Below are 57,671 nucleotides of genomic sequence, written 5' to 3'. Positions count from 1 at the left end.
CGCAAAAAGCCGCGCCTCGGCGCGCGTCGCCATGTCGAGGCGGCAACCCCGCAGGTGGGTGTTGAGCAACAAGGGGTCATGCCCGCTCAAAGCCGCCTCGGGGATACCGGTCACGGCGCTGTAACTCAGATCCAGACGTTGTAACGACGGCAGTTCCAGCACCCCTTGCGGCCACTCGTCGAGCGCACTGTGGCTCAGGTCCAGAGTGTGCAGGTCATGCAGGGCACTGACATCCAGGCTGCGGATCGGGTTATACGATAGGCGCAGCGACACCAGCCCCGTCAGTTGGCTGACCTGCGCCTGTATCGTCGGGCTGACGACCAGCCAGTTATGGGAAAGGTCCAAATGGCGCAGGGATGGGCATTGCACAAGCACTGACGGCAGTTCGATCAGGTTGTTTCGGGCCAGGCTCAATGTGTCGAGGTGGGGGAATTGGCCGATCCAGCCATTGATGCCTTCCAATGAGACGCCTATATCACTCAGGTCCAGGCTGCGCACATGGCTGAACCCAGGGGCAGGCAACCGTGGCAAATCGACCAGGCTGGCGCCGGACAGATCCAGGTGCGCGCCCATGGCAGGCAACTCGCCGTCGGTCACCAAGCGCGGCAGCAGCCCGTGGCGCCAGCAATCGAGGATTTTTTCAGTCGCCACCTGACGCTCGACCTCCACTCTACCGACACTGGACTCGTGATCCGACCATTGCTCCAGCACCTCGAACAACTCGCGGTATTCCTTGCGCAAGGTATTGACCCGATCCAAGCGTTGACGCGCGCTCAGGCCCTGGGCCCTGAACCCGGCGAGGACTTTATCGGCAAAGCCCTGGTCGCCATCTTTCAAGCCGGACAAGGCCCCCTCGCAATAGGTTTGCACCAGGCGCTGTTCATCCACCAGGTGGGCCGGGTTGTCATGCAGGTGCTCATACACCCTCATGAAATCCTGGGGTTCGTATTCCGACCAATTCATGTGCAAGCCCCGCCACAGGCGATGGTGCCCGGCAAACATTTCGGGCGGCACGTTCCGCAGCGGCGTGCCTGTGAAATCCACAAACTCCAGGTGCTCAAGTGCCAATAGCCCTTGAGGCCAGGCAGACAGCGTGCCGGATACGCTCAAGCGGCGTAATGAGGTCAGGCCACTGAGGTCCAGGGCCGGCAAGCTACCGACCAGGGACAGTTGCTGGAGGCCGGTCATGCGCTCAATGGGCTGTAGCGCTTGCGGGGTGTAGGTCAGTTCCGGGCCGGTGATCGACACGGCCGTGAGGCCTGAAACGTCCGCCAGTCGCTGGGTCACGGCCCCGAGTTGCTCGGGGCTCACGTACAACTCCAATTGCTGCACACGGGGAAACGGTCGCAGTAGTTGTGTTGGCTCTTCGGCCAGAAAGCGCGCCCCCGACAGGTTCAGGGTCTGCACATGGGAAAAGTCCGCCTCCCACTCAGGCAGCACCTGATCCGCGCGCAGATTCAATGTGGCGTGGGGAGCGCGTTCCCGATCCAGGCCCTGGCGCCAACAGTCAATGACATCGTTCACGGCGGGCAGGCGCGACGCATCATCCCCTGCCCATTGCTCCAGCGTCGCGCGCAAGGTCGTCAATTCGCGCTGTCGGTTGGCAAACAACAGGGCGATTTTCCGCTCGCTTTCGCCGTCGCGGCGGCGGGCCTCGATGAACCCCAGGACCTCATCGTCCGCCAAGTTCGGATAGACACCCCGAGCCAGGACAATCAAATACTCATCCATGCCCAGCAGCGGGCCGCGACCGGACAACGCATAGCCCAGGCGCCCGCGCTGCAGGCGTAGCGAAGGCCGGGACCTGGGGGCGCGCAGCTTCAGAATCTGCTCGGCGACGATCTGCCGATGCGCCCTGGCGTAAGTCGCCAACAGCGTCTGCAAGTCCGTGCCCTGCCCCGTCAGCGCCAACGCCTGGCGGGTGTCATCGGGCAGCGCAGCAAGGATCGACGGGAACAAGTTACGCCCTGGGGCATCGGCGCTATTGAGCGCGTTGCCTGCGGCATCAAAGGCCTGGAAGTGATCGCCGTGCTTGACCAGGTAGCGGCGCACGGCGGCGTCGGCATCCCCGATGCTGTCCACCAGGGGCCCGCGATGGCTGTCCAGGCGCAGCTCAAGACGCAGGCCCTGGGGCCAACCCGGCAGGCGCTCCAGGCCATGCAAGGCCAAGCGGTCGCTGTCAGGGCTGGCAAGCCGTTCGCGATGCAGCCCACTGATCGCGCGGCTCACCCGGCCTTGTTGCACCGCGGTACGGGCCAGGTGATCAAGACGGGCACTGACCCGGGCGTGGTGGTGCAGGTTGGTCAGTTCCTGCGGGCTGGCGCGGTTCAGCACCTCACTGCGGGCGCGGTGGGACAGCGAGGGAAACCGGCGCGCCAGTAACCCTGTATCGGCGGGGTGCGGCCCCTTGGCGCGCAGCAGGGCGTCAAACAGCGCCTGTTGCCTGTGCAGGGCATGCTCGGCGAGGCGCTCATTGAAGCGCTGCGCCCTGGTCAGCTCGCCTGTATTTGACGCAGTGCCTAACAGAGCGGCCGTTTCCTGCTCGTCCAGGCCCGCCAGTACCGCTTGGGCGAGCCTGCCTTGCAGCAGGTCGGCACGGGTGATTTTCAGGGTGGGCCGAAGGTCGTCGGCCGACGCCGAACTGCCATAACGCACAGAGCGGCCAGCGGGCTGCGGTGCCGTGCCGGCGGGGCTGCCCCACTCATCACTCAGGGGCACGCCCTGTAGGCTTTGACGATCAGGCGTGCCGAGCAGATGACGCGCCTGTGCTTCCCCCAAGCCTGACAAAGCCTGCCGCTCTTCAACGCCGGGAAGATCTGTGGCGGTCTGTTCAAACACCTCCAGCACCCGCCCCCGTGGCCAGCCGCGCATTTCAAGCGCAAGGGGCACGGCGTAGGTATCGCGGCTATCCAACCCGTCGCCACGGCGCAGCCGGCCAATCAGCGCTTCGACCTCCTGATCGACCTGGAACTGCTCCAGGGTATCGGCCAGCGCCGCAGGTACTGGCAAACCATCCATGTGTACCTTGCGCAACACGTCGTCATCAACGCCGCTGACCTCGCCAATAACCCTCAAGGTCTCATCCGCGAAGCTATCAGTGATGTGCCCCAGGCGCCGCAGCAAGGTCAGGCGGTCCCACGCCAGGGGCGACTCATGACGATGGCGCCAGGCGCCCAGCCCGTTGTGTTCGAGGACCGGCTGATAGGCCATGGGGTCATGGGGATGTTGGATGCGCCATTTTTTCAGCTGCGGGTCAAAGGCCTTCTCGTAGACGCCGTTATCGATACGCACGTAATGCCGGTTGCCGACCGTGTATTGCCCCAAGGCATTGGGCGTGTTCCCGGCAACAACGCTGTCGGCCTGCTTGTAGGGGGCCAGGTCAGGTTTCCACAGGCGTACCTTGGCGTTGGGCAACTGCACCGGCACCAGGCCCTCGATTACCGGCTCGGGCTTGAGCCGACTCAAGGCGGCGCCACCCGCTGCCGTCAGCCCGATCAAAGCCAGGTTTTGCGCCAGATCGATGATATGCGCCTTGGCAGCCTTGCGATCGCCCTCACTCCATTCCTGCGCGGCCTCGATCACCTCGCTCAACAGTTGCTCGACCATCACCGCCATCATGATTTCCCCCAGCACCGGCACGAACCCCGCAACCGCGCTGAGCCCGAACAGCCCCACATTCAGCAGCATCGCCAGTTTACGTTTGCGCACTCTGGCATCGACATCGGCCGTGGGCACCGCACGACTGGCTGCATCAGCGATACATTTTTGCCGGTGCTGTTCATACAAGTAGTTCCACAGGTCGACCTTGTCGCTGCCGTACACCTGGCCTTTTAACGCCAGCGCTATAGGTGCCAGATGAGGCTGCGGGTTCGGGACCTGCGGCGCTACCGGCATGGCCGGCAGATTGTTCACGGTGAATCGCGTCAGTTTGCTGATCAGTTCGTATGTCTGCCCAAGACCAGCAAAGTTAGAACCGATTTTTTCCAGCAAGGTCGCATCGGCAGCATCCTCGGTGAACTCGCTGAAATAGTGAGGGCGATCGGCGTCGTCAACGAACTGACTGAAGAACCGTTGGTAATCCGTCGGGCGGGTCACGCGGGTTGACGCCGAGCCCGGCGTGATCAGGCGCTGTGTGAGGGTTTCCAGCATCTGCGTGAGGGAGGCGTAGCGCTTTAGCGGGGTATAGGGGTCGTGGGGGATGTACAAGATAGGGAAATGGGCGCGGGCTTGATCGAAAGCCAGAAACAACACGCACCCAGTCATGCGCAGCTTCATCAGGCCCAGGTCGCAGATCCATACCGGTTGGCCGCCACTGCGCGGCGAACGCTCGCCATCGATCACCGACAGCAGCATGTTGTAGTCGTCCTGGGTTATGTCCTCGCCCACCAGGGCCAGTTCGGCGGCCGCCCTCATCGCCGTCTTTTGACTGGCAATGAACTGTTGGCGCAGGGTTGTCTCGACTGCGGCATCGCTGGGGTTGAAGAATTTACTGATGTAACTGCGGTACTGGCCACCGAGGTCCAGGGTCCGGCACATGGTCATGAACTGATGGACTTCAAGGCCTCGCATGCGCAACGGCAACAAGGAATGTTGGGGTGATACACCGCGCGTCGGTACTTGCCACTTGAAACCCGATGACGGGTGAAACGCGCCCTGCTCGCACTCGGCTTCCTCAAAGTTATGCAGCGCCGCTTGCAGCAGTTCCAGTTTCAGAAAGTCATAGGCCAGCGTGTCCACGTTGAAGTGAGTCACTTGCAGTGATTTGCGCAGGCTCAGCCAGGTTTCGATCCGCGGGGCCAGCGTCACGCCGAACTGGTCTTTGAGGGCGTTGACCAGCAGCGGCCGGGCAAAGGTCTCTATGTCCTGCAGGGCTGACATCGTCTTGTCCAGAGCATTCTGCGCGGTGAAACTGGCGACAATGCAGTCGCGCACTCGCTGGCGTTGCTCGGGGGGCGCGCGCCGGTAGGCGGGCGGCACAGGCGCATCGCTGCGCTTGAGTGCCTCGCGGCGTGGGGAGGTGGCGTCGATCAGCCATTGCGGCGTACGTGTCTTCAACAACCGCCCGTGGATGCTGGGGGTTGGGGGCAATACAGGAGAGTCGGTCATGGTGCGGCTCCAGGAAAAGCCACAGCACACCACGCTCACTGGAAAGCGCGGCGGTAACTACGTCTGCACATTCGCGGGGGGTTGGCTATTCTCTGTGGAGTCGCCCACGTACCCACCCCAGCAGGAGGACTTATGGATGCCCCCGACAACAAACCGCCGACCTTCTGGCAGATGCTGCATAGCGTGATGGCCGCCGCGTTCGGCGTACAGAGCGGGAAAAACCGCGCCCGGGACTTTACCCACGGCAAGCCCAGTCATTTTGTGGTGCTGGGGATTGTATTTACCGTGCTGTTTGCCCTGACCCTGTTTGCCATCGTCAAGCTGGTGGTGCATCTGGCCGGGGTCTAGGGGTTCAGTGCAGCACGCTCTGCATGCTGAAGGGATACTGATAGGTCGCAGGCTTGCCCTGGGCCGACAGCGCGCGAAAGTCCACGCCCTCGCCCTCGTGGCCCGCCCTGTCGAGCAAGCGTTGGGCCTGTGGCTCGGCGATCACCTGAAACAGCTTCACCTGGCGCTCGCGCCCGCCATGGCGCTGGATATCCACGCCCCGTGCATCATCATGCAGCAGCACCATCGCCCAGCCACCGACCGTGAAATGCCCAGCGACCAGGGCGCTGAGCTGCCCGTCGAGACGCGCTCGCAGGACGTCGGGCGAGCTGTTGACCGCGCTGAACAATACGTCCTTGCCGGGCGTGCGCCCACTGGCCTTGAGCGCCTGCATTGCGCCAAGGGCCATTTCATCATTGGCCGACCAGACGAGCGCGGTGCGCGGGTAGCGCTTGAACATTTGGATGGCCTGTTCAAACGCGCGCTCCCGCTTCCACTCGCCGTAGACCAGTTGGCGCAGATGCACTTGGGGATGTTCGCGCAGGGCACGCTGTAGGCCCTGTTCACGCAGTTGCGCGGTGGGGGTGTTCTTGGCGCCGGAAAACGCCAGCACGTCGAGGGTCGTGCCCGCCGGGACCGGACCGTATTGGCGCAATAACTCCGTGAACATCAGGTAGCCGCCCTCCTCGTCATTGGCGACCATGCTGCCCAGCAGGTTGGGGTATTTGCCCGCGTCCAGCAATTGCGCCTGGTCCGGCGTCAGCGCGTTGTTGACGATCAATAACTTGACCGTGCTGCCCTGGGCCATGCGCAGGATCTGCGGGGCAATGTATTGCTCGTTGACCAGCACCAGGTAATCCGGGCGCTGCGGCCCCTGCAATGCTTCGCGGGCCTGCTGCAGGGTATTTTGCGGATCACGCTCTGAATAGCGCACACGCAAATCCAGGCCGAGGTCCTTGGCCGCAGCCTGCATGAATTGCGCGTAACTGACCCAGAAGGCTTCAGTGGACATTCCCGGGTTGAGAAACACCACTGACGTCGCATGGGCCATCGCCCCGAACGTCATTCCCACCCACCACACGCACCCGCAGAGAACCTTCAACATTACAGCCCAAGCCCCGGAAATTGACCGATCATGATAATGGCAACGAGCCTTTTGATCTTGGCTATTTACCGGCAGATCGGACAGCTTCGCAGGGATCAGCGCCGGTTATTGATGGCTGACCCAGAACACGGCGGTTGAAACCACCAGGATAATCAGAAACAGAATCGCCCAGGCGTCCACGGTACTGTCGGTTTTGCGGGCTTTGATTGGATTGCTCATCGCATCGCCTCTTGTCGGTTTTATAGGTGATTGCACTAAGACTCGACCACAGTAAAGTCGATGATTGCCCTTATGACAAATGGGGGTATCGCGATAAACGTTCTCATTAGTCGATTTGGTTCTTTGCATATACTAAAACATCACTTTTGCGCATAAACGCAAGCTGGTATCGTGCGCCGGCTCCGTTGGGAGTGCGCGGCCGTGCGCGCAGATTTGCCGAGAACAGGACCTATATGTACGTATACGACGAATACGATCAGCGCATCATCGAGGACCGCGTCAAGCAGTTCCGTGATCAGACCCGACGCTATCTGGCAGGTGAACTGAGCGAAGAAGAGTTCCGCCCTCTGCGCCTGCAAAATGGCCTTTATGTTCAGCGCTTTGCGCCGATGCTGCGGGTGGCGGTGCCTTACGGCCAGTTGACCTCGCGCCAGACGCGCATGATGGCCAAGATTGCCCGCGACTTCGACAAGGGTTACGCCCACATCAGTACCCGCCAGAACGTACAGTTCAACTGGCCGGCCCTGGAAGACGTGCCAGACATCCTGGCTGAATTGGCCACCGTGCAGATGCACGCCATTCAGACCAGCGGTAACTGCTTGCGCAACGTGACCACCGACCAGTTCGCCGGTGTTGCCGCCGATGAAGTGATCGACCCGCGTCCGTGGTGCGAGATTGTTCGTCAGTGGACTACGTTCCACCCAGAATTTGCCTATCTGCCGCGCAAGTTCAAGATCGCCATCAACGGCTCGACTTCCGACCGCGCCGCGATCGAAGTCCACGATATCGGCCTGGAGCCGGTGTACAACGCCGCCGGCGAACTGGGCTTCCGCGTCCTGGTGGGTGGCGGCCTCGGTCGGACCCCGGTAGTTGGCGCGTTCATCAATGAATTCCTGCCCTGGCAAGACCTGTTGAGCTACCTCGACGCCATCCTGCGTGTGTACAACCGCTATGGCCGTCGTGACAACAAGTACAAGGCGCGCATCAAGATCCTGGTCAAGGCCCTCACTCCAGAGGTATTTGCCCAGAAGGTCGACGCCGAGATGGAACACCTGCGCGGAGGCCAGACCACCCTGACCGAAGCCGAAGTGCATCGCGTGGCCAAGCACTTCGTCGACCCGGACTACAAGGCCCTGGGCAACCAGGACGCCGAGTTGACCGCACTCGACCAGCAGCACCCCGGCTTTGCCCGCTGGCGGACCCGCAACACCCTGGCGCACAAGCAGCCGGGCTATGTGGCGGTGACCCTGTCACTCAAGCCCACCGGCGTGGCGCCTGGTGATATCACCGACAAGCAACTGGACGCCGTCGCCGACCTGGCCGACCGCTACAGCTTTGGCCAACTGCGCACCTCCCACGAGCAGAACATCATCCTTGCGGACGTTGAGCAGAGCCAACTGTTCACCCTGTGGGGCGAGTTGCGCGAAGGCGGTTTCGCTACGCCGAACATCGGCCTGTTGACCGATATCATCTGCTGCCCGGGCGGCGACTTCTGCTCCCTGGCTAACGCCAAGTCAATTCCCATTGCCGAGTCGATCCAACGCCGTTTCGACGACCTGGACTACCTGTTCGACATCGGCGAGCTGGACTTGAACATCTCTGGCTGCATGAACGCCTGTGGTCACCACCACGTTGGCCATATCGGCATCCTGGGGGTGGACAAGAAAGGCGAAGAATTCTACCAAGTGTCCCTGGGTGGCAGCGCCAGCCGTGATGCGAGCCTGGGCAAGATCCTCGGCCCATCCTTCGCCCAGGAAGCCATGCCCGAGGTGATCGGCAAGCTGATCGACGTCTACGTCGAACAGCGCACCGAAGATGAGCGCTTCATCGACACCTACCAGCGCATCGGCATTGACCTGTTCAAGGAGCGCGTCTATGCAGCGAATCATTAAGAACAACGAAGTCGTCGACGAAACCTGGCACCTGCTGCCCAAGGACGCGACGTTCGATGGCATCTCCAACTGCGACGACCTGATCGTACCGTTGGCCCTGTGGCGTGAGCATGGCCACGCCCTCAAGGCCCGCGATGGCGGCCTGGGTGTGTGGCTGGACGCCGATGAAGAAGCCGAAGAAATCGGTGATGACGTGCAGCACTTCCAGGTCATCGCGCTGAACTTCCCGGCCTTCACCGACGGGCGCAACTACTCCAACGCGCGCCTGCTGCGTGACCGCTATGGTTATAAAGGCGAACTGCGGGCGATTGGCGATGTGCTGCGTGATCAGCTGTTCTACCTGCACCGCTGCGGTTTCGATGCCTACGCCTTGCGCGCCGACAAAGACCCATACGAAGCGCTGGAAAGCCTCAAGGACTTCTCGGTGACGTACCAGGCCGCAACCGACGAACCGCTGCCGCTGTTCCGTCGTCGCTAAGCCCTGACGGGAAACAAAAAAACCGAAACCTGGCGTCGCAGGTTTCGGTTTTTTTATGGGCTCCGAGAGGCGCCGTTGTGTACGTCAGCCCTTGTGCTGTGCGACCCAATGGCCATAGGCATCGATAAACGCCTGCAGGAACGGCTTGGTTTTCTCCGACAGCGTGCCCGACTCATCGAACGCGCCGCCCGCGCCTCCGAGGTAGGCTTCCGGCTGCTGCATGCAAGGCACATTCAGAAACACCAGGGACTGGCGCAAATGATGATTGGCGCCAAAGCCACCAATGGCCCCCGGCGAAACACTGATGACCGCCCCTGGCTTGCCGCTCCAGGCGCTCTGGCCGTAGGGGCGTGAGCCGACATCAATGGCATTCTTCAAGGCTGCCGGCACCGAACGGTTGTATTCAGGGGTGACGAACAGCACTCCATCGGCCGCCGCCACCTGCTGGCGGAACGTGGTGTAGGCCGCAGGTGGCGTTGCACCGTCAAGGTCTTCGTTATAGAGCGCCAATTCGCCGATTTCGACGATGTTGAGCTTGAGGTTGGCCGGCGCCAACTGTGCCAATGCCAAGGCGACCTTGCGGTTGATCGACTCTTTTCTCAAGCTGCCGACCAGTACGGCAATCGTATAGACCTTGCTCATGGGGCTTTCCCGACATCTGACTAAAGGAACCTGTAGTTATAGAGCCTTCGCCGGCCTATCACCAGCAGGTTTTGCTCAATCGGCAGCGGTTTGGCCCCATTGCCGGCTCGTAGGAAAAATAAGCGGAACATCAACGAATAGTATTTTTTTGATGTAGGTAAACTACCCGCCTTAATGACGGTCTACAGAACCGCAAATCGGTGTTTTTCTCCAGAGGTTCTAAGCAGATGGCAGCAGTACTTGTCGGACAATTCCATGCTCGTGACGCGGAAGGTCGCGTTTATTCCGTGCATGAATTCCAGGAGCCCACCTCGTCAGGCGACGGTTCAGAACCGGTAATTTCCTACAAGCTGGCGATTGGCGACCGGGTCAACAAGGTCGATGAGAACACCTTCGTTTTGGTTCAGTCGCAGGTATCCCTGACCCGCGAGCCTGAAAACATGCCTGTTTGACAAGGCTGTGCCTCCAGGCAGAAGTCATATGAGCGGACTTGGGTTAGGATTCACCCGGTGAATCCCTTACCTGCTGAACATGGACTTCATGCATGCGTTTACGTCATATCGAAGTGATTCAAGCCATTTTGCAGACCGGACACCTCGGCACTGCCGCCGAATGGTTGCAACTGGCTGTGTCCGATGTGGACGCTACCCTGAGGGACGCTGAACAACAGTTGGGCTTCATGCTGTTTGCCAGCGTCCGCGGGCGGTTGCAGGCCACCCGTGAAACCCTGGCCATGCAGGCGCAGATCGCCCACCTCTACGAAGCACTGGAACCCATACAGCGCCTGGCCAGCAGCCTCAAGCACCATCATGCCCCGCCGCTGCGCACGCTCTGTACCCCGCCTTTGGCCAACCAGCTATTGCCGCAAAGCATCGCGCTGTTGCGCCGCCGCTTCCAGGACACGCCCTGCAACCTGTCCAGCCAACCGACACGCGACATCGTCAGGAGCCTGCTGCTGCACGAGGCGGACCTGGGGCTGAGCCTGCATGACCCCGAACACCCGCAAATCACCAGTACCCTGTTGGGCCAGGGCAAGCTGCAGTTGCTGGCGCCCCATGGCTGGCTCAAGCCACGGCAAAAATACATCGCCCTGCAAGAACTGGCCGGCCAGGCAATGATCGGCCTGGAGGGGCAAGACCCGTTGAGCCAGTTGCTGGACAGCAAGCTGCAAGCGCTGCGGCCGTTGCCGGTGATCCAGACACGGGTGCAGACCTACCAGATGATGCGCAGCATGGTCGAAGCTGGCGAAGGGTTGGCAGTGGTCGACCCCTTCACCGCCAGTGGCGCACGGGAAGCCGGGCTGGATACTTGCCCATTGTCACCACCGATCCTGGTGAGTTTGTACGGGTTGACGGTCAAGGACAGCAACCCGAGCCCTGCGCTCAACGCGTTGCTGGAGATTGTCATGCAGAAGGCGCAAGCCCTGCTATCCCCGATCAACTAGCTGAGAGGGCCTATTGTGGAGTTGTGGGGGCCAGTTGTGGCGAGGGGGCTTGTCCCCCGCTGGGCTGCGCAGCAGCCCCAAATTCTGGCTATGCGGCCTGCCTGATAAACCGCGGCGGTCTTATTGGGGCTGCTGCGCAGCCCAGCGGGGGACAAGCCCCCTCGCCACAAAAAGCGCCATAAAAGACCCATAGCCACCACCTGTCTCTGGTCAGTGGAACAGCCGATACCAGAAAATCGCCACTTCACGCGTCTGCGGGTCAATCCCGCGATAACGCAGGTGGTCGATGCCGCCCATCACATAGCCGCTGCGTTCGTACAGCCGGCACGCCCCCAGATTATTGTTCTGCGTCTCCAGCATCATCCCCGGCAGGTTTTTCTTGCGGCTCCAGAATTGCGCAACATCAAGCAAAGCCTTGGCCACGCCATGCCGACGGGCCGGGAGCACCACCGCCAGTTCATCGACATGGGCAAAGCCGTTCCAATTGGTGCTGACAACAATATGCCCAACCGGCCGATCATCCAGGTACGCCATGAATACCGCACTGTCAGTGGCATTGCGGTAACTGGCGAACTCCTCGGGATCGATGCCGTAGCATTTGCGGTACGGCAATATCTGCTCCACCGCCCACTGGTCAACAGGCTTGCCCAGCTCCGGCGTGCCATATGTGCACACCTCGAAGCTGAAATCATTGCCCCACACGTAGGCGTCAAATCCCTCGTCGGCGACTCGCACACTGAGCCCCGGGTACTTCGGATTCATTACAGCTTGCATAACCATCCTTAACACTTGATGCAATCGACGGTGTAACAACGACCGTTGCCGTCGTCTTCGTGTTGTAAGCCATGCACATCGGCGACAAACCCAGGGAAACTGCTATCAAACTCCCGGGCGAAGGCCAGGTAGTCGATGATCGAGCGCGTCGATTCGGTAAAGCGCTCCCCCGGCATGATCAGCGGAATGCCTGGCGGATAAGGCACCAGCATTACGGCAGCGATACGCCCTGGCAAGGCGTCGATGGACACCGCCTCGACTTCGCCGCGCACCAACTGGTCATAGGCATCGGCCGGTTTCATGGCAATCTCCGGCAGCACCGTGTACATGCGTTTGAGGTGTTTGGCCGTGGCGTTGCTGCGATAGCAGCCGTGCAACTGGTCGCACAAGTCCTGCAAACCCATGCCCGGGTAGCGCGCCGGGCCTTGCTGGAACACCGACGGCAGGCAACTGGCCAGGCTGGTATTGGCGTCGTAACTGCGCTTGAACTCCAACAATTCGGTGAGCAGGGTACTCCACTTGCCTTTGGTAATGCCCATGGAGAACAGCACCAGGAACGAATACAGCCCGGTTTTTTCCACCACCAGGCCGCGTTCCCAGAGGAATTTGCTGACCACCGCCGCCGGAATTCCGCAATCGCTCAAGGCGCCACCCGCGGTCAGGCCGGGCATGACCAGCGTGACCTTGATCGGGTCGAGCAACACATAGTCTTCGGCGATATCCCCGAAACCATGCCAGTCGGCCTCGGGCTGCAGCAACCAGTCAGCTGTCGCCACCCGGTCGATACCTGCCACCGAAGGCGGTTGCCAGATGGAAAACCACCAATCATCGGCGGCGATATGCTGGCGCAGATTGGCCAGAGCGCGGCGAAAGCTCAAGGCCTCATCGAACATTTCCTGAAGCAGCGAACGCCCAGCGGGCCCTTCCATCATGGCCGACGCCACGTCCAGCGAGGCGATGATGCTGTACTGCGGCGAGGTGGAGATGTGCATCATGAACGCCTCATTGAAGCGATCACGATCCAGCTGCCGAGCCCCGCCGTCCTGGACATGAATCATCGAGGCCTGGCTGAACGCGGCCAGCAGCTTGTGGGTCGAGTGCGTGGTGAATACCAGCGGGCTGTCGGGCGTACGCGAGGTCCCCATGCCATAGCGCCCGGCGAAAAACTCATGGAAGGCCGCGTAGGCGTACCAGGCTTCGTCAAAGTGCAGCACTTCGACACTGTTGCCCAATTGCTGCTTGATCAGCTCGGCGTTGTAACACAGGCCGTCATAGGTCGAGTTGGTCACCACGGCCAACTTGACCTTGGGTTCGCGGCCACAGGTCAAGGGGCTGGCCTCTATCTTCGCGCGAATCGATTCGCGGCTGAACTCAGTCAGTGGGATGGGGCCGATGATCCCCAGTTCATTGCGCTCCGGGCACAAGTACAGTGGGATCGCCCCAGTCATGATGATCGAGTGCAATACCGATTTGTGGCAGTTGCGGTCCACCAGCACTAGGTCGTCACGCCCGACCATAGAGTGCCACACGATCTTGTTGGCCGTGGAGGTGCCGTTGATCACAAAAAAGGTATGGTCGGCGCCAAAGTTACGCGCCGCGCGGGCTTCGGCTTCAGCCAAGGGGCCGGTGTGATCCAGCAGCGAACCCAGCTCCGGCACTGACACCGACAAGTCCGAGCGCAGGGTGTTTTCCCCGAAAAACTGATGAAACGCCTGCCCCACCGGGCTTTTACGATAGGCAACGCCGCCGCCGTGACCGGGGGTATGCCAGGAATAATTGGAGTCGGCGGTGTGTTGTACCAGGGCCTTGAAGAAGGGCGGCAACAGGCCATCGAGATAGGTACGCGCCGCGCGGGCCACCTGCCGGGCCAGGAACGGCACCGTGTCTTCGAACAGATAGAGAATGCCGCGCAGTTGGTTGAGCTCGCTCATGGCATCGGCCGGGGCGTTTTCCAGGGTGACTTGCTCGCCCAGGGCAAAGATCGGCAGGTTGGGTGCACGCAGGCGCGCCAGGCGGATCAGTTCCACGATGTTCTGCAACAAATGGGTATTTTCCCCGGCACCTTCGGCGGCGATCAGCATGCACGCCAGACCATGGTGGGTCGAGGCCACCAAGCGGCCCTCGGCGTAATCCATGGCGGAAAAGATGCTGAAACCCTCTTGCTCCAACTCCCGGGCGATCCCCCGGACCCGATCACCGGCGACGGTGTCGGCCTTGATGTCGCGATGTACGATCAGGATGGGGAACTTCAGGTCTTTATACATGAGGGCTTGGCGTCCTGAGGGCGATGTACTCAGGGTAGAAGCTGGGAGCGAATGTGGCGAATGAAGATAATAACTAATGTAGGAATGGGCGTGTGTGGGCTTGCCCGCGATGGCGGTGGGTCAGTAACGAATGCGCTGACAGTCACACCGCAATCGCGGGCAAGCCCGCTTCCACATTTTTGACCGCGATTATTGCTGGGTCAGTTGGGTCCACAACGCCGGCGCACCTGCCGATTTGGCGATCGCCTCCAGGCGTGCCGCGTGCTCGGCCATGTCCTGCTCGCTGGCGCGGATGATGGCGGTGGGCTTACGGTCAGCCGGCAGGCGGCGGATTTCCGAAGGCCGGTTGCCCGAGCCTTCTGCCGAGCCGTTGCCATCGGAGGCGTTGCCGGCCAGGGACAGGCTGGTCTGCCCACCGGTCATGGTCAGGTAGACGTCCGCCAGAATCTCGGAGTCGAGCAAGGCGCCGTGCAGTTCACGGCCTGAGTTGTCGACGCCATAGCGCTTGCACAAGGCGTCGAGGCTGTTGCGCTGGCCCGGATGGCGCTCGCGGGCCATCATCAGGGTATCGAGGATCGAGCAGTGACGGGTGATGTCCGCGCGATCCGTCTGGCCCATCAGGGCGAATTCGTTATTGATGAAGCCAACGTCGAACGCCGCGTTGTGGATGATCAACTGCGCGCCGTTGATGAACTCGAAAAACTCATCGGCAACTTCCGCAAAGCGCGGCTTGCCGACCAGGAATTCGTTGGTGATGCCGTGGACGCCAATGGCGCCTTCGTCACTTTCCCGGTCCGGTTGCAGGTACACGTGGAAATGGCGACCCGTGAGGCGACGGCCCATCAGTTCGACACAGCCGATTTCAATGATCCGGTGGCCATCGGTCACCGGCATGCCGGTGGTTTCGGTATCGAGTACAACAGATCGGATGGCCATCAGGGTTCAGCTCTCAACGGTGTGTGTATTTCAAGGGGCGGGATATTAACACGCTCTATACCCGACGCGCCCCATGGCGGAGCGCCATGCCCCCTCGCCCAACAGTTTTTAACAAGGTTTAGCAAAGCTTGCGCAGTTTGCCATCACGCCCTTTGGTAGCCTGCGCCGCTCTTTACTATGCGTAAAAACTACCCATGTCCACACCAAACTACCTGCTCGCCCTGTGCCTGATCAGTGCCGCCAATGCCCAGGCCACCAGCTTTGTGATGACCACGGATGCCCTGGTCAGCCTGTCGATGAGTGCCACCAAGGGCACCAGCAGCAGTTTCAAGGATGACAAAATCGTATTGGCGGCAAAGGACGATGCGGCGGCTTACGTCGCAAGCGGGGGTGAAATACGCGGTGCGCGGCTGGAGTCTGCATTGCTGCATATCCGCCGCACTTTGCCGGCGTTGCGCGAGACAGACGAGCAACTCGCCTGCGCAATGCTGGCGCTGTAACTTCCAGCCCCGGCGAGGCGATGGGAGCTTCAGCTCTGTTTGTACCCGCGAACTTCATCCACGCCACGATTGGCCAACTGGTCTGCGCGCTCGTTGCCGGGGTGGCCGATGTGCCCGCGCACCCATTTCCAGGTGATGTTGTGGCGGTTGCACTGCTCGTCCAGCAACTGCCACAGGTCAGCGTTCTTCACCGGCTCCTTGGCGGCGGTTTTCCAGCCGCGCTTTTTCCAGTTGACCATCCACTCGTTGATGCCCTTCATGACGTATTGCGAGTCCGTCACCAGTAATACATCGCAACGGCGCTTGAGCTCTTCGAGGCCGCGAATCGCGCCCATCAGTTCCATGCGGTTATTGGTGGTGTTGGCTTCGCCGCCCCACAACTCCTTCTCCACCCCCTTGCACACCAGCAAGGCGCCCCAGCCCCCGGGACCAGGGTTGCCCTTGCAGGCGCCGTCGGTAAAGAGTTCTACGCTATCGGTCATTACGCTATCCATCAAAGCGGGTTACCGGCAATCGACCGGCAGTTCCCGAGGTCGAACATGGCGACCTGAATTCCAAAAAATGATTTATGGCTCGCTGGAGCGACGGTTGACCTTGGCCAGGGGCATCGGCACCAGTTTACCCATGGGCTCGCGCCTCACCTGGCTCACCGGCCGCAGCCCGACCACGATCTTGCGGGCTACCAACAGGTAGAAACCGCCACCGGACAACTGCCATGCGCCGGCCCGGCGCTCCCAGCCAGCCAGGCGGCCCTGCCACTTGGGCGAGGCAAGCGGCGGACGATAGCACCCGAAGCGGCGTTTCTCCAGCGCGAAGCCCAGCAGGTTCAACCAGTCGCTGACCCGCGAGGGCGAGATGCAGCGGGCCTGACGCAGCGCATCATGGGCAAAGACGTGCCGCAGGCCCCACGAACTCCAGGGGTTGATGCCAACGATCAATAAATGCCCGCCTGGGCGCACGGCGCTGGCCGCTTCACGCAACAAACCATGGGGCGACAGGCAGAAATCCAGGCCATGCTGCATCACCACCACATCGGCGGCATGCTCGCTCAAAGGCCAGGCCTGCTCTTCACAGACAATCTCGACCCCCGGCAACGGCGCACCCAGGCGCACATTGCGCTGCACCTGGGGTGCGGGCGGTGGGGTCTGGGCCGAAGGGCCGTAGTGCACCAAGTAACCGCCAAAGAAGCGTTCCAGCTCTTCTTCGAGCATAAGCCGCTCTTGTTCCAGCAGAAATTGCCCGATCGGCCCGGACAGCCACTCACGGGCTGCGCTGATCAAGGCCAGCCACTCAGGATCGGCCTGGGCGAACGCTTTATCAGTCATTGCATTCTCCAACTCGCCAAGACGTTCTAAGATGCACCAATGTGTTCAGCTTGGCGAATAGAAGAATGATACAGATCAGTGCCCTGCCCGCCTTCACCGATAACTACATCTGGTTGTTACAAGATCATCGCAGCCATCGCTGCGCGGTGGTTGACCCCGGTGATGCCGCGCCCGTACTGGCGTGGCTTGCGCAGCACCCCGGCTGGACCCTCAGCGACATCCTGGTGACCCATCATCACCCAGACCACGTCGGCGGTGTAGAGCAACTCAAGCAGGCCTCGGGCGCCACGGTCTATGGCCCGGCCAACGAAAAGATCCCGGCCCGTGACGTCGCGCTCCACGATAACGACCGTATCGAGGTACTCGGCTGGAACCTCCAGGTGTTGGCCGTGCCCGGACATACCCTGGGACATATAGCTTTTTATCATCATGGCTTGCTGTTCTGCGGCGACACCCTGTTCGCCGCCGGTTGCGGGCGTTTGTTCGAGGGCACGCCAGAGCAGATGTACCATTCCCTGGAACGCCTGGCCGCCCTGCCCGCCGACACGCTGGTCTACTGCACCCACGAATACACACAAAGCAACCTGCGCTTTGCCCAGGCAGTGGAGCCGGATAACGCCGATATAGCCGAACGAGTGGCAAAGGTCAGCGAGCTGCGGGCAGGCGGCAAGATGACATTACCTTCGACCTTGGCCCTGGAAAAGTTGACTAACCCTTTTCTGCGCACCGCTGAAACATCCGTTAAACAAAAAGCGGACGAGCGGAATGGCCGCGATAACCGCTCTGGGAGCGAGGTGTTTGCTAGCTTGCGCGCTTGGAAAGATACGTTCTAAGCAGAGAGGTTCTGGTACGAAATTTCTGAGTGGTTGACCGGAACCAAAGCGCTTTCTAGAATCGCCCGACATTTTTGCCCGGAACTAACTTCCAGCCAATGTCGTCATCTATTCGTAAATCCAACCATTCAGACGCATTGACCCGCCTGGCTCAAGCCATTGCGGTGGCCGTATCCGCAACTCTGGCGGGCTGCCAAACCAATAATTTCGCTGCACAATCCACCGTGCAACCCAAACCCGTATTTGCTGCCAAGATCAAGCAAAAACCCCTTTGGCTCTCAGAGAAGCCAAGCCCGCAAGTACCCCAGGATGTCTGGGAACGCATGCGCCAGGGGTTCCAATTGCAGGACGGTGTCGGCGTCAACCCGCGTATCGAGCAACAGCGCCTGTGGTTCGCCAGCAACCCATCGTTCCTGGAGAACGCCGGCGAACGCGGCAGTCTCTATATTCATTACATCGTAGAACGCCTGGAAGAACGCAACATGCCCTTGGAGCTGGCGCTGCTGCCAGTGATTGAAAGTGCCTACAACCCAATGGCCTATTCACGCAGCGATGCGGTCGGCCTGTGGCAGTTCATTCCCTCCACCGGGCGCTACTTCAACCTGCGCCAGACCCGCGCCTACGATGGCCGCCGCGACATCACCGCCTCCACCACTGCTGCCCTGGACTATCTGACACGTCTGCATGACATGTTCAACGGCGACTGGTTGCTGGCCCTGGCAGCCTACAACGCGGGCGAAGGCACGGTCAGCCGGGCCATCGAGCGCAACGAGAAGCTTGGCCTGCCCACCGACTACTGGAACCTGCCGCTGCCCCAGGAAACCAAGGACTACGTGCCTAAGTTCCTGGCGCTGTCCCAGGTGGTGCTGGCCCCCGAGGCCTACGGCGTCAACCTGAACCCGATTGCCAACACGCCGTACTTCGAAATGGTTGAAGTCAAGCAAAGCATGGACCTGTCCCGGGTCGCCGCGCTGGCCGAGATCGACGAAGACGAACTGTTCCAGCTCAACCCGGCCTTCAAGCAACGCACCACCCTGGACGGCCCCCAGCATTTGCTGGTGCCCACTTCCAAGGCGCAATTGCTGGCCAGCAGCCTGTCCTCGATGAACCCCGAGGAACTGTTGAGCCTGCGCCCGAAAAAACCGGTGTTTGACGAAGTCGAGCACAAGGCCGTGGCCGGGCGTTCGCGCAGCTACAAGGTCAAGAGCGGCGACAACCTGACGCTGATTGCCAAGGCCAACAAGGTCGATGTGCATGACCTGCAGCGCTGGAACAAGCTCAATGGCCAGGCCTTGAAAGTCGGCCAGACCCTGGTGATGCAGGACACCCGCAAAGTCGTGGCCAAGGCTGGCGGCAAGAAGCCGGTGCAGTACAAGGTCAAGAAAGGTGACTCGCTTTACATGGTTGCCAAGCGCTTCAACGTTGAGATGCAACATCTCAAACGCTGGAACCCACGCACTGGCCAGGCGCTGAAGCCAGGGCAGATGCTGGTGGTTTCCGGGCCACGCTGACCCTTGTGGGAGCGGGCTTGTGTGGGAGCTGGCTTGCCTGCGAATGCATCTACGCGGTGTGACTGATTCACCGCGGCACTTGCATCGCAGGCAAGCCAGCTCCCACATTGGGTCCGCGCACCACTCAAGATTTCGCCGGGCCTGAAAATGGCCTTTTCAACAGTCTTTTTCCAAGTGGAACAAGCTGTTACTGTACCGATCATAAAGCCCAAGCCGCCCGGATCGGATCTCTGACTTGAAGCGTTCCCTCCTTCTACTAATAAGTCTGGCCTTGAGCTTTTCCGCGAACGCGACCATTACCGAGAACCACGGTTATGCGCAGTTCGGTACGCTCAAGTACCCGGCCAAATTCACCCACTTCGATTGGGTAAACCCCGCAGCGCCCAAGGGCGGTACCTTGCGGGTCATGGCGTTTGGCACGTTTGACACCCTCAACCCTTACACCTTCAAGGGCTCAAGCCCGGTTTCCACCGCCAATTTCCTGCAATACGGCGTCAATGAGCTCAACGAGCCGTTAATGGTCGGCACCGGCCAATACGCCCCTTCCGGCGACGAGCCCACGTCCAGCTATGGCCTGATTGCGCAATCGGTGGAATACAGCGAAGACCGCAGCTGGGTGGTGTTCAACCTGCGCCCGCAAGCGCGGTTTCATGACGGCAAGCCCATCACCGCCGACGATGTGGCGTTCTCCTACCGCACATTGCTGACCGAAGGCCATCCGCAGTACCGCACCAACCTGCAGGAAGTGGCCCGGGTAGATGTGCTCAACCCCCACCGCATTCGTTTTGTATTCAAGCGCGCCGGCAACCCGCTGTTGATCCTGCGCCTGGGCGAACTGCCGGTGCTGCCCCAGCACTACTGGAAGCACCGCGACTTCAAGGCCACCACCTTCGAGCCGCCGCTGGGCAGCGGGCCCTATCGGATCAGCCAGGTCCAGCCAGGCCGGCAATTGGTGTTCGAGCGGGTCAAGGACTATTGGGGCAAGGACCTGCCGGTCAATCGCGGGTTCTACAACTACGACAAGGTCGAGGTGGAGTTCTACCGCGACAGCGACGTGGCCTTCGAAGCGTTCAAGGCCGGCGAGTTTGATATCTACATCGAACACCAGGCCAAGAACTGGGCCAATGGCTACAACTTCCCGGCGGTCAACCGTGGCGAGGTGATCAAGGCACAGATTGCCCACCAGATCCCGACCCAAAGCCAGGGCCTGTTCATGAACAGCCGCCGCGCCACCTTCAGCCAGACCAAGGTGCGCGAGGCACTGGGGCTGATGTTCGACTTCGAGTGGACCAACCGCACGCTGTTCAGCGGCGCCTATAAACGTACCTTGAGCTACTACCCCAACAGCGAATTCTCCGCCAGCGGCCTGCCGGTGGGCCATGAATGGCTGATGCTCTCGCCTTACCGCGAACAATTACCGGCCAATCTGTTTACCCAGGCGTTCAGCTTGCCGCAGACCGACGGCCGCGGTATCCCCCGCGAAACCATGCGCCGCGCCCTCGGCCTGCTGGCCGAAGGGGGTTGGAAACTGTCCGGCCAGCGCCTGCTCAATAGCGACGGGCAGCCGCTGCGTTTCGAAATCCTGCTGGTCAATCCGAACCTGGAGCGGATCCTGCAGCCCTATGTGGAGAACCTGCGCTACATCGGCATCGATGCGCGCTTGCGCACCGTGGATCGCGCGCAGTACAAGCAGCGCCTCGACCAGTTCGACTTCGACATGATCCTGATGACGCTCAACCAGACCCTCAGCCCTGGCCTTGAGCAGTGGCAGTACTTCCATTCCAGCCAGGCCGGAATCAAGGGCAGCAAGAATTACGCGGGCATCGCCAACCCGGTGGTCGACCACCTGCTGGAGCAGTTGCTCGCCGCGCAGACCCGCGACCAACAAATCGCCGCCGGCCGGGCCCTGGATCGGGTCCTGCTGTGGCAGCACTACAGTATTCCCAATTGGTATCTCAACTATCATCGCCTGGCGTACCGTAACCGGTTCGCCTTCGTGACCACGCCGCCCTACAGCCTGGGCCTGAGCGCGTGGTGGCTGAAAGCATCGGAGAAACCCCAATGATGGCTTTGCGTACTGCGATTATCAGTGGCCTGTTGTTGTGCACCCAGGCTGTAGCCGCTCCCCAACATGCCTTGACCTTGTATGACGAACCGCCCAAGTACCCGGCCAATTTCAAGCACGTCGACTACGTCAATCCCGACGCACCCAAAGGCGGCACCTTCCGCGAGTCGGCCATGGGCAGCTTCGACAGCCTCAACCCGTTTATCAGCAAGGGCGTGCCGGCGGATAACATCTCCCTGGTCTTCGACACGCTGGCCCAGCAAGGCCTGGACGAACCCATCACCGAGTACGGGCTGATCGCCGGCAAGATCGAAAAAGCCCCGGATAACAGCTGGGTACGCTTTTACCTGCGCCCCGAAGCGCGCTTCCACGATGGCCATCCGGTGCATGCCGAGGATGTGGTGTTCACCTTTGACACCCTGATCAAGCAAGGCAGCCCCATCTACCGGACCTACTACGCCGATGTCGCCGAAGTGGTGGCCGAAGACCCGCTGCGGGTGCTGTTCAAGTTCAAACACACCAGTAACCGCGAACTGCCACTGATCCTCGGCCAATTGCCCGTGCTGCCCAAGCATTGGTGGGCCGGCCGCGACTTTGCCAAGAGCAGCCTGGAGATCCCCCTGGGCAGCGGCCCGTACAAGGTGGCCGAGGTCAAGCCGGGGCGTTCGATCCGCTACGAGCGGGTCAAGGATTACTGGGCCAAGGACCTACCGATCAACAAGGGGCTGTACAACTTCGATTACCGCATCAGCGATTACTACCGTGACAGCACGGTGGCCCTGGAAGCACTCAAGGCCGGGCAGTTCGACTATTGGCAGGAAACCACGGCGAAGAACTGGGCCAATGCCTACAACGTCCCGGCCGTCGCCGAGGGGCGACTGATCAAGGAAGAACTGCCCAACGGCAATCCCACCGGGATGCAGGGCTTTGTGTTCAATATCCGCAAACCGATGTTCCAGGACGTGCGGGTACGCAAGGCCATCAGCCTGTTGCTGGACTTTGAATGGAGCAACAAGCAACTGTTCAACGGTGCCTACACCCGCACCCGCAGTTACTTCGAAAACTCGGACATGGCCGCCACCGGCCTGCCCGGCCCCGCCGAACTGGCGATTCTCGAACCGTTGCGCGGCCGCATCCCGCCCCAAGCGTTCACCGAAGCCTTCGCCCCGCCGAAAACCGATGCCAGCGGCATGATCCGCAGCCAGCAGCGCGAAGCCTACCAACTGCTGCAGGAAGCCGGCTGGCGCATCGTCGACGACAAGATGGTCGACACCAACGGCAAACCGGCGAGCATCGAATTCATGCTGTTCCAGACCGACTTCGAGCGCATCCTCCTGCCCTTCAAGCGCAACCTGGCGGACCTGGGTATTGAACTGGTGATCCGCCGGGTCGACGTTTCACAGTACGTCAACCGCGTACGCTCGCGGGATTTCGACATGATGGTCGGCAGTTTCCCGCAGTCCTCGTCACCCGGTAACGAGCAGCGTGAATTCTGGCAATCGAGCAGTGCCGACAACCCCGGCAGCCGCAATTACATTGGCCTCAAGGACCCGGCCATCGACGAATTGGTGGAACAGTTGATCAACGCCGACTCACGCAACAGCCTGGTGGCCCACGCCAAGGCCCTGGACCGGGTCTTGCAGTTTGGCTACTACGTGATCCCCAACTGGCATATCAAGACCTACCGCGTGGCCTACTGGAATCACCTTGGTCACCCCAAAGTCCCGCCGCGCTATGACGTGGGTATCAATACCTGGTGGATCAAACCCAACACGCCACCGGCAATGACACCGCCCACAGACACCAGCGCCGACCCGGCGAGCGGAGGCGACTGACATGCTGGCTTATATTTTTCGCAGGTTGCTGCTGATCATCCCGACGCTGTTCGGCATTTTGCTGATCAACTTTGTCATCATCCAGGCTGCGCCCGGCGGCCCGGTGGAGCAAATGATCGCCAAGCTCGAAGGCTTTGAAGGCGCCACCAGCCGTATCGCCGGTGGCGGCGCCGAAGTTTCGGTGGCAGGTTCCAGCTACCGCGGGGCCCAGGGCCTGGACCCGACGCTGATCAAGGAAATCGAGAAAATGTACGGCTTCGACAAGTCGGCGCCGGAACGCTTGTGGATCATGGTCAAGAACTACGCCCAGCTGGATTTTGGCGACAGCTTCTTTCGCGATGCCAAGGTCATCGACCTGATCAAGGAGAAGATGCCGGTGTCCATCTCCCTCGGGTTATGGAGCACCCTGATCATGTACCTGGTCTCGATCCCCCTGGGGATCGCCAAGGCCACCCGGCATGGCAGCCACTTTGACGTGTGGACCAGTTCGGCAATCATCGTCGGCTATGCAATCCCGGCGTTTCTGTTTGCCATCCTGTTGATCGTGGTGTTTGCCGGCGGCAGTTATTTCGACTGGTTCCCCTTGCGCGGGCTGACGTCCAACAACTTTGACGAACTGAGCTGGGGCGGCAAGGTCCTCGACTACTTCTGGCACCTGGCGCTGCCGGTCACGGCCCTGGTGATCGGTAACTTCGCCACCATGACATTGCTGACCAAAAACAGTTTTCTCGACGAGATCAACAAGCAGTACGTGATCACCGCCAAGGCCAAGGGCCTGACCAATCACCGCGTGCTCTACGGCCACGTATTCCGCAACGCCATGTTGTTGGTGATCGCAGGCTTCCCTTCGGCGTTTATCGGGATCTTCTTTACCGGCTCGTTGCTGGTGGAAGTGATCTTCTCCCTCGACGGCCTGGGGCTGATGAGCTTCGAGGCGGCGATCAACCGCGATTACCCGGTGGTGTTCGGCACCCTGTTTATCTTCACCCTGTTGGGCCTGGTGGTGAAACTGATTGGTGATTTGACCTACACCCTGGTCGACCCACGCATCGACTTCGAAAGCCGGGAGCATTGAGATGAACCTATCCCCCCTCAATCGCCGCCGCTTCGAACGTTTCAAGGCCAACAAACGCGGCTGGTGGTCGCTGTGGCTGTTCCTGATCCTGTTTGGCCTGAGCCTGGGCGCCGAGTTGATCGCCAACGACAAACCGCTGGCGGTGCATTACGACGGCGACTGGTACTTCCCGGCGCTCAAGCGCTACCCAGAGACCACCTTCGGCGGCGAATTCCCCCTGGAAGCCAACTACAAAAGCCCGTATATCCGCGAACTGCTCAAGGCCAAGGATGCCTGGACGCTCTGGGCGCCGATCCCCTACAGCTACCAGAGCATCAACTACGACCTGAAAGTCCCGGCACCGGCACCGCCGTCGGCCGATAACCTGCTGGGCACCGATGACCAGGGGCGCGATGTGCTGGCGCGGGTAATCTATGGCTTTCGGGTCTCGGTGCTGTTTGCCCTGACCCTCACCGTATTGAGCTCGATCATCGGCGTGGCGGCCGGCGCCTTGCAGGGTTTCTATGGCGGCTGGGTCGACCTGGCCGGCCAGCGCTTCCTGGAAATCTGGTCCGGTTTGCCGGTGCTGTACCTGCTGATCATCCTAGCCAGCTTCGTCCAGCCCAACTTCTGGTGGCTGCTGGGGATCATGCTGCTGTTCTCGTGGATGAGCCTGGTGGACGTGGTGCGCGCCGAGTTCCTGCGCGGACGCAACCTGGAATACGTACGCGCCGCACGGGCCCTGGGCATGCAGAACGGGGCGATCATGTTCCGCCATATCCTGCCCAACGCCATGGTCTCGACCATGACGTTTATGCCGTTCATCCTCACCGGCGCGATTGGCACCCTGACTGCCCTGGACTTCCTGGGCTTCGGCCTGCCCGCCGGCTCGCCGTCCCTGGGCGAGTTGGTAGCCCAGGGCAAATCCAATCTGCAGGCACCGTGGCTGGGCATCAGCGCCTTTGCGGTGCTGGCGATTATGTTGAGTTTGCTGGTGTTTATCGGCGAGTCCGCTCGCGATGCCTTCGACCCGAGGAAATGAGATGAACCAGGACAATCTGATCGAAGTCCGCGACCTCAGTGTCGAGTTCGTCACCGGCGAGCAGCATCAGCGCGTGGTGGAAAACATCAGCTTCGATATCCGCCGTGGTGAAACCCTGGCCCTGGTCGGCGAAAGCGGCTCCGGCAAATCGGTGACTGCCCACTCGATCTTGCGCCTGCTGCCCTACCCCCTGGCGCGGCATCCGTCCGGCACGATCGGGTATGCCGGGCAGGATCTGCTGACCATGAAAGAAAAACCCTTGCGCCAGATCCGCGGCAACCGCATTGCGATGATCTTCCAGGAACCGATGACCTCGCTGAACCCGCTGCACTCCATCGAGAAGCAGATCAACGAGGTGCTGGGCCTGCACAAGGGCCTGACCGGCAAGGCCGCGACCCTGCGCACCCTGGAGTTGCTGGAGCTGGTGGGCATCCCGGAGCCACAAAAGCGCCTCAAGGCCCTGCCCCATGAATTGTCCGGCGGCCAGCGCCAGCGGGTGATGATCGCCATGGCCCTGGCCAACGAGCCGGAACTGCTGATCGCCGATGAGCCAACTACCGCACTGGACGTAACCGTGCAGTTGAAGATCCTCGAACTGCTCAAGGAGTTGCAGGCGCGCCTGGGTATGGCGCTGCTGCTGATCAGCCATGACTTGAACCTGGTCCGGCGCATTGCCCACCGCGTGTGTGTGATGCAACGCGGTTGCATTGTCGAACAGGCGTCTTGTGAGGAGCTGTTCCGTTCCCCGCAGCATCCGTACACCCAGGAGCTGCTGGCCGCTGAACCTAGCGGCGGGCCAGCCAGCAACGCCATTGGTCCACCGTTGCTGGAAGTCGACGACCTTAAGGTCTGGTTCCCGATCAAGAAAGGCTTCTTGCGCAGCACCGTCGATTACGTCAAGGCCGTGGACGGTATCCACTTCAGCCTGCCCCAGGGCCAGACCCTGGGCATCGTCGGCGAAAGCGGCTCCGGCAAATCCACCCTTGGCCTGGCGATCCTGCGGTTGATCGGCAGCAAGGGCGGGATCCGTTTTGAAGGCCAGCAACTGGACCAACTGACCCAACAACAGGTGCGGCCATTGCGCCGGGAAATGCAGGTGGTGTTCCAGGACCCATTTGGCAGCCTGAGCCCGCGCATGTGCGTCAGCGAGATCGTCGGTGAAGGCTTGCGCATCCACAAGATCGGCACGGCGGTGGAGCAGGAAGCGGCGATTATCGCCGCGCTCAAGGAAGTGGGGCTGGACCCGCAGACCCGCCACCGCTACCCCCACGAATTCTCCGGCGGCCAGCGCCAGCGCATCGCCATCGCCCGCGCCCTGGTGCTCAAGCCACGCCTGATCCTGCTGGATGAACCGACCTCGGCCCTGGACCGTACGGTGCAGCGCCAGGTGGTAGAACTGCTGCGCAACCTGCAGGCCAAGTACAACCTGACCTACCTGTTTATCAGCCACGACCTGGCGGTGGTCAAGGCGCTGAGTCACCAGTTGATGGTGGTCAAGCAAGGCCAGGTGGTGGAACAGGGCGATGCCAAGACCATCTTCGCTGCTCCCCAGCATGCCTATACCCGGCAGTTGCTGGAGGCCGCATTCCTGGTGCCGACCTCTCGCATCTGATTCAGGGGGATCCTGTGGGAGCCGTCTCGCCCGACGAGGCTGCGATAGCGGTGGGTCAGGCAACACACCGCTATCGCAGGCAAGCCAGCTGCCACATTTGATCTGTGCAGATCTGCAGGCAACGTCTTTCGCAAAAGCAAACCAATATCATTTGCGCTGCCCGCAGCCCTTTGCTTTAATCGCGACCAATTCCTATTCACGTCATGGCGTCAGCGCCGGTTGGATATTGTGTCGACTTCCCCCACTTCATTCAGTCAGCTCTATGGCAGCCACCACTCGTGGCTGCTCGGCCTTCTGCGCCGACGCCTGAGCAATCGCTGGGATGCAGCCGACCTGGCGCAAGACACTTTTATCCGCGTGCTCAAACGCCCACCCGAGCAGGCCGATGCAGTGCGCGAGCGTTCGTACCTGGCGACCATCGCTCGGGGCCTGTGCATCGACCATTGGCGCCGCCGCCAACTGGAGCAGGCCTGGCTGCAAAGCCTCGCCGACCGCCCGCAAGCGGTGCAACCCTCGCCGGAGCAGCGGGCGATCATCGTCGAAACCCTGTACGAGGTAGACGCCATGCTCGCGCGCCTGCCGCGCAAGGTCAGCGACGCCTTCCTGCTGGCGCAACTGCATGGCCTGACCTACAAGCAAATCGCCGTGCAATTGGGGGTCTGTGAGCGCATGGTGAAAAAATACATGGCCCAGGCGCTGTTGCACTGCGCGGTGCTGGAAGCCGAACTCGACGGGTTGCTCGTGGAATGAACCCCAGCGCAAAACTCAGCCACGCCAGCTTGCAGCAGGCAGCCCTATGGTATGTGCGCCTGCAAGACCCTCAGGGCGGCAGCCAGGCACAACAGCATTGGCAGACATGGCTTGGACAGAGCCCAGAGCATCAGGCGGCTTGGCGGTACGTCGAGCGCGTTAGCCAGCGCTTTGCGCCCCTGACCGACGAGCCCATCGGCGCCAGCCGGGCCCTGCGCGGTACCCGACGGCAAACCCTCAAGACGCTACTGGTGCTGGGTGTAGGTTCGGCATTGGCCTGGGGCACCTGGCGCGGCACCGCCCTGCCCCGGGTGGTCGGCGGCTGGAGCGCCGACTACGCCACGGCCAGCGGCGAGATCCGCGATGCCTTGCTCGGTGACGGCACACATATCTGGCTCAACGCATTAAGCGCCATGGACGTGCGCTTCGATACACATCAACGCTTGCTGCACCTGCGTTTTGGCGAAGTGCTGATCGACACCGCCAAGGACCTCCAGCGCCCGTTCCTGGTCGACACCGCGCACGGCCGCCTGCGTGCCCTGGGCACCCGCTTCAGCGTGCTGCAAGGCGAGCGCGACACCGCCCTCAATGTCTTCGATGGCCGGGTAGAAGTGCGTACCGCCGACGGCCAACAGGTGCGCATTATCGAGGCAGGGCAACAGGCGGTATTCGATCGCCACGCCATCCGCGGCACCAGCACGGCATCCGCCACCCGCGAGGCCTGGAGCCGGGGCGTGCTGCTGGCGGACAACTTGCCACTGGGCCAATTGATCAGCGAACTGAATCGCTACCGCCCCGGCCACCTTGGATGCGATCCGGCCGTAGCGCACTTGCCGGTGATGGGCTCATTCCCGCTCAAGGACAGCGAGCACGCGTTGCAACTGCTGGAGGCCGCGCTGCCGATCCAGATAGACAAAGTGATGCCGTGGTGGGTCAGCGTGGGACCGAAAATACACGCCACCTGACTGCCTGGTTGTTGTGGTGAGGGGGCTTGTGTGAGGGGCTTTGTGGCGAGGGGGCTTGTCCCCCGTTGGACTGCGTAGCAGGCCCACTTTTTGGGGTCGCTGCGCAACCCAACGGGGGACAAGCCCCCTCGCCACAAAGCCCCATTGCCATGCGAATTGCGTTCCCCCAGTTCCCCTTTTCAACGTTCGTTCGGTTAACCCAGCAGACGCTTTCAAATTCGCCGAACCCCTAGGGAACCTTCCATGCCACAACCCGCTGCTTTCACGCTGCGCCCTCTGGCGCTGGCCATCACCGCAACCCTGCTCTGCCTGGGCCCGCTTACCGTGCAGGCGACAGAAACGCCGGCAACCCAGGAAACCGCCCGCAGCTACAGCATCGGCGCAGGATCCTTGGTCAGTGTGTTGAACCGCTTTGCCGAACAGTCGGGGATTTTCATCGCTGGCCACAATAGCCTGGCGGCAGGCAAGACCAGCCCGGGCCTGAGCGGTAGCTACACCCCGGCTGCCGGTCTACAACGCTTGTTGCAAGGCAGCGGTCTGCAGGCCCAGCCCCAGGGCAACAATGGCTATGTGCTGGAACTTGCGCCGCTCAATACCGGCGAACTTGAACTGGGCGCTACCACTATTTCCGGCGTGGCACTGGGGGCCACCACCGAAGACAGCCACTCCTACACCACCGGCTCGATGGCCTCGGCCACCGGCCTGCCATTGTCGATCCGCGAAACCCCACAGTCAGTCACCGTGATCACCCGCCAGCAGATGGACGACCAGGGTTCCAACAACATCGCCGACACCCTGCGCCGCGCCCCTGGCGTCAGCGTGCAGAACTACGACAGCGAGCGCTGGGAATTCTCCAGCCGGGGCCTGCCAATCACCAACTTCCAGTACGACGGCGTCAACTCCACCTATGACGGCGTGTATGACTACGGCACCACCAGCACCGACATGGCGGTGTACGACCACCTGGAAATCATCAAGGGCTCGTCGGGCCTGATGAGCGGTTCCGGCGACCCCTCGGCCACGGTCAACCTGATCCGCAAAAAACCCACCAAAGAATTCAAGGCCTCGGTGACCGGCACCGTGGGCTCCTGGGACAACTACCGCACCGAAGGTGATATCTCCGGGCCACTGACCGAGTCGGGCAATGTGCGTGGGCGTTTTGTCGGGGTCTATCAGGATCGCTCGTCCTACCTGGACCACTACCAGAACACCAAGGACATTGCCTACGGCATCCTCGAAGCCGATCTTACCCCCGATACCCTGCTGACCTTCGGTATCGACCAGCAGGACACCCGCTCCCGTGGCGCCAGCTGGACCGGGCTCCCGATGTACTTCAGCAACGGCAATCGCACGAACTTCTCGCGCTCGTTCAACCCGGCCGCCGACTGGAGCCGCCGCGACTTCCAGAACCAGACGATCTTCGCCTCGGTCCAGCAAAAGCTGGCCAACGACTGGTCACTCAAAGTCAGCCTGGACCGCAAGCGCAGCCAGCACGATACCCTGCTCGCCTCCGCCAGCGGCGGCAACCCGGACCAGGTCACAGGCGAAGGCATGTACATGTTCATGGGCAAGTACAAGGGCGACCAGGTGCAGAACACCCTCGACGTCAACCTCAGCGGCCCGTTCAGCCTGTTGGGCCGCGAGCATGAGTTGATCATGGGCTTTATGGCGACCCGCTCCAAACAGGACGTGCCGGTCTACGGTTCGGTCTACCCGCCGGTGGGCGGCAGCATCTATGACTGGCGTGGCGAGTATGCCAAGCCGAACATTCCACGCAGCGGCCAGAACGACATTGTGCAACGCCAGACCGGCGCCTACCTGGCGACCCGCCTGAAACCTACCGATGACTTGTCGGTGATCCTCGGCACCCGCGTGAGCAATTTCAGCAACAACGACACCACGGATTTCTACGATCCGACCGCCACCGACGCGCGCACCAGTTACAAGCAGACCGGCGTGGTCACACCCTATGCCGGGGTGGTCTATGACCTCAACGATATCTGGTCGGTGTACAGCAGCTACACCAAGATCTACCGCCCGCAGAACACCAAGGACGCCGACCGCAAGCTGCTTGACGCGATTGAAGGCGACACCTACGAAGCCGGGCTCAAGGCGGCCTTTTTCGACGGCCGCCTGAATGCCAGCTTCGCCGCCTTCCGTATCGAGCAGGACAATGTTGCGCAATACGTCTCGGGCTTTGAAAGCGACTCGATCTACCGCCCGATTGCCGGCGCCACGACCAAGGGCTTTGAAGTGGAACTGGCCGGCGAAGTACTCGACGGCTGGAATGTCTCGGCCGGCTATACCTACCAGCACACCCGTGATGCCAACGACGACTATGTCTACAGCTCCGTCCTGCAAACCACCACACCGCAGCAGGTAGTGCGCCTGTTCAACGCCTATCGCCTGCCGGGGGCGCTGGATAAGGTGACGATCGGTGCCGGGGTCAACTGGCAGAGCGAGTTCTTCGGCAATGTGTTCCAGCCCAACCCGAATGACACGGTCAACTTCGGCCAATACGCGCGCATCACCCAGGACAGCTATTACCTGGTGGACCTGATGGCACGCTATCGCTTCAACGAGCACTTGAGCACCACGTTGAACGTGAAGAACGCCTTCGACAAAAAGTACTACACAGGCCTGGGCAACTTCGGTACCGGTTTCTACGGCGAGCCACGTAGCCTGCAACTGGCCACACGCTGGGACTTCTAACCCAACACAAACGTAGGAGCCGGCTTGCCGGCGCCTACATAAGGTCGGCGGCGTATTTATGTGTAATCATCGAGGCCCTACAAGGCCCATTGGAGATTGCCATCATGTCGCTGCCCGACCTGGCCGCCCCGCGCTTCTGGCGTGATGCCAGCCTGCCTTTTATCGAAGCGCGTACCATCGATGATGGGCGCAAGGTCTGCTACACCCGGCATGCACACGACCATTTCTCGATTGGCGCGATCACCGCCGGGCAGAGCCTGTATATCCATGGCGCAGACACCTTCCATATCCATACCGGCACCGTGGTGCTGATGAACCCCGGCGACGTGCACGCCTGCAACCCGATCGACGACCAACCCTGGTCGTATCACATGCTCTACATAGACACGCCCTGGCTGACCGACCTGCAACACCAGTTGGGGTTTGCCAGCGAGTTGGACTTTCGCCGTTTCAGCACCCCCCATACCGATGATCCGCAGCTGTTTGCCGGCCTGCTCGAACTGTACGCCGTGCTGACCGACGAACACGCCGAGCACCTGCACAAACACAGCGCCGTGGTGAGTTTTTTCAGTGACGTGCAATTGCGCCTGAACCCAGCGGCAACAGTGGTACGCGAGGTCAATCACAAGCTGGAGCGCGCCGCCGAGTACATCCGCGAACAGTGCACCGAGGCGCTGAAACTCGAAGATATCTGCCAGGCCGCGCAGCTGTCGCCATCGTACCTGATCCGCGCGTTCAAGCAGTATTACGGCATGACGCCCCACGCATTCCTGGTCAACCAGCGGATCCAGTTTGCCCGCCAGCAACTGCGCAACGGCCAGTTGATTGCCGATGTGGCACTGGCCGCGGGGTTTGCCGACCAGGCGCACTTCCAGCGCACGTTCAAGCAGCACCTGGCAGCCACGCCGGGGCAATATCGCGGCTGAATCAGCCCAGCAACAGGTACGCCACACTGATCACCAGCAACAACGCCATCACCCGGTTGAACAGGCGCATGCCCCGCGCATTGCTCAGGTAACGCCGAAAAAAAGTGCCCACATACGACCAGCACGCCACCGACAAGTAGCAAATCACCAGGTACACCGCCGCCAGTTGCCAGACCCGCGCGGCTTCGCCGTCGGCCGCAAACAGGCCCATACCGGCGACACATGCCAGCCAGGCCTTGGGGTTGAGCCACTGCATGACCGCGCCATACAGCATCGAAGGCGCAACGCTGGCATCTTGCGCATCCAGCCGGCCGTCATCGGTCGCCAGCTTGTAGGCCATGTACAGCAGGAATATCACCCCACCCCACTGGATGCCCTGGGTCAACAGCGGCCAACGGATCAATAATTCGTGCAAGCCCAGGCCGATCAGCACCAGCAACAACGTAAACCCCAGCGCCGCGCCAGCCACGTGTTTCTGGCTGGCGACAAAACCAAAGCGCGCCCCCGAGCCGAGGGCGACGATATTGACTGGGCCGGGGGTGATAGAGGTCGCCAGGGCGAAGGCGGCCATGGACATGATCAAACTCATTGCATTTCCTTTTTCTACTCACAGGGAGCGGCGCCTGTACGCTACGTGCCTGTAGCCAATGCGTATTGAACAAAATGCCCCTGTAGCAGCCGGCGCCTACCTTCCCGCCAGGGTTGCCTTGAGCAATCGCAGCTCCAGGTATTGCAGGAGCATGATGGTCTTGCCATCGACAATCTCACCGCGCGCAACCATGGCGATAGCCTCGTCGAAGCCCAGTTCCAGCACGTCGATATCCTCGCCTTCCTCCGCAAGCCCACCGCCCTCGCTCACGCGGTCGCCGGGTTGATACTCACCGATAAAGAAATGAATGCGCTCGGTCACAGATCCGGGGCTCATGAACGCCGAGTAGATTTTTTCGACATGGCCGATGCGGTAGCCGGTCTCTTCCTCGGCTTCCAGGCGGATACGTTCCTCTGGGCTGGCGTTGTCCAGCAGGCCTGCAGCGGCTTCGATCAGGTAGCCGTCATGGCCATTGACGAAGGTCGGCATGCGGAACTGGCGAATCAGCAACACCGTGCGCTGCTGGGTGTTGTACAGCAGGATGGTCGCTCCGTTGCCACGGTCATACACCTCCCGCGTCTGGGCTTGCCAACTGCCATCACGGCGGCGCAGGTCAAAGCTGTACTTTTTCAGCAGGTACCAGTTGTCCGAGAGCAGCTCTTGGGAGGTGATGCGTACGGGGCTGTTGTCCATGGCAGGTCCTTTTGGTCGCAGGGGGCGCAGCATGTCGGGGACATCCTGTCAGCGTCAAGCTGTCCATCGGCCAGCATCGGCGCGCGTTATCCAGCTACAATCGCGCCCTTTCTGTACCGGATGACCGCCCACGCGTGTGGCTGACGGGGTTATCTCGACAGTGCATCTTGCGGGGTCAAGGACATGATGCTGCACATACCGACGCTCTTGATGGTCGCGGTCTTCGTTTTCTGCCTGATGGGCCTGCTTACCGTCCACGCCTGGCATCGCGTGCGTGAGCCGACCCTGGGCTACCTGGGGGTGATGCTGTTGCTGGCTTCCCTCGGCACCACGCTGATCGTGGTGCGCGGCGTGGGCGTGGATTTTGTCGCGCTGGTGCTGGGCAATGTGGTGCTGCTGCTCAGTGCCGCCATGAACTGGACCGCCATGCGCCTGTTCGTCCATGGCAGGCCGCACCTGCCGGGCATCCTCGCAGGCCCCGCGCTATGGCTGTTGATGTGCCTGGTGCCGCAGTTCTATGGGTCGATGTCCAGCCGGGTGTCGCTGTACTCCCTGCTGGCTGCCAGCTATGGCGTGCTGTCGGCGCTGGAGTTGTGGCGCCATCGCCGACACCTGGAAGTGGCCTATCTGCCAGCGATGGGGCTGATGCTGTTTCATACGACGTTTTACTGCGTACGGGCGGTGATTGACCCCGGCATGCCGCTCAAGAATGAACATGCGCTGATGGGCGAAGGCGTGCCGTTTTTTTCGTTCATGCTGTTCGAATCCATGCTGTATGCGATCGGCATCGCCTACGTCACCCTGGCGATGGTCAAGGAGCGCGCCGAACTCAACTTCAAGGCCGCTGCATTCAGCGATGTATTGACCGGCATCGGCAATCGCCGGGCGTTCATGCTGCATGGCGAGCAACTGCTGGCCGACAGCCAACAACGCGGCAAGCCGGTGACATTGCTGTTGTGTGACCTGGACTACTTCAAGCGCCTTAACGACAGTTTCGGCCACCCCATGGGCGACCAGGCATTGATAGCCTTCAGCCAACTGACCTCGTCGATTTTGCGCAAGCACGATCTGTTTGCGCGCATCGGCGGCGAAGAATTTGCCTGCCTGCTGGCCGACACCGATGAACAAGGCGCGGTGCAGGTGGCCGAACGTATCCGCCAGCGGTTCGCCGAACTGGACTTGTTGGCCCCCGGGTTCCTCAGTGTGAGTATCGGGGTGGTGACCAGCACCGCCGCGTGCCACGATCTGTCACGACTGCTGTCCCAGGCAGACCAGGCGCTGTATCGCGCCAAGGATCAGGGGCGCAACCGCGTACAGACGGCCTGTAACACTTTGCAAGCAATCGCCCCCTGACGGCGGTCTGAATAATTCCTTCACGGGCAAGGCTTCTGGTAAAAAACCTGCTTCGCTTCTGTCCTGGAACCTCCATGTCCTCACGTTCTCTCTCGCGCTGGCGCTGGCTACCGCTGCTGTGCATGGCGCTACTGATCCTCGGCCTGCCAGTAGGGTGCAATGTGCTGCAACACAAGGAGCGGGAGCTGGTGTTTCGTATCGAACCCGGCCCTGCCAGTTGGTATCGCGGGCTGCCCAGTGATGTGCAGGAGTTCGAGCTCAAGCCCGCCAGCTTCAAGTCCGGGCAGAGCCTGCATGGCTGGTGGTGGCCGGCGGCGAAAAAAGACGCGCCGGCGATCCTGTATCTGCACGGCGTGCGCTGGAACCTTACCGGCCAGCTGTTTCGCATCGAGCAACTGCATGCCCAGGGTTACTCGGTGCTGGCCATCGACTATCGGGGCTTTGGCCAAAGCCGGGGCGACCTGCCCTCAGAATCCAGTGTCTACGAAGATGCACGGGTGGCCTGGGAGCGCTTCCAACTGCTGCAACCCGACCCGGGCAAGCGCCTGATCTACGGCCACTCCCTGGGCGGCGCCGTGGCCATTGACCTGGCAGCCGAACTGGGCCAGCAGGCCGTCGCTGAACACCTGCCACCGCCGGTGCGTGGGCTGGTGATCGAATCCACCTTTACCTCCCTGGCCGATGTCGCGGCGGCGGTGGCCAACACCTCGCTGCCGGTGCGGTGGTTGCTGTCACAGAAGTTTGACTCCATCGACAAGATCGCCGATATCCACATGCCCTTGCTCGTCGTGCATGGCCTGGATGACCGCTACGTGCCGCCGCGTTTCAGCCAGCAACTGTTTGATGCCGCGCAAGAACCCAAGCACTTGCTGTTGGTACCGGGAACCAGTCACAACAACAGCCTGAGCCTGGGCGGCCGCAGCTATCGCCAGGCACTCCAGGGTTTGCTGTAGAACGGCGAATCCGGCACCGGTTGGAGCGACGCGTGTCAAGCGCATGCCACGCGCCAAAAGGCTTGCAAACGTTCCTGATCAAATATTGATCGCAGGTCGAATCGTCAGTGGCGCCGGGGCCACGCAAGGTTATCCACAGAGATACCCACGGTTTTCGTGGACAACTCTTTTTGCATTTAAACGATTTTTTTACGCTGATGGTTCACCGGCTGACGTCAGCCTTTTGCTTGGCAATCGCCTTGGGGCCAGTGATCGCCCACAGAATCACACCCAGCAGGGGTACGAAGACAATCACCACAACCCATAGCATTTTGGTTTCGGCTCGACTGGCACTGCGCAGTACACAGTTGATGGCCCACAACTCCACCAGCACCAACAACGTGGCCAAAATAATCCAGACGTATTCGATTTGCATGGTTCACCTCCTGAGGTCATACACCTTAGGGCCAGGGGTGAACGCGAGGGTTCAGAAAAAATACCAAGTTATGGCAAGGGCGCTTGTTGTGGCGAGGGGGCTTGTCCCCCGCTGGGCTGCGCAGCAGCCCTAAAACCTGCCGCCTCGGTATATCTGGCAGAACGTGGTGAGGCTATTGGGGCGGCTTCGCCACCCAGCGCGGGGCAAGCCCGCTCGCCACAGCCGGCCCCCTAGCCATAGGTCAACCAGGGTCGGGCACCTTGTCTGTTGCAATCGGCAGTTCAATCCCCCAATCGCCATGCAGGTACCAATCCTCACCGATCATTTCGGCCGGGTGCATGGTGCGGTCGGCACCGTTGCCGCAGGCCAGGGCGCTAGTCGCACAATAACGGTCGCAGCCCCAGCAGATACGCTCAGGGTGTTTGGGGTTTAGCGGGAATGGCTTGGCCATGAGCAGGCTCCACGGCAGTGGGCGGTGATTTGATCCTACGGCCGCCGCCCGCCCACAGCCTTGACCAACGTCAAGAATGGTTGTGGTTATATCCCTGGAAACTTGACAGGAATCATTATTATTTACAGCAAAGCTTTCTAGACTCGGACTCTCTTTTGCCCTGTCAGGAAGCCCCCATGCGTATCCCCTTCACGCTGTCACTGGCCTTGCTGTTGTCGACTGGCGCGGCCGTCGCCAAGGAATACCCGATCGGCGAGCCACAAATGTGCCCCGGCCTGGAAGTCGGTGCGGTCTATCTGCAACCGATCGAGATGGCGCCACCGGGCATGATGCGCGCCACCGCCGATTCGGATGTGCATCTGGAGGCCGATATCCGCGCCACTGCCGACAATCAACAGGGCTTCCAGGAAGGCAGTTTCGTGCCTTACCTCAACGTCTCGTTCCGTCTGCAGAAGCAAGGTGCAGCCAGCCCGATCATCGGTGAGTTCCACGCCATGGTGGCCAACGACGGGCCGCACTACGGCGATAACGTCAAGCTGCTGGGCCCTGGCAAGTACCAGCTGACTTTCACCGTGATGCCACCCAGCGGCCACGGCTCACTGGGCCGGCATACCGACAAGGAAACCGGGGTCGCGCCGTGGTTCGAGCGCTGCGAAGTGCACTACGAATTCGTCTACGCGGGTATTGGCAAGAAAGGCGGCTACTGAATGCGCCGCGCCCTTGCCCTGTGCGCCCTGCTGGCCGCTGGTGCGGCCCTGGCAGCACCTTTGCCGACCTATGAATTGACGCTACAGGACGGCCACTTCAACCCGGCGCAGCTCAAGGTGCCGGCCGGCCAGCGCTTCAAGATCGTGTTGAAAAACATCGGCCAAGGCCCGGCCGAGTTCGAGAGCACGCCGCTGCGCGTGGAGAAAGTGCTGTCGCCTGGGGTGACCACCTTTGTGGTGATCCACCCGCTCAAACCGGGCACTTATGGGTTTTTCGACGAATTCAACCCACAGTTGCCCGAGGGCAGCATCCTCGCCGAATAACGGCCCAGGAGCATTTGATGAATCAATCGATGTTTATCGTCTGGCGCGAAAGCGTCGAGGCGTTGCTGGTGATCGGCATCCTCCAGGCCTGGATCAGCCAACAATCCGAGGCCTCGCGCCTGGGGCGTTTCCTCTGGGCAGGGGTGCTCCTGGGGCTGCTGTGTTCCGCCGGGTTGGCGGGCTTGATGCTGTGGGCCGGTGAAGCCATGAGCGGGCCCAGCGGTGAATGGTTCCAGGCCGGTATGACCCTGGTGGCAAGCCTGTTGATGGTGCAGATGGTGTTCTGGATGCACCGCCACGGGCCGGGCCTCAAGCACACACTGTTACGGGACGCCGAGCAGCGCGCGGCGCGCCAGGGCGGCCTCGGTGTGTTGTTGCTGGCGTTGTTGGCAGTCAGCCGCGAAGGCAGCGAGACCGTGGTGTTCCTGTATGGCGCCGGCGCCCAACTGCATGGCCCGGCATTGGGCCTGTTCGCCATTGGCGGGGGGCTGGGCCTGGTGTTGGCCGGGTTGACAGTGATGCTGCTGCGCAGCACGCAGCGGTTGATTTCGTGGTCGCGGTTTTTCGCCCTCAGTGAGGTGCTGTTGCTGCTTTTGGCGGCCTCCTTGCTGGTCGCTGCCGCAGAACGCATCGGCGGGCAACTGTTGGCGATGGACATGCCCGATTGGGTCTACACCCTGGTGGGCGAAGCCTGGTGGGACAGCAGCGCCCTGCTCAGTGACAGCCACGGCCTGGGCGCAGTGCTCGCCGGCTTTGCCGGGTACCGCGCAACGCCCAGCACGGTCACCCTGCTGGTGCTGGCCGGCTATTGGTTGCTGGTGGGTCAAGGGCTGTATCGCACCCGGCGAGCAGCGCTGTGAACACCCCCTGGCTGCAACGCCTGGGGGATGGCATGCGCCGCCACGCGCGGCTGATTCGCGGTATGCAATGGGCGGTGGTGCTGTTCTACGCGGGATTGCTGGTGGTACCCGCGCTGCTGCCGCTGCCCGCCAGCCAGGCGCGTTTGTTGGATAGCCTTACGCTACTGGCACAGTTTCTGTTCTGGGGCGTGTGGTGGCCGTTCGTGGTGTTGTCCATCGTCGTGTTCGGCCGCGTGTGGTGCGGCGTGCTCTGCCCTGAAGGCTCGTTGAGCGAATGGGCCAGCCGCCATGGGCGCGGCCTGGGCATTCCGGGGTGGATCCGCTGGGGCGGTTGGCCCACCGTGGGTTTCTGCCTGACCACCCTCTACGGGCAATTGATCAGTGTGTACGACTACGCCCAGGCGGCCCTGCTGATCCTCGGCGGCTCGACCGTCGCCGCTGTGCTGGTGGGGCTGCTGTTTGTGCGCGGCAAACGGGTGTGGTGCCGCTACCTGTGCCCAGTCAGCGGTGTGTTCGCCCTGCTCGCGCGCCTGGCGCCCGTGCATTTCCAGGTTGATGAACAACGTTGGAAAGCCAACGACGGCCCACGGCTGCCCCTGCCCAACTGCGCGCCACTGCTGGACATCCGCCGCTTGCAAGGTGCCAGCGACTGCCACGCCTGTGGCCGCTGCAGCGGGCAACGTGGCGCGGTGCAGTTGATTGCGCGCTCGTGCAATAGCGAAATCCTCCAGGCCCCACGCAAACCCGCCTTGGCCTGGGACACGCGCTTGTTGTTGTTTGGCGTGATCGGCCTGGCGATGGGCGCCTTCCAGTGGACCGTCAGCCCGTGGTTCATCACGTTCAAGCAAGCCCTGGCGCAATGGTTGGTGGAGCACGACTGGTTGTGGCCGTTGCAGGACAACGCGCCCTGGTGGCTGTTGACCCATTACCCCCAGGCCAACGACAGCTTCAGCTGGTTGGATGGGTTTTGTATCGTTGCGTACCTGGGTGCCAGCAGCCTGCTGATCGGCGGCGCATTGATGGGGCTGGTGCACCTCGCCGCACGACTGAGCGGTGAGCGTGCACGGTATTGGGCCCTGGCGCTGACCTTCACGCCCCTTGGCGGTGCAGGACTGTTCCTGGGGCTGTCGGCAACCACCGTCAAGTTGTTGCGTTATGAAGGGTTGTTGCTCGACTGGGTACAGCCGGCACGCGGCGCGCTGCTGGTTGGGGCGATAGGCTGGTGTTTGTGGCTGGGGTGGAAACAGCTGGCCGACACGCCACTGGCACGACAGTGCGCCGCCTGGACTTGCCTGCTACTGGGCAATGGGCTGGTGGGGTACGGCTGGTGGCTACAGTTCTGGGGTTGGAACCTCTAGAAGCCGGCTAGTTGTGGCGAGCCCGCTCGCCACAATGGCCCGTCTTGCGCGGTTAGACGCGGAACCTGGCAACCGTCAGGTGCAGTTCCCCAGCCATTTGCGCCAGTTCATGGCCTGCCGTATCGGTATGCCGTGCGCCGAGCAAGACTTGCTCCGACAGATTGCGAATCCCCACCAGATTGCGGTCCACCTCCCGCGCCACCAGTGCTTGCTCTTCGGTGGCGCTGGCGATCATCAGGTTGCGTTCGTTGATCTGCGAGATCGACTGGGTAATCGCTTCCAGGGCCTGGCCCGAACGCTCGGCCACGCTCAAGGTAGCCCGTACCAAATCACTGCTGCCCTGCATCGCGGTCACAGCTTGTTCGGTGTCCAGGCGGATATTGCCGATCATCTGCTCGATTTCCTGGGTCGAGGCCTGGGTGCGATGGGCCAGGGCCCGCACCTCATCGGCCACCACGGCAAACCCGCGCCCGGCATCCCCGGCCCGTGCCGCCTCGATGGCCGCGTTGAGGGCCAGCAGGTTGGTCTGATCGGCAATACTGCGGATCACCTCCAGCACGCCGCTGATGTCCTGCACCCGCCCGGCCAGTTGCTGGATGCGCACCGAGGTGCCACTGACGCCCTCTGCCAGGGTGTTGATGGACGCGACGGTTTCTTGCACCTGATCGCGCCCCAGTTGGGCCGTCTGCGCCGATAACCGTGAGGCTTCACTGGTGCTCACTGCATTGCGCGCCACTTCATCTACCGCCGCCGTCATCTCATTGACCGCCGTGGCGGCCTGTTCGATCTCCATGCCTTGCAGTTGCAAGCTGCTGCTGGTCTGGCTGCTGACCGCGCTCAACTCCTCGGAAGAACTGGCCACGCGGTCCACCGACGTGGCGATCTGGCGCACCATTTCATTGAGGTTGTCCTGCATCTGTTGCATGTTTTTCATCACGCTGCCGTCGGCGCTGCCCGCCGTTGGCACTTCGGTAGTCAGGTCGCCCTGGGCAATCTGGCTCAATACCCGCGCGGCCTCGTCGGGCTCGCCGCCCAGGGGCCGGGTCACGCTGCGGGTGACAATCACCCCCGCCGCCACCACCAGGGCCACGCACAGCAGGAACAGCCCCAGCATGTTGCGCCGCGCCTCGCTGTACAGGGTCTGCGCCGCGCGCTCGCGCTCGGTAAAGATCTGCCCCTGCAAGGCCATCATCGCCTCCAGGCTCTTGAATACGGCCTGCTCGGCGGGTTGCACATTCTGCTTGAGCTGCGCCACACCCTCGGCATGGGCGCCCTGGCGGATAAGTGCCTGCACCTGGGTAAAGGCGCCCACATAGGCTTCGCGCCGCTGCTTCAGGTCGGCATAGGCCGCCTGGCCCGCAGGTGTGTTGAACAGCGGCTCCAGTTGGGTGAAGGCATCGGTAATGCGTTGGCGGGTGGTACCAATGGCCTGTTGTGCGGCCTGGTTGTCCTCATCGATCAGCAAGTCGCGGGTATTACGGCCGTTGTCGCGCACACCGGTGGCAATCACCATGATCGGGGCGATTTTCGGCCAGTCCTGCTGCACGATCAGTTCCGATTGTTCCTTGAGGGTGCCCAGGTCGTGCAAGGCGTAGAGCGCCATGCCCGCCAGGGCCAAGGGGGCGATGGCAAAGCCGATCGCGATGCGGCGGGCGGTGGTTAGTCGAGTCATGTCATAAGCTCCCTGATGAATACCTGCCCCCAGGGGGCAGCATCTTTGATAATCCGGTGGGAGTTCAATCGCCACGCTTGAAAGGGCTCCGCGAAGGGATCAACCCCGTAAAACAAATGCCGGGAACAGTGCCCGCATTTTCTCCCATAGATCAGGCAGCAAGGCCTGTGCCGAAACGCTCGGCAATTGCTCATCGAGCATGCGCGCGGTGCGCACCAGCTGTACGGCGAAGCGCTTGACTCCCCGCTCTTGCAAACGCTGGGCCAGCAGCAGCAGGCGCTGCGGGTCGATCAGGTGCCAGTGCACGGTGGTGCGGCATTCGTAGTCCACGTCGCTGTGCAGCAGCAGGTCGAGGCTGCGCCAATTGGCGGTGCCGCTGCCCTTGACCTGGGTGATCAACTGGCAGTCCTCGGCCAGGGACTTGACGTCGAAGCCAACCCAATCGGCATGGGCCAGGGCATTGGCGAACGCCGCAGGCTTGATCCCGGCACTGTGCAGGCCAATGCGAAAGCCCATCTTGCGCACTTCGTCCATGGCTGCCGGCAGGCCTTCCTGCAGGGTCGGTTCACCACCGCTGAACACCACGGCGTCCAGCAGGTCCTGGCGCCGTTGCAGAAACAGCAAAACCCGGCGCCAATCCACCTCATCGCTACCGCGAGGGGGGATCAGGTCCGGGTTATGGCAATACCGACAACGCCAGGCACAGCCCTGGCAAAACAGCACGCAGGCGAGCATGCCGGGGTAGTCGAGGGTGGTCAGGGGCACAAGGCCCCCGACCCGTAGTGCTCGACTCATTGGCGCCCGGCCGCCGCCGCACTTTCGGTAAAGTGCGCGCGCTCACGGTGCTCCGATTGTTTGCCGGGGTTAAAGGCCGAAACCGGTCGGTGGTAGCCCATGACACGGGTCCAGACTTCACAGCGTTGGCGTTGTGGCTGGGTGGTTTGCATGGTGAATCTCCTTGGGGTTGGAAAACGGTTAGCACCTTGCTCTGTAGGAGCGAGCTTGCTCGCGAAGAACTCAAGGACACCGCGTTTAACCAGACAGTACGCGTGATCGTTAACGTGCTTCGCGAGCAAGCTCGCTCCTACAAGGTGGCGTTAAGGGCCAGGACCTCGTCGCACTTGGGGCAGAATTCATGTTCGCCCGCCAGGTAGCCGTGCACCGGGCAGATGGAGAACGTCGGCGTCACCGTCAGGTACGGCAGGCGGAAGCGCCCCAGGGCCTTGCGCACCAGCTGCTTGCAGGCCTGGGCCGAGGAAATCTGCTCGGCCATATACAGGTGCAGCACGGTGCCGCCGGTGTATTTGCATTGCAGTTCGTCTTGCAGCTCCAGGGCTTCGAACGGGTCTTCGGTGAAACCCACTGGCAACTGCGAAGAGTTGGTGTAATACGGCGCGCCAAGGCTGCCGGCCTGGAGGATCGCGGGGAAACGCTTGAGGTCTTCCTTGGCAAACCGGTAGGTGGTGCCTTCGGCCGGCGTGGCCTCCAGGTTGTAGAGGTGGCCGGTGTCTTCCTGGAAGCGCAGCAACGTGGCGCGCACATGGTCCAGCACCTGCAGCGCAAACTCGCGACCGCGGGCGGTATGGGTGCCCTCCTCGTCGCCAGTGAAATTGCGCAGCATCTCGTGCATGCCATTCAGGCCGATGGTTGAGAAGTGATTGCGCAAGGTCCCCAGGTAGCGCTTGGTGTAGGGGTACAGGCCGGCGTCCATATGGTGCTGGATCACCTTGCGCTTGACCTCCAGGCTCTCCATCGCCAGTTCCATCAGGTGGTCCAGGCGTTGCAGCAGGCCGCTGGTGTCGCCCTTGAACAGGTAACCCAGGCGGGCGCAGTTGATCGTCACCACCCCCAATGAGCCGGTCTGCTCCGCCGAACCGAACAACCCGCCGCCACGCTTGAGCAACTCGCGCACATCCAGCTGCAAGCGGCAGCACATCGAGCGCACCTGGTTGGGCTGCATATCGGAGTTGAGGAAGTTCTGGAAGTACGGCAGGCCGTAGCGCGCGGTCATCTCGAACAGGCGGTCGGCGTTTTCGCTGTCCCACGGGAAGTCATGGGTGATGTTGTAGGTGGGGATCGGGAAGGTGAACACCCGGCCCTTGGCGTCGCCGGCCTGCATCACTTCGATATAGGCGCGGTTGATCAGCTCCATTTCCACTTGCAGGTCACCGTAGGCAAACGGCATTTCTTCGCCGCCGATAATCGGGATCTGCTCGCGCAGGTCTTCCGGGCAGACCCAGTCGAATGTCAGGTTGGTAAACGGCGTTTGTGTGCCCCAGCGCGAGGGCACGTTGAGGTTGTAGATAAACTCCTGCACCGCCTGGCGAATCTCGGGGAACGTCAGTTGGTCCTTGCGCACAAAGGGCGCCAGGTAGGTGTCGAACGAGCTGAAAGCCTGGGCACCGGCCCACTCGTTCTGCAGGGTGCCGAGGAAGTTGACCATCTGCCCCAAGGCACTGCCCAGGTGCCTGGGCGGCCCGGCTTCGACGCGGCCGGGCACGCCATTGAGGCCTTCGTGCAACAGCGTGCGCAGGGACCAGCCGGCGCAGTAGCCGGCGAGCATGTCCAGGTCATGGATATGCAAGTCCGCCTCGCGATGGGCCTGGCCGATCTCCTGGCTATAGACCTCGTCCAGCCAGTAATTGGCGGTGACCTTGCCCGACACGTTGAGCACCAGCCCACCCAGGGAGTAACCCTGGTTGGCGTTGGCCTGCACACGCCAGTCTTCACGGTCGAGGTACTCGTTCATCGAGGTGGCGACTTCCACCAGGGTCTTGCGATCCCGGCGCAGGCGCCCGTGCTGCTCGCGATAGACGATATAGGCACGCATCGCCAAAAAGTACCCGGCGTCCATCAACACCCGCTCGACACTGTCCTGGATCTGCTCCACATCCAGGCGGGTAATCCCGCGTAGTCGGGCGAGCACCGCCCCTAACAACAGATCGACTTCGGCGTCCTGATACTCGCCGGTGGCGTTACCCGCGGCGATCATCGCCTGGCGGATTTTCTCGGCATCAAAGGCTACGAGGGTGCCATCGCGCTTGTGTAGGCGGGTACTGACCAGCGGGCTTGAGGTGATCTGCATGGGGGGCTCCAAAACACTACATATAGATTTAATAGTTTGTATAGACACAAGATGCAGTGATGGTACGCAGTGAAAGGTGGGTTGCAATTGATCAGGGTCAAGTTTGCGCAGAGGTATCGTCACGGGCCAGTTCACGTTCAATCTGTTCGATGCTGGGTAAGCTGGTTTGGAGTTCTGCCGGGAGGGCGCCGACCAACTGGTACTCCGCCACCCCGATGGGTCGAGCGCTGTCACGCAAAGCATATTCAGCCACTATCTTGTTTTTGCTTTTGCACAGCAGCAAACCAATGGTGGGGCTGTCTTGCGGGTGCTTGAGTTGGGCGTCCACCGCTGCGAGGTAAAAACCCAACTGCCCCAGATGCTCTGGCTTGAACTTGCCGGCCTTGAGCTCAATAGCGACGTAACAGCGCAGTTTCAGGTGATAAAACAGCAGGTCGATGAAGAACTCCTCGCCGCCCACATCCAGCAGGACCTGCTTGCCGACAAAAGCAAAGCCTGCCCCCAACTCCAGCAAAAAGTCGGTGACATGCCTGATCAGAGCGCTTTCGATCTCACGCTCCTGCGCGTCCAGGGTCAGCCCCAGAAAATCGAAACGATAGGGATCTTTCAGTGACTCGCGGGCCAAGTCCGACTGGGGCTTGGGCAGCAGGGTTTCGAAGTTGCTGACAGCATTGCCACTGCGCTCCAGCAAACGGGTCTCGATCTGCATGACCAGAATGTTGCGTGACCAGTTGTGCTCAATGGCTTGGGCGGCGTACCAGCGGCGGGTTTCGGGGCCGGGCAGTTTATCGAGCAGTGCTATTTGGTGATACCAAGGCAATTGTGCAAGCACCGCTTGCACAAACTCAGGTTCCGGCCAAGCCTCGGCAAATGCGCGCATGTACTTGAGGTTACGCGGCGAAAAACCTTTCATATCAGGAAAAGCTGAACGCAAATCCTGCGCCAGGCACTCAATGACTTTTGCTCCCCACCCTTGCTGCGCCTGGCGGGTCAAGATGTCCTGGCCAATCTGCCAGTACAGCAGCACAAGCTCACGGTTTACTGCCAGCGATGCACGCTGCTGGGCAGAGTGAATACGGTTTTTCAGCTCCTTCAACCAGTCGCCATATCCCTCAGGAGGTGTAGTGAGGCCTTCAGCGGATCGATTCATTCCGGGTTCCTTGTCGATATTGCCCGTTGTAGAAACCAGCAATGGTAACGACGGAAAAACGCCACGCGGGCCAGCGGAATGCCCTTGATACAAAACAACGGGAACTACTATGCGACAGGGTTCCAGCACCTCCTCACCCCCCACTCATGTTCATAAACCGCACCACCTGCACCTCGCCCTCCCCGGTAAAGTCATGGCGCAGTGGTTTACCCCGCAACGCCTTGTGCAACGCTTCCACCAACGGCCGGTCATCCAACGGATAGCGGCGCAGCAACGCACGAAAATCCACCGCGTTGTCCTGCCCCAGGCACAGCAGCAACTGCCCTTCCACCGTCATCCGTACCCGGTTGCAGCTGGCGCAGAAGTTGTGGGAGTTGGGCGAGATAAAGCCGATGCGCGTCTGCGCGTGCCTGGCCAGGCGCACGTAGCGTGCCGGGCCGCCGCTGTTTTCGGTGCTGTCGAGCAAAGCGTGGTGCTCGCTGATCAATGCACGCACCTGCTCGCTGGAGCAAAAGGATTCGCCCCGCGAACGCCCCACATCCCCCAACGGCATCTCTTCGATAAAGCTGATATCGATGCCCTGGTCGATGGCGTACTGCACCAGCGCCGGCACTTCATCAAAGTTGCGACCCTTCATCACCACGCAGTTGAGCTTGACCCGCTCGAACCCGGCATCCCGAGCGGCCTCGATGCCGTCCAGCACCTGGCGCAAGTCGCCGTTGCGGGTGATCGCGCGAAAACGTTCGGGGTCGAGGCTGTCGAGGCTGATATTCATGCGTTTGACCCCAGCCTCCACCAGCGGCCGCGCCAGGCGGCCCAGTTGCGAGCCGTTGCTGGTCATGACCAGTTCGCGCAAGCCGGGCAACGCGGCGATGTGGCGGCACAGCTCGACAATGCCCGGACGGATCAGCGGCTCGCCCCCGGTCAGGCGGATCTTGCGCACACCCTGGCTGACGAACACCGTCGCCAGCCGTTGCAGCTCCTCCAGGGTCAACACCTGCTGGCGCGGCAGGAAGGTCATGTTTTTTGCCATGCAATACACACAGCGAAAATCACAACGATCAGTCACCGACAACCGCAGGTAGTCAATGGAACGGCCCACACCATCCACCAGGCTCATGTCACTGCACCAACGGCGAGTCGGCGCCCTGCAGCGCGATGCCACGTACATCGGCCGCGCCAATCAGGGTTTGCAGGTATTGCACCAGTGCCTTCTGCCACACCCCTTGCTGCAACTGGGTGCGAATCGCCGTGGCGACTGCCTCGTAGGGCAGCGGCTGCCCTTCGATGCGCTGATCGACGCAGATCACATGCCAGCCGTAGCGGCTTTCCAGGGGTTTGCTGGCCAGGCCCGGGGCCAGGGTAAACAATTGGCGCTCCAACTCTGGCACGGTTTGGCCTTTGCTCACCTGCCCCAACGAACCGCCCTGGGCCTTGGACGGACACGCCGAGTATTTCAAGGCCAGGTCGGCAAAGCTGGCCGGCGACTCTTGCAGGCTCAACAACAACACCTCGGCCTGGGAATGCGCGACATGCCGCGCCTCGGCGTCGTCCGGCGCACACTCCAGCAAAATGTGCCGTACCGCGAGCAACGGCGCGCTGTGAAAGCGCCCGCGATTGCTTTCGAAGTAGCGCACACAGGTGGCCTCGTCGCAGTCCGGCACCTTGACTTCACGCTCCAGCAACAGGCGGGTCGCTGCCTCTTCTTCGTTCTCGCCGGCGCCGACTTCCAGCAACACTCCCAGCTCACGAATCCGCTGCTGTAGCAGCTCACGGATCACCAAGGCGCGGGCGGCGAGGAACACCGCCTCCTCGCGACTCTCAGCCGGGTGATATTGCAGTTCCTGAGCCATCGCCTCGGGGGCAATCTGCACCCCGTTGACGCTGACAATCGGCCATTCCTGTTCGCTGCTGGCGATCAGTTGCGGCTCGACGGCCACCACCACTTCCGGCTCTTTGGCCGAAGAGCTGCAACCACCACCGCCGCTGCCGCCACCACATCCGCATCCTGTAGTCATGACGTTCTCCTCACTTCTGCCGCACGATTTGATAACGACGGCCCAGGTACCAGATCGGCGCACTGACCATGTGCACCAGACGGGTAAACGGGAACAGTACAAACAGGGTCAGGCCCAGCGCCACGTGCGCCTTGTAGATCAGGCTCACCGGGGCAATCGCCGCCGCTGCTTCCACCGGCCGCAGCAACACCACGTTCTGCGCCCAGTCCGCGAGCATCACCATCACCGAACCGTCCATATGCCCGGTCGACGCAACGATAGTCAGCAAACCCAGGACCAGCTGCGCCAGCAACACCAGCAAGATCAGGATGTCCGATGGGCTTGATGTGGCCCGGACCCGTGGATCAGTGAGGCGACGATTGACCAGCATCACCAGGCCCACCAGGCACAGCAGGCCGAAGGAACCACCGGAGACCATCGCCAGCAGCTGCTTGTTTTCGGTACTGATCACATGGTGGTAGATCGACGCCGGCGTCAGCAGGCCGACAAAATGCCCGGCCAGCACGAACAGCACGCCGATATGGAAGAAGTTGCTCGCCACACGCATGCCACGGTTATTGAGCATCTGGCTGGAGCCGGCCTTCCAGGTGTACTGCGACAGGTCAAACCGCGCCCAACTGCCCAACAGGCAGATGGCCAGGGCGACATACGGATACACGCCAAATACCAGCAAATTCCACTTAGACATTACCCACCTCCTTGGCTGGCACGGCGGCCAGCCCTTCGTGCTGAAAATCCACCCAGTGCAACGGCACCGCACTTTCTTCGCGGGCCTTGCCCGGCGCGCTGGGCATGGCGCTGCAACGGTCCTGCTGCTCGGCCTGCATGAAGTCCACGGCCTCCTCTTCCCAGACCTTGTCCAGGGCTTCGAGGGAGTCGTCGCGCACTTCGGCGGCAACCTGGGCACGCAACTCGGCAATCGCCTGGTGTGGCTCGGCGCCGCTGATCTGCAACAGCGCACGGAAGCAACTGGCATAGGCGCTTTCGCGCTCGTCCAGGCGCGCCGCCAGCAAGGCCAGCAGGTGCGCCACATCCGCCAGGCCCTCGCGGGCCTCGATGTCTTCGCGGGTGGACAGAAACTCCAGGTACAACGGGATGTAGTCCGGCAGCTCCTTGACGCCGATGGCGAACCCGGCCTCCTGGTACTGGGCCATCATGTCGACCATGGCCTGGCCGCGATCCCGCGACTCGCCATGCACGTGCTCGAACAGCAGCAGCGACAGCGAGCGACCGCGGCCAAACAACGCACCGTAGTGCTCCTGGCCATCCATCAGGTCATTGCTGCAGATCAGCTCCAACAGCTCGAACAACGCACCACGCTGCTTGGGGCTGATTTCCCGCGATTCGAGAATCGCCTGCTCCAGTTCATCGCGGCCGTTCACCAGGGTTTCGGTGGGATAGTCCAGCAGCAACGAGATCACTTTAAGAATGCGCATGGCTCAGTCCTCCCAGATCTGTACGGTTTTCAGCACGTCGCGGCGGTTGGCCTTCTTCGCCCCGAACATGTTGGTGTCGGAGCTGCCACTGCAGCCGCTGCCAAAGCTGAAACCACAACCGGAACGCTCGGCAAACGCATCGCTCATCGCGTCTTCACGGTGGGCGCTGGGCACTACAAAACGGTCTTCGTAGTTGGCAATCGCCAGGTAGCGGTACATCTCTTCCACCTGGGCAACGCTCAGGTCGACGTCGGCCAGCACTTGCAGGTCCTCCACACCGTCCACTTGCTGTGAGCGCTTGAAGGCGCGCATGGCCAGCAGGCGTTTAAGCGCACGCTTGACCGGCTTTTCGTCACCGGCAGTCAGCATATTGGCCAGGTAGCGCAGCGGGATGCGCAGGCTGTCGACATCCGGGATCACCCCGTTCATGCCCACGGTGCCAGCTGCGGCGGCGTTCTGGATCGGCGACAGCGGCGGCACGTACCAGACCATCGGCAAGGTGCGGTATTCCGGGTGCAGCGGCAGCGCCAGCTTCCAGTCCACGGCCATTTTGTACACCGGCGAACGCTGGGCCGAGTCGATCACCGACTGCGGTACACCATCGGCCAGGGCCTGGCGGATCACCGCCGGGTCATTGGGGTCGAGGAAGATTTCCAGCTGCTTCTCGTACAGGTCGTGCTCGTTGGCGGTGCTTGCCACTTCGCTGATGCGGTCGGCGTCATACAGCAGCACACCGAGGTAACGGATCCGCCCGACGCAGGTTTCCGCGCAGACGGTGGGCATGCCCGCTTCGATCCGTGGGTAGCAGAAGATGCACTTCTCGGATTTGCCGCTTTTCCAGTTGAAGTAGATTTTCTTGTACGGGCAGCCGCTGATGCACATGCGCCAGCCGCGGCATTTTTCCTGGTCGATCAGGACGATGCCGTCCTCTTCACGCTTGTAGATCGCGCCGCTGGGGCACGACGCCGCGCACGCCGGGTTCAGGCAGTGCTCGCACAGGCGCGGCAGGTACATCATGAAGGTGTTTTCGTACTCGCCATAAATGTCGGCCTGGATCTGGTCGAAGTTCTTGTCCTTGCGGCGCTTGGCGAACTCGGTGCCGAGGATTTCTTCCCAGTTGGGGCCCCACTCGATTTTCTCCATGCGCTTGCCCGACACCACCGAACGCGGGCGCGCAGTGGGTTGGTGCTCGCCCAGGGGCGCGGTGTGCAGGTGCTGGTAGTCGAAGTCGAACGGCTCGTAGTAGTCGTCCAGGCTCGGCAGGTCCGGGTTGGCGAAGATGTTCGCCAACACGCGGAACTTGCCGCCGATACGTGGGTTGATCGAGCCGTTGGCGTTACGGATCCAGCCGCCCTTCCACTTGTCCTGGTTTTCCCACTCCTTGGGGTAGCCGATGCCCGGCTTGGATTCAACGTTGTTGAACCAGGCGTATTCCATGCCTTCGCGGCTGGTCCAGACGTTTTTGCAGGTGATGGAGCAGGTGTGGCAGCCGATGCACTTGTCCAGGTTCAGGACCATGCCGATTTGTGAGCGAATCTTCATCTCAGTTCTCCTCGATATCGGTCGGCAATGGACGCGGCAGATCATCACCGCTGGAACCATCGAGCCAATCGACCTTGACCATCTTGCGCACCACCACGAATTCATCGCGGTTGCAGCCGACTGTGCCGTAATAGTTGAAACCGTAGGCCTGCTGGGCATAGCCGCCGATCATGTGGGTCGGCTTGAGCACCACGCGGGTCACCGAGTTGTGGTGGCCGCCACGGGTCTTGGTGGTTTCCGAACCCGGTACGTTCACGATGCGTTCCTGGGCGTGGTACATCATCACCATGCCTTCCTTGACCCGCTGGCTGACCACCGCACGGGCGGTCAGGGCGCCGTTGACGTTGAAGCACTCGATCCAGTCGTTGTCCTCGATCCCGGCGCGCTTGGCGTCGATTTCCGAGAGCCACACAATCGGGCCGCCACGGCTGAGGGTGAGCATCAGCAGGTTGTCGCTGTAGGTGCTGTGGATCCCCCACTTCTGGTGCGGAGTGATCCAGTTCAGGACGATTTCGGTCTCGCCATTGCTGCGCTTGCCCTTCACCCCTTCGATGGTGCGGGTGTTGACCGGTGGCCGGTAGCTCATCAATTGCTCGCCGAACGCCTGCATCCACGGGTGATCCTGGTAAAACTGCTGGCGGCCGGTGATGGTGCGCCATGGGATGTTTTCATGGACGTTGGTGTAGCCGGCGTTGTAGCTCACGTGCTCGTCTTCGAGGCCCGACCAGGTGGGGCTGGAGATGATCTTGCGCGGCTGCGCCTGGATATCGCGAAAGCGGATCGCTTCGTGGGCCTTGGAAATCGCCAGGTGGCTGTGGTCGATGCCGGTGAATTCCGACAGCGCAGCCCAGGCTTTCAAGGCAACCTTGCCGTTGGTTTCCGGGGCCAGGGACAGGATCACTTCGGCGGCGTCGATGGCTGTGTCGATCTTTGGCCGGCCATGGCTGATGCCTGCATCGCCTTCGTGGTGGTTGAGTTCGCCAAGGAACTCGACCTCCTCATCGGTGTTCCAGTTGATGCCCTTGCCGCCGTTGCCGAGTTTTTCCAGCATCGGGCCCAGGGACGAGAACTGCTTGTAGATGTTCGGGTAATCGCGCTCCACCACCGCCATGTTTGGCGCGTTCTTGCCCGGTACCGGCGCCACACCGGCGCTTTTCCAGTCGGTGCCGCCAAACGGCTGGGCCAGTTCGCCGACGCTGTCATGCATCAACGGCACGGTGACCAGGTCTTGTTCCACGCCCAAGTGGCCGACCGACATGGCCGAGAACGCCTTGGCGATGCCTTTGTAGATTTCCCAGTCCGAACGCGACTCCCACGCCGGATCGATCGCCGCCGACAGCGGGTGAATGAACGGGTGCATGTCCGAGGTGTTCATGTCGTCTTTTTCGTACCAGGTTGCGGTCGGCAACACGATGTCGGAATAGACGCAGGTGGAGGACATACGGAAGTCCAGGGTGGTCACCAGGTCCAGCTTGCCGATGGCGCCGTCTTCGACCCACTCGGCCTCGGTCGGCTTGCATTCGGTGCTGTGGCCGATGTCTTCGTTCATCACCCCGTTCTTGGTGCCCAGCAGGTACTTGAGCATGTACTCATGGCCCTTGCCCGACGAACCGAGCAGGTTGGAGCGCCAGATAAACATGTTGCGCGGGAAGTTCACCGGGCTGTCCGGCTGCTCGCAGGCAAAGCGCAAGCTGCCGTCCTGCCAGGACTTGACCACGTAGTCTTTCGGGTCCATGCCAGCGGCCGCGGCGTCGCGGCAGATATGCAGCGGGTTGGTATTGAGTTGTGGCGCGCTGGGCAACCAGCCGGCGCGTTCGGCGCGGATGTTGTAGTCCAGGGCATGCTCGGGGAACTGCGACTTGTCGGCCAGCGGCGAGAGGATGTCGTGCATGCTCATCTTCTCGTGGCGCCATTGCGAGCTATGGCCATAGAAGAAGCTGGTGCCGTTCATCTGGCGTGGCGGACGGTTCCAGTCCAAACCAAAGGCCAGGGGCAGCCAGCCGCATTGCGGGCGCAGTTTTTCCTGGCCCACATAGTGCGCCCAACCGCCACCGGTCTGGCCGACGCAACCGCAGAGCATGAGCATATTGATCAGCCCGCGGTAGTTCATGTCCATGTGGTACCAGTGGTTCATCGCCGCGCCGACGATGATCATCGAGCGACCACGGGTCTTGTCGGCGTTGTCGGCAAACTCGCGGGCGATCTGGATCGCCTTCTCGCGGCTGACGCCGGTGATTGCTTCCTGCCAGGCCGGTGTACCCGGCACGCTGGCGTCGTTGTAGTCCTTGGCCACGTTGCTGCCGCCCAGGCCACGGTCGATAGCCAGGTTGGCGGCGGACAGGTCGAACACCGTCGCCACTTTGGCCACCGTGCCATCAGCCAGGGTCACGCTGTGCACCGGCACCCGACGGAACTGCACGGCATCGCCGGCCACGTGCTGGAAGTAATCGTGGGCTTCACCGGCAAAATACGGGAACGCCACTTCGGCGACGTCATCGCCGATCAGGCTCAGTTTCAGGTCGATCTCGCGGCCTTCACCGCCTTCTTTGGCGAGGATGTTCCACTTGCCCTTCTCGCCCCAGCGATAGCCGATGGCGCCTTGTGGCGAGACCAGTTCGCCGCTCTCGTCGAGGGCGATGGTTTTCCATTCCGGGTTGTTGTCCTGGCCCAGATTGTCGACCAGGTCCGACGCGCGCAAAAAGCGGTCGGGCTGGAAGCCTGCGCCCGGGGCAAAGCCGGTCATGGGCTTGAGCATCACCAGCACCGGCAAGTCGGTGTAGCGCTTGGCATAGTCGGTGAAGTACGCGCTGGGCTTGTCCAGATGAAATTCTTTGAAGATCACATGGTTGAACGCCTGGGCCAACGCGGCGTCAGTGCCCTGCTTAGGGTTGAGCCACAGGTCGGTAAGCTTGGCCACTTCCGAATAGTCGGGGGTGATGGCCACGGTCTTGGTGCCCTTGTAGCGCACCTCGGTGAAGAAGTGCGCGTCTGGGGTACGGGTCTGCGGGACGTTGGAGCCCCAGGCAATGATGTAGTTGGAGTTGTACCAGTCGGCCGATTCCGGCACGTCGGTCTGCTCGCCCCAGACCATTGGCGAGGCCGGTGGCAGGTCGCAGTACCAGTCGTAGAAACTCAGGCACACGCCGCCAATCAACGACAGGTAACGGGAGCCGGCGGCATAGCTGACCATGGACATGGCCGGGATCGGCGAGAAGCCGACGATGCGGTCCGGGCCATATTGCTTGATGGTGTAGACGTTGGACGCTGCGATGATCTCGTTGACTTCATCCCAGTTGGAGCGGATGAAGCCGCCCATGCCGCGTTTGCTTTTATAGGAGTCGGCCTTGGCCTTGTCCTCGACAATGCTCGCCCAGGCCTCGACCGGCGACAGGGTCAGGCGCGCCTCGCGCCACAGTTTGAGCAATGGCTTGCGGATCTTCGGGTACTTCAGGCGGTTGGCGCTGTAGATGTACCAGCTGTAGCTCGCGCCACGGGGGCAGCCGCGCGGCTCATGGTTGGGCAAGTCGTTGCGGGTGCGCGGGTAATCGGTCTGCTGGGTTTCCCAGGTGATCAGGCCGTTCTTCACGTAGATCTTCCACGAGCACGAGCCGGTGCAGTTCACCCCGTGGGTGGAACGCACGATCTTGTCGTACTGCCAGCGCGAACGGTAGACGTTCTCCCAGTCGCGGGACTCTTTGCGGGTCTCGCCGTGACCTTCGGAGAATTCGTCTTGCTTGCGATTGAAGAACCGCAGTTGATCGAGTAAATGACTCATGGTGCTTTCCTCTCAGGCTTGCTGCGGGGTTCTGTGCCCCGCCCACGCAAGGTTTGAATTCGGGGTCGACTCAGCAGGGGGTCTCGGCGCCTTTGCGCGCATACCACCACCAGGTCACGACAATGCAGCTCAGGTAGAAGCCGACGAACATGTAAAAGGCCAATGCCGGGCTGCCGGTGTAGGCCATGGACGAGCCAAAGGTCTTGGGAATGAAGAACGCACCGAAGGCGCCCATGGCCGAACTGAAGCCCAGCACGGCTGCCGATTCCTTGGTCGCATCCTTGAGGGCTTGCTCACGCACGGCGGCAGGTTTGCCGGCGCTGGCTTTTTCATGCTGGGTGCGGAAGATCACCGGGATCATGCGGAAGGTGGAGCCGTTGCCGATGCCAGTGGTGATGAACAGCAGCATGAACAGGCCAAGGAAGCCGTAGAAGCTGCCGCCCTGGCCGTTCAGTGGCAGAAAGTGCAGGACGCCAAACACCATCACGATCATCAGCACGAAGTTCCACAGGGTCACTCGCGCACCGCCCAGCTTGTCTGCCAGCCAGCCGCCCAAAGGGCGTACCAGGGCGCCTACCAGCGGGCCGAGGAATGCGAATTTCAAAGCGTTGACGTCCGGGAACGAAGTCTTGATCAGCATCGGGAAGGCGGCCGAGAAGCCGATGAAGGAACCGAAAGTCGCCAGGTACAACCAGCACATCAGCCAGTTGTGCTTGCGCTTGAAGATCACTGCTTGCTCGCTGAACGAAGCACGGGCGCTGGACAGGTCGTTCATGCCGAACCAGGCAAACAGGGTCACGGTGATAATGAACGGCACCCAGATAAAGCCAGCGTTCTGCAGCCACAACTGGCTGCCGTCTTCCAGGGTCTGCGGCTGACCACCGAGCAGGCCGAACACACCAAAGGTGATCACCAGCGGCACGCAGAACTGCATCACCGACACGCCGAGGTTACCCAGGCCGGCGTTCAGGCCCAGGGCCGTGCCTTGCTGGGACTTGGGGTAGAAGAAGCTGATGTTGGACATGCTCGAGGCGAAGTTGCCGCCGCCGAAACCGCACAGCAGCGCGATCAGCACAAATACGCTGTAGGAAGTGCTGGGGTCCTGCACCGCAAAGCCCATCCACAACGAGGGGATCAGCAGCGACGCGGTGCTCAGGGCGGTCCAGCGGCGGCCACCGAAGATCGGCACCATGAACGAATAGAACACGCGCAAGGTGGCACCGGACAGGCCCGGCAAGGCGGCCAGCCAGAACAGCTGATCGGTGGTGAAGCTAAAGCCGATGGCGTTCAGGCGCACGATCACCGTGCTCCATACCATCCACACGGCGAAGGCCAACAGCAACGCCGGGATCGAGATCCACAGGTTGCGGGTCGCGGTCTGTTTGCCGCTGGCGCCCCAGAATGCAGGGTCTTCGGGGCGCCAGTCGTGGATCACCGGGCCCGAATTGGGCTTTTGCGCGATAGTCATGCGGATTCTCCTTGGAGAGGCTGGGCCACCGCTTTACCGAGCAGCGGTTGCTTGCGGATTTCACTGAAGTACATCCAGGTCAGGGAGACCCAGACCACGCCGTACATCAACATGAAGCAGGAAGAGCGCACGCCGGTGAGGTCCACCAGGGCGCCGAACATGATCGGCAGCACGAAGCCACCCAGGCCCCCGGCCAGGCCGACGATGCCGGACACCGCGCCCATGTTTTGCGGGTAGTCATTGGCGATGTACTTGAACACCGAGGCCTTGCCGAAGGCGAAGGCGATGCCCATCACAAACAGCAGGATGGTGAAGACGGTGGCGTTGAGGCCGATATGGAAATCCAGCGGGCCGTTGACGGTCTGCACCTGCAATTGGGTCTGCGGGTAGCTGAGCAGGAACAGGCAGATCCAGCTCACCCACAACACCCACCAGGTCACGCTTTGTGCGCCCCAGCGGTCGGACATCCAGCCGCCTACGGCGCGCAGCACCCCACCCGGCAGGGAAAAACACGCCGCCAGCAGCGCGGCGCTTTGCAGGCTGAAGCCGTATTCCTGCACGTAGTACTTGGTCGCCCACAGCGCCAGGGCCACGTAGCCACCGAACACAATCGAGTAGTACTGGCAGTAGCGCCACACGGCCGGGTCCTTGAGGCACAGCAACTGCTCGCGAAAGGTCGCGCCACTGGCGTTGCGGTGGGCCTTGTTTTCGCTGGTGAGGAACCAGAACAGCAGCGCGGTGATAAACAGGATCGCGCTGAACACCTTCGGCACCAGGTGCCAGGTACCCAGGGCGATCAGGGCTGGCGCAAGAAACTTGGTCACCGCCGCCCCGGCGTTGCCGGCACCGAACACGCCCATGGCAAAGCCCTGGTTGTCCTTGTCAAACCACTTGGCGACATAGGCGATGCCCACCGAGAACGAGCCGCCCGCCAGGCCGACAAACAGCCCCAGCACCAGGAATTGCCAGAAGGCGGTGGCATAGGTGATCAGGTACAGCGGCAGCACGCAGGTGAGCATCAGTACAAAGAACACGATGCGCCCGCCAAAGCGGTCCGTCAGCAGGCCCAGGGGCAGGCGCACCAGGGAGCCGGTCAACACGGGGGTGGCGGCCAGCAGGCCGAACTGGGTTTCGTTGAGTTGCAGCAGCTCTTTGATCGGCACGCCAAGCACGGCGAACATCATCCAGACCATAAAGCACACGGTGAAGGCCAGCGTACTCATGCCCAGCACCAGGCCTTGTCTTACACGGGGTTGAGTCACGGTTTGCGCTCCCAGAAGTGATTCCATGAGCGCAGGTTAGGGGCGACGTCCTCGCAGAACTTGACCCAGATCAACGTCCGCCTGGGGGGTATTGGCCTATGCTTGCCCCATCTACCTCCAAGGAGGTAGGCCAAATAACAAGAGAAAGTCTTTATTTATCAATGGATTGGTCTCTTGTGCCGGCCTTTTCCCGTGGGAGGGTTCGCCGGCAACTCTTTAGAGGTAGTGCGCCAGGGATTGCAG

Annotated in this window: 48 protein-coding genes (1 of these 48 only partly in view); 23 read left to right on the top strand and 25 right to left on the bottom strand. The window is 61.6% G+C overall.

The window, feature by feature from the left end; all coding sequences use genetic code 11:
* Positions 1–5,106: the 5' portion of a leucine-rich repeat domain-containing protein gene (locus BHC62_RS03855; RefSeq protein WP_070994268.1), read on the bottom strand. The gene continues 120 nt to the left of window position 1, outside the view; 5,106 of the gene's 5,226 nt are visible here — the first part of the coding sequence; the start codon lies at positions 5,104–5,106; the stop codon falls past the left edge of the window.
* Between the two features lie 132 nt (positions 5,107–5,238).
* On the opposite strand from BHC62_RS03855, the gene BHC62_RS03850 reads away from it, so the two are divergent.
* The gene (locus tag BHC62_RS03850; protein WP_029291403.1) at positions 5,239–5,454 is read left to right on the top strand and encodes a DUF2970 domain-containing protein; all 216 of its coding nucleotides are present in this window, start codon (positions 5,239–5,241) and stop codon (positions 5,452–5,454) included.
* A 4-nt stretch (positions 5,455–5,458) separates the two neighbouring features.
* Here the strand turns inward: BHC62_RS03850 and BHC62_RS03845 are convergent, their stop codons facing one another.
* Positions 5,459–6,538 (bottom strand): ABC transporter substrate-binding protein, encoded by a 1,080-nt coding sequence (locus BHC62_RS03845; protein WP_029291401.1) that lies wholly within the window; start codon positions 6,536–6,538, stop codon positions 5,459–5,461.
* 452 nt (positions 6,539–6,990) lie between these two features.
* Between BHC62_RS03845 and BHC62_RS03840 the strand changes: the two genes are divergently transcribed.
* A complete protein-coding gene (locus BHC62_RS03840) occupies positions 6,991–8,649 on the top strand; it encodes a nitrite/sulfite reductase (protein ID WP_029291399.1) in 1,659 nt (552 codons plus the stop codon).
* Positions 8,633–9,127: a DUF934 domain-containing protein gene (locus tag BHC62_RS03835; RefSeq protein WP_029291397.1), complete on the top strand. Its 495-nt coding sequence runs from the start codon at positions 8,633–8,635 to the stop codon at positions 9,125–9,127. Before BHC62_RS03840 ends, BHC62_RS03835 begins: the two co-directional genes overlap by 17 nt.
* 84 nt (positions 9,128–9,211) lie before the next feature.
* On the opposite strand, the gene BHC62_RS03830 is transcribed toward BHC62_RS03835, so the two are convergent.
* Positions 9,212–9,769, bottom strand: a complete 558-nt coding sequence (locus BHC62_RS03830; protein WP_029291394.1) for an NADPH-dependent FMN reductase — start codon at positions 9,767–9,769, stop codon at positions 9,212–9,214.
* Between the two features lie 227 nt (positions 9,770–9,996).
* Between BHC62_RS03830 and BHC62_RS03825 the strand changes: the two genes are divergently transcribed.
* Entirely contained in the window at positions 9,997–10,221 is a 225-nt protein-coding gene (locus BHC62_RS03825) for a hypothetical protein (RefSeq protein WP_070994267.1), read from the top strand.
* A 92-nt stretch (positions 10,222–10,313) separates the two neighbouring features.
* Complete coding sequence (locus tag BHC62_RS03820; protein ID WP_070994266.1) at positions 10,314–11,213, top strand: LysR substrate-binding domain-containing protein; 900 nt, start codon at positions 10,314–10,316, stop codon at positions 11,211–11,213.
* Between the two features lie 210 nt (positions 11,214–11,423).
* On the opposite strand, the gene BHC62_RS03815 is transcribed toward BHC62_RS03820, so the two are convergent.
* From BHC62_RS03815 to dnaQ, 3 genes are all read right to left on the bottom strand, one after another.
* Positions 11,424–11,987, bottom strand: a complete 564-nt coding sequence (locus BHC62_RS03815) for a GNAT family N-acetyltransferase (RefSeq protein ID WP_071609994.1) — start codon at positions 11,985–11,987, stop codon at positions 11,424–11,426.
* 8 nt (positions 11,988–11,995) lie between these two features.
* Positions 11,996–14,251: an Orn/Lys/Arg decarboxylase N-terminal domain-containing protein gene (locus tag BHC62_RS03810; protein WP_070994264.1), complete on the bottom strand. Its 2,256-nt coding sequence runs from the start codon at positions 14,249–14,251 to the stop codon at positions 11,996–11,998.
* 189 nt (positions 14,252–14,440) lie between these two features.
* Positions 14,441–15,181 (bottom strand): DNA polymerase III subunit epsilon, encoded by a 741-nt coding sequence (dnaQ, locus tag BHC62_RS03805; protein ID WP_166647897.1) that lies wholly within the window; start codon positions 15,179–15,181, stop codon positions 14,441–14,443.
* A gap of 200 nt (positions 15,182–15,381) precedes the next feature.
* On the opposite strand from dnaQ, the gene BHC62_RS03800 reads away from it, so the two are divergent.
* Positions 15,382–15,687: a DUF2388 domain-containing protein gene (locus BHC62_RS03800; protein WP_070994263.1), complete on the top strand. Its 306-nt coding sequence runs from the start codon at positions 15,382–15,384 to the stop codon at positions 15,685–15,687.
* Between the two features lie 29 nt (positions 15,688–15,716).
* Here BHC62_RS03800 and rnhA read toward each other — a convergent pair whose 3' ends face one another.
* Together rnhA and BHC62_RS03790 are read right to left on the bottom strand one after the other, a co-directional pair.
* A complete protein-coding gene (rnhA, locus tag BHC62_RS03795; RefSeq protein WP_029291380.1) occupies positions 15,717–16,169 on the bottom strand; it encodes a ribonuclease HI in 453 nt (150 codons plus the stop codon).
* An 84-nt stretch (positions 16,170–16,253) separates the two neighbouring features.
* Positions 16,254–17,012: a class I SAM-dependent methyltransferase gene (locus BHC62_RS03790; RefSeq protein ID WP_029291378.1), complete on the bottom strand. Its 759-nt coding sequence runs from the start codon at positions 17,010–17,012 to the stop codon at positions 16,254–16,256.
* 65 nt (positions 17,013–17,077) lie between these two features.
* On the opposite strand from BHC62_RS03790, the gene gloB reads away from it, so the two are divergent.
* The 11 genes from gloB (at position 17,078) to BHC62_RS03735 (ending at position 32,317) form a co-directional block, all read left to right on the top strand.
* Positions 17,078–17,845, top strand: a complete 768-nt coding sequence (gene gloB / locus BHC62_RS03785; RefSeq protein WP_029291376.1) for a hydroxyacylglutathione hydrolase — start codon at positions 17,078–17,080, stop codon at positions 17,843–17,845.
* A 98-nt stretch (positions 17,846–17,943) separates the two neighbouring features.
* Positions 17,944–19,356, top strand: coding sequence for a lytic transglycosylase domain-containing protein (locus BHC62_RS03780; protein WP_029291374.1), 1,413 nt, complete (start codon positions 17,944–17,946; stop codon positions 19,354–19,356).
* A 235-nt stretch (positions 19,357–19,591) separates the two neighbouring features.
* The gene (locus tag BHC62_RS03775) at positions 19,592–21,421 is read left to right on the top strand and encodes an extracellular solute-binding protein (RefSeq protein ID WP_070994262.1); all 1,830 of its coding nucleotides are present in this window, start codon (positions 19,592–19,594) and stop codon (positions 21,419–21,421) included.
* On the top strand, positions 21,418–23,256 hold the full coding sequence (locus BHC62_RS03770; RefSeq protein ID WP_029291372.1) for an extracellular solute-binding protein: 1,839 nt from the start codon (positions 21,418–21,420) through the stop codon (positions 23,254–23,256). Before BHC62_RS03775 ends, BHC62_RS03770 begins: the two co-directional genes overlap by 4 nt.
* Before the next feature lies 1 nt (position 23,257).
* Positions 23,258–24,331 (top strand): microcin C ABC transporter permease YejB, encoded by a 1,074-nt coding sequence (locus tag BHC62_RS03765; RefSeq protein ID WP_029291370.1) that lies wholly within the window; start codon positions 23,258–23,260, stop codon positions 24,329–24,331.
* 1 nt (position 24,332) lies between these two features.
* Positions 24,333–25,352 (top strand): ABC transporter permease, encoded by a 1,020-nt coding sequence (locus tag BHC62_RS03760; protein ID WP_029291368.1) that lies wholly within the window; start codon positions 24,333–24,335, stop codon positions 25,350–25,352.
* A gap of 1 nt (position 25,353) precedes the next feature.
* On the top strand, positions 25,354–26,964 hold the full coding sequence (locus BHC62_RS03755; protein WP_070994261.1) for an ABC transporter ATP-binding protein: 1,611 nt from the start codon (positions 25,354–25,356) through the stop codon (positions 26,962–26,964).
* A 219-nt stretch (positions 26,965–27,183) separates the two neighbouring features.
* Complete coding sequence (locus BHC62_RS03750; protein ID WP_092236993.1) at positions 27,184–27,714, top strand: sigma-70 family RNA polymerase sigma factor; 531 nt, start codon at positions 27,184–27,186, stop codon at positions 27,712–27,714.
* A complete protein-coding gene (locus BHC62_RS03745; RefSeq protein WP_070994260.1) occupies positions 27,711–28,679 on the top strand; it encodes a FecR domain-containing protein in 969 nt (322 codons plus the stop codon). The genes BHC62_RS03750 and BHC62_RS03745 overlap by 4 nt, the downstream gene beginning before the upstream one ends.
* 243 nt (positions 28,680–28,922) lie before the next feature.
* Positions 28,923–31,391 (top strand): TonB-dependent siderophore receptor, encoded by a 2,469-nt coding sequence (locus BHC62_RS03740; protein ID WP_070994259.1) that lies wholly within the window; start codon positions 28,923–28,925, stop codon positions 31,389–31,391.
* Positions 31,392–31,495: 104 nt separating this feature from the next.
* Positions 31,496–32,317 carry an AraC family transcriptional regulator gene (locus BHC62_RS03735; protein ID WP_029291358.1) on the top strand — a complete coding sequence of 274 codons (822 nt, stop codon included), beginning with the start codon at positions 31,496–31,498 and terminating at the stop codon, positions 32,315–32,317.
* Between the two features lies 1 nt (position 32,318).
* On the opposite strand, the gene BHC62_RS03730 is transcribed toward BHC62_RS03735, so the two are convergent.
* Together BHC62_RS03730 and BHC62_RS03725 are read right to left on the bottom strand one after the other, a co-directional pair.
* Entirely contained in the window at positions 32,319–32,906 is a 588-nt protein-coding gene (locus BHC62_RS03730) for a LysE family translocator (protein WP_070994258.1), read from the bottom strand.
* Positions 32,907–33,002: 96 nt separating this feature from the next.
* Positions 33,003–33,599, bottom strand: a complete 597-nt coding sequence (locus BHC62_RS03725) for an NUDIX domain-containing protein (protein ID WP_029291354.1) — start codon at positions 33,597–33,599, stop codon at positions 33,003–33,005.
* Positions 33,600–33,782: 183 nt separating this feature from the next.
* Between BHC62_RS03725 and BHC62_RS03720 the strand changes: the two genes are divergently transcribed.
* A complete protein-coding gene (locus BHC62_RS03720; protein WP_070994257.1) occupies positions 33,783–34,952 on the top strand; it encodes a GGDEF domain-containing protein in 1,170 nt (389 codons plus the stop codon).
* Between the two features lie 74 nt (positions 34,953–35,026).
* Entirely contained in the window at positions 35,027–35,905 is an 879-nt protein-coding gene (locus BHC62_RS03715) for an alpha/beta hydrolase (protein ID WP_070994256.1), read from the top strand.
* A gap of 202 nt (positions 35,906–36,107) precedes the next feature.
* On the opposite strand, the gene BHC62_RS03710 is transcribed toward BHC62_RS03715, so the two are convergent.
* Both BHC62_RS03710 and BHC62_RS03705 read right to left on the bottom strand, forming a co-directional pair.
* On the bottom strand, positions 36,108–36,320 hold the full coding sequence (locus BHC62_RS03710; RefSeq protein ID WP_029291348.1) for a PLDc N-terminal domain-containing protein: 213 nt from the start codon (positions 36,318–36,320) through the stop codon (positions 36,108–36,110).
* 241 nt (positions 36,321–36,561) lie between these two features.
* On the bottom strand, positions 36,562–36,771 hold the full coding sequence (locus BHC62_RS03705) for a DUF3079 domain-containing protein (RefSeq protein WP_029291346.1): 210 nt from the start codon (positions 36,769–36,771) through the stop codon (positions 36,562–36,564).
* Positions 36,772–36,947: 176 nt separating this feature from the next.
* Here BHC62_RS03705 and BHC62_RS03700 point away from each other — a divergent pair, with 176 nt between their 5' ends.
* From BHC62_RS03700 to BHC62_RS03685, 4 genes are read left to right on the top strand one after another with little or no spacing between them, the layout of a single operon-like run.
* The gene (locus BHC62_RS03700) at positions 36,948–37,478 is read left to right on the top strand and encodes an iron transporter (protein ID WP_029291344.1); all 531 of its coding nucleotides are present in this window, start codon (positions 36,948–36,950) and stop codon (positions 37,476–37,478) included.
* Positions 37,479–37,802: a cupredoxin domain-containing protein gene (locus tag BHC62_RS03695; RefSeq protein ID WP_029291342.1), complete on the top strand. Its 324-nt coding sequence runs from the start codon at positions 37,479–37,481 to the stop codon at positions 37,800–37,802. It abuts the gene before it with no gap.
* A gap of 17 nt (positions 37,803–37,819) precedes the next feature.
* Positions 37,820–38,662 (top strand): FTR1 family protein, encoded by an 843-nt coding sequence (locus BHC62_RS03690; RefSeq protein ID WP_070994255.1) that lies wholly within the window; start codon positions 37,820–37,822, stop codon positions 38,660–38,662.
* 32 nt (positions 38,663–38,694) lie between these two features.
* On the top strand, positions 38,695–40,020 hold the full coding sequence (locus BHC62_RS03685) for a 4Fe-4S binding protein (protein ID WP_070994277.1): 1,326 nt from the start codon (positions 38,695–38,697) through the stop codon (positions 40,018–40,020).
* 52 nt (positions 40,021–40,072) lie between these two features.
* Here BHC62_RS03685 and BHC62_RS03680 read toward each other — a convergent pair whose 3' ends face one another.
* The 13 genes from BHC62_RS03680 to BHC62_RS03620 form a co-directional block, all read right to left on the bottom strand.
* The gene (locus BHC62_RS03680) at positions 40,073–41,692 is read right to left on the bottom strand and encodes a methyl-accepting chemotaxis protein (RefSeq protein WP_070994254.1); all 1,620 of its coding nucleotides are present in this window, start codon (positions 41,690–41,692) and stop codon (positions 40,073–40,075) included.
* Positions 41,693–41,791: 99 nt separating this feature from the next.
* Positions 41,792–42,487, bottom strand: a complete 696-nt coding sequence (locus tag BHC62_RS03675) for an anaerobic ribonucleoside-triphosphate reductase activating protein (protein ID WP_029291334.1) — start codon at positions 42,485–42,487, stop codon at positions 41,792–41,794.
* On the bottom strand, positions 42,484–42,639 hold the full coding sequence (gene nrdD / locus BHC62_RS03670) for an anaerobic ribonucleoside-triphosphate reductase (protein ID WP_029291331.1): 156 nt from the start codon (positions 42,637–42,639) through the stop codon (positions 42,484–42,486). Before nrdD ends, BHC62_RS03675 begins: the two co-directional genes overlap by 4 nt.
* A gap of 137 nt (positions 42,640–42,776) precedes the next feature.
* On the bottom strand, positions 42,777–44,777 hold the full coding sequence (locus BHC62_RS03665; RefSeq protein ID WP_070994253.1) for a ribonucleoside triphosphate reductase: 2,001 nt from the start codon (positions 44,775–44,777) through the stop codon (positions 42,777–42,779).
* A 97-nt stretch (positions 44,778–44,874) separates the two neighbouring features.
* Positions 44,875–45,927 carry a YhcG family protein gene (locus tag BHC62_RS03660; RefSeq protein ID WP_070994252.1) on the bottom strand — a complete coding sequence of 351 codons (1,053 nt, stop codon included), beginning with the start codon at positions 45,925–45,927 and terminating at the stop codon, positions 44,875–44,877.
* A 133-nt stretch (positions 45,928–46,060) separates the two neighbouring features.
* Entirely contained in the window at positions 46,061–47,047 is a 987-nt protein-coding gene (gene moaA, locus BHC62_RS03655) for a GTP 3',8-cyclase MoaA (RefSeq protein ID WP_029291325.1), read from the bottom strand.
* A gap of 1 nt (position 47,048) precedes the next feature.
* Entirely contained in the window at positions 47,049–47,945 is an 897-nt protein-coding gene (locus BHC62_RS03650; protein ID WP_070994251.1) for a peptidylprolyl isomerase, read from the bottom strand.
* Between the two features lie 10 nt (positions 47,946–47,955).
* Complete coding sequence (gene narI / locus BHC62_RS03645) at positions 47,956–48,633, bottom strand: respiratory nitrate reductase subunit gamma (protein WP_070994250.1); 678 nt, start codon at positions 48,631–48,633, stop codon at positions 47,956–47,958.
* Positions 48,626–49,381, bottom strand: coding sequence for a nitrate reductase molybdenum cofactor assembly chaperone (narJ, locus tag BHC62_RS03640; protein ID WP_029291318.1), 756 nt, complete (start codon positions 49,379–49,381; stop codon positions 48,626–48,628). Before narJ ends, narI begins: the two co-directional genes overlap by 8 nt.
* Positions 49,382–49,384: 3 nt before the next feature.
* Positions 49,385–50,923, bottom strand: coding sequence for a nitrate reductase subunit beta (gene narH, locus BHC62_RS03635; RefSeq protein WP_029291316.1), 1,539 nt, complete (start codon positions 50,921–50,923; stop codon positions 49,385–49,387).
* 1 nt (position 50,924) lies between these two features.
* On the bottom strand, positions 50,925–54,698 hold the full coding sequence (locus tag BHC62_RS03630; protein ID WP_070994249.1) for a nitrate reductase subunit alpha: 3,774 nt from the start codon (positions 54,696–54,698) through the stop codon (positions 50,925–50,927).
* Between the two features lie 70 nt (positions 54,699–54,768).
* A complete protein-coding gene (locus BHC62_RS03625; RefSeq protein ID WP_070994248.1) occupies positions 54,769–56,166 on the bottom strand; it encodes a NarK family nitrate/nitrite MFS transporter in 1,398 nt (465 codons plus the stop codon).
* The gene (locus BHC62_RS03620; RefSeq protein ID WP_050492699.1) at positions 56,163–57,428 is read right to left on the bottom strand and encodes a nitrate/nitrite transporter; all 1,266 of its coding nucleotides are present in this window, start codon (positions 57,426–57,428) and stop codon (positions 56,163–56,165) included. The genes BHC62_RS03625 and BHC62_RS03620 overlap by 4 nt, the downstream gene beginning before the upstream one ends.
* Positions 57,429–57,671: the final 243 nt, after the last annotated feature.

It is taken from the genome of Pseudomonas sp. 06C 126 (assembly GCF_001855215.1).
Taxonomy (GTDB): Bacteria; Pseudomonadota; Gammaproteobacteria; order Pseudomonadales; family Pseudomonadaceae; genus Aquipseudomonas; species Aquipseudomonas proteolytica.
This window is presented reverse-complemented; position numbering and strand designations above follow the sequence as displayed.

What these genes read in the sequence shown, in the direction of transcription:
- BHC62_RS03850 (WP_029291403.1), top strand. Translation starts at nt 5,239, where the DNA reads ATGGATGCCCCCGACAACAAACCGCCGACCTTCTGGCAGATGCTGCAT.
- BHC62_RS03845 (WP_029291401.1), bottom strand. Translation starts at nt 6,538, where the DNA reads ATGTTGAAGGTTCTCTGCGGGTGCGTGTGGTGGGTGGGAATGACGTTC.
- BHC62_RS03840 (WP_029291399.1), top strand. Translation starts at nt 6,991, where the DNA reads ATGTACGTATACGACGAATACGATCAGCGCATCATCGAGGACCGCGTC.
- BHC62_RS03835 (WP_029291397.1), top strand. Translation starts at nt 8,633, where the DNA reads ATGCAGCGAATCATTAAGAACAACGAAGTCGTCGACGAAACCTGGCAC.
- BHC62_RS03830 (WP_029291394.1), bottom strand. Translation starts at nt 9,769, where the DNA reads ATGAGCAAGGTCTATACGATTGCCGTACTGGTCGGCAGCTTGAGAAAA.
- BHC62_RS03825 (WP_070994267.1), top strand. Translation starts at nt 9,997, where the DNA reads ATGGCAGCAGTACTTGTCGGACAATTCCATGCTCGTGACGCGGAAGGT.
- BHC62_RS03820 (WP_070994266.1), top strand. Translation starts at nt 10,314, where the DNA reads ATGCGTTTACGTCATATCGAAGTGATTCAAGCCATTTTGCAGACCGGA.
- BHC62_RS03815 (WP_071609994.1), bottom strand. Translation starts at nt 11,987, where the DNA reads ATGCAAGCTGTAATGAATCCGAAGTACCCGGGGCTCAGTGTGCGAGTC.
- BHC62_RS03810 (WP_070994264.1), bottom strand. Translation starts at nt 14,251, where the DNA reads ATGTATAAAGACCTGAAGTTCCCCATCCTGATCGTACATCGCGACATC.
- BHC62_RS03800 (WP_070994263.1), top strand. Translation starts at nt 15,382, where the DNA reads ATGTCCACACCAAACTACCTGCTCGCCCTGTGCCTGATCAGTGCCGCC.
- rnhA (WP_029291380.1), bottom strand. Translation starts at nt 16,169, where the DNA reads ATGACCGATAGCGTAGAACTCTTTACCGACGGCGCCTGCAAGGGCAAC.
- BHC62_RS03790 (WP_029291378.1), bottom strand. Translation starts at nt 17,012, where the DNA reads ATGACTGATAAAGCGTTCGCCCAGGCCGATCCTGAGTGGCTGGCCTTG.
- gloB (WP_029291376.1), top strand. Translation starts at nt 17,078, where the DNA reads ATGATACAGATCAGTGCCCTGCCCGCCTTCACCGATAACTACATCTGG.
- BHC62_RS03780 (WP_029291374.1), top strand. Translation starts at nt 17,944, where the DNA reads ATGTCGTCATCTATTCGTAAATCCAACCATTCAGACGCATTGACCCGC.
- BHC62_RS03770 (WP_029291372.1), top strand. Translation starts at nt 21,418, where the DNA reads ATGATGGCTTTGCGTACTGCGATTATCAGTGGCCTGTTGTTGTGCACC.
- BHC62_RS03765 (WP_029291370.1), top strand. Translation starts at nt 23,258, where the DNA reads ATGCTGGCTTATATTTTTCGCAGGTTGCTGCTGATCATCCCGACGCTG.
- BHC62_RS03760 (WP_029291368.1), top strand. Translation starts at nt 24,333, where the DNA reads ATGAACCTATCCCCCCTCAATCGCCGCCGCTTCGAACGTTTCAAGGCC.
- BHC62_RS03755 (WP_070994261.1), top strand. Translation starts at nt 25,354, where the DNA reads ATGAACCAGGACAATCTGATCGAAGTCCGCGACCTCAGTGTCGAGTTC.
- BHC62_RS03745 (WP_070994260.1), top strand. Translation starts at nt 27,711, where the DNA reads ATGAACCCCAGCGCAAAACTCAGCCACGCCAGCTTGCAGCAGGCAGCC.
- BHC62_RS03740 (WP_070994259.1), top strand. Translation starts at nt 28,923, where the DNA reads ATGCCACAACCCGCTGCTTTCACGCTGCGCCCTCTGGCGCTGGCCATC.
- BHC62_RS03735 (WP_029291358.1), top strand. Translation starts at nt 31,496, where the DNA reads ATGTCGCTGCCCGACCTGGCCGCCCCGCGCTTCTGGCGTGATGCCAGC.
- BHC62_RS03730 (WP_070994258.1), bottom strand. Translation starts at nt 32,906, where the DNA reads ATGAGTTTGATCATGTCCATGGCCGCCTTCGCCCTGGCGACCTCTATC.
- BHC62_RS03725 (WP_029291354.1), bottom strand. Translation starts at nt 33,599, where the DNA reads ATGGACAACAGCCCCGTACGCATCACCTCCCAAGAGCTGCTCTCGGAC.
- BHC62_RS03720 (WP_070994257.1), top strand. Translation starts at nt 33,783, where the DNA reads ATGATGCTGCACATACCGACGCTCTTGATGGTCGCGGTCTTCGTTTTC.
- BHC62_RS03715 (WP_070994256.1), top strand. Translation starts at nt 35,027, where the DNA reads ATGTCCTCACGTTCTCTCTCGCGCTGGCGCTGGCTACCGCTGCTGTGC.
- BHC62_RS03710 (WP_029291348.1), bottom strand. Translation starts at nt 36,320, where the DNA reads ATGCAAATCGAATACGTCTGGATTATTTTGGCCACGTTGTTGGTGCTG.
- BHC62_RS03705 (WP_029291346.1), bottom strand. Translation starts at nt 36,771, where the DNA reads ATGGCCAAGCCATTCCCGCTAAACCCCAAACACCCTGAGCGTATCTGC.
- BHC62_RS03700 (WP_029291344.1), top strand. Translation starts at nt 36,948, where the DNA reads ATGCGTATCCCCTTCACGCTGTCACTGGCCTTGCTGTTGTCGACTGGC.
- BHC62_RS03695 (WP_029291342.1), top strand. Translation starts at nt 37,479, where the DNA reads ATGCGCCGCGCCCTTGCCCTGTGCGCCCTGCTGGCCGCTGGTGCGGCC.
- BHC62_RS03690 (WP_070994255.1), top strand. Translation starts at nt 37,820, where the DNA reads ATGAATCAATCGATGTTTATCGTCTGGCGCGAAAGCGTCGAGGCGTTG.
- BHC62_RS03685 (WP_070994277.1), top strand. Translation starts at nt 38,695, where the DNA reads ATGCGCCGCCACGCGCGGCTGATTCGCGGTATGCAATGGGCGGTGGTG.
- BHC62_RS03680 (WP_070994254.1), bottom strand. Translation starts at nt 41,692, where the DNA reads ATGACTCGACTAACCACCGCCCGCCGCATCGCGATCGGCTTTGCCATC.
- BHC62_RS03675 (WP_029291334.1), bottom strand. Translation starts at nt 42,487, where the DNA reads ATGAGTCGAGCACTACGGGTCGGGGGCCTTGTGCCCCTGACCACCCTC.
- nrdD (WP_029291331.1), bottom strand. Translation starts at nt 42,639, where the DNA reads ATGCAAACCACCCAGCCACAACGCCAACGCTGTGAAGTCTGGACCCGT.
- BHC62_RS03665 (WP_070994253.1), bottom strand. Translation starts at nt 44,777, where the DNA reads ATGCAGATCACCTCAAGCCCGCTGGTCAGTACCCGCCTACACAAGCGC.
- BHC62_RS03660 (WP_070994252.1), bottom strand. Translation starts at nt 45,927, where the DNA reads ATGAATCGATCCGCTGAAGGCCTCACTACACCTCCTGAGGGATATGGC.
- moaA (WP_029291325.1), bottom strand. Translation starts at nt 47,047, where the DNA reads ATGAGCCTGGTGGATGGTGTGGGCCGTTCCATTGACTACCTGCGGTTG.
- BHC62_RS03650 (WP_070994251.1), bottom strand. Translation starts at nt 47,945, where the DNA reads ATGACTACAGGATGCGGATGTGGTGGCGGCAGCGGCGGTGGTGGTTGC.
- narI (WP_070994250.1), bottom strand. Translation starts at nt 48,633, where the DNA reads ATGTCTAAGTGGAATTTGCTGGTATTTGGCGTGTATCCGTATGTCGCC.
- narJ (WP_029291318.1), bottom strand. Translation starts at nt 49,381, where the DNA reads ATGCGCATTCTTAAAGTGATCTCGTTGCTGCTGGACTATCCCACCGAA.
- narH (WP_029291316.1), bottom strand. Translation starts at nt 50,923, where the DNA reads ATGAAGATTCGCTCACAAATCGGCATGGTCCTGAACCTGGACAAGTGC.
- BHC62_RS03630 (WP_070994249.1), bottom strand. Translation starts at nt 54,698, where the DNA reads ATGAGTCATTTACTCGATCAACTGCGGTTCTTCAATCGCAAGCAAGAC.
- BHC62_RS03625 (WP_070994248.1), bottom strand. Translation starts at nt 56,166, where the DNA reads ATGACTATCGCGCAAAAGCCCAATTCGGGCCCGGTGATCCACGACTGG.